Origin of the sequence: Pseudomonas sp. NBRC 111138 (genome assembly GCF_001320835.1) — a bacterium.
In the GTDB taxonomy this organism is placed as follows: Bacteria; Pseudomonadota; Gammaproteobacteria; order Pseudomonadales; family Pseudomonadaceae; genus Aquipseudomonas; species Aquipseudomonas paracarnis.
The window spans coordinates 1-55,719 of record NZ_BCBO01000140.1; the positions used below are offsets into that span (position 1 = coordinate 1).

Consider the following 55,719-nt stretch of genomic DNA (forward strand, 5'->3'; position numbering starts at 1 on the left):
CTGGCGCAGCGTTCGAGGCGTCGGTTGACTGGAAAAACTGTTAGCCGGTAATCCCGCGCAGCGCAAAAAGAACAAGCCGCCAGGCGCTGCCCAGAAGCTCAACGATGAGGAGTCAACTTATGAGCGCACATGAAGCAACCACATCAACACCGGGAGAACGCGCGCAAGCGCTACTGCAAGTGCTCAAACAGAAGGATCTGATCCCCGACGGTTACATCGACCACATGACACAGCTGATGGCACACCAATGGAGCCCGGAGAACGGGGCTCAAGTGGTCGCCAAAGCCTGGGTGGACCCGCAGTTTCGCGAACTGCTGCTCAAAGACGGCACCGCGGCGTGCGCCCAATTTGGCTATACCGGCCCGCAGGGTGAATACATTGTTGCGCTGCCAGACACGCCCAGCGTGAAAAACGTGATTGTGTGCAGCCTTTGCTCCTGCACCAACTGGCCTGTCCTGGGTTTGCCGCCGGAGTGGTACAAGGGCTTCGAGTTCCGCGCCCGACTGGTGCGCGAAGGGCGCACCGTCCTGCGGGAGCTGGGCACCGAGCTGCCGGCCGACGTCATCGTCAAGGTGTGGGACACGAGCGCCGAAACCCGCTATCTGGTGCTGCCAGTACGGCCCAAGGGCAGCGAATACATGGATGAAGAAGCCCTGCGAAAACTGATCACCAAGGATGTCCTTATCGGCGTGGCGCTGCCTTACGTGGCGTAAACGGTGCCCTTTGTTTTTTGCATTTTTCAGAGGTATTCACAATGGATGGCTTTCACGATCTCGGTGGGTTTCAAGGCTTTGGCAAAATCCCTCACACCATCAACAGCCTGAGCTACCAACCCGTGTTCAAGCAGGACTGGGAACACCTGGCCTACAGCCTGATGTTTGTCGGTGCCGATCACTTGAAAAAGTTCAGCGTGGACGAAGTTCGCCATGCCGTGGAGCGCCTCGACGTGCGCCAACATGTCGGCACCCAATACTACGAACGCTATGTCATCGCGACCGCCACCCTGTTGGTCGAAACCGGTGTGATCACCCAGGCGGAACTCGACCAGGCCCTGGGTTCGCACTTCAAGCTGGCGAACCCCGCGCGTGCCAGCGGGCGCCCGGCGATCAGCGGCCGCCCGCCCTTTGAAGTGGGCGACCGGGTGGTGGTGCGCAACGAGTATGTGGCCGGGCATACCCGCATGCCGGCCTACGTGCGCGGCAAAGAAGGCGTGGTTGTGCACCGCACCGCGCAAAAGTGGCCCTTCCCTGACGCTATCGGCCACGGCGATCTGAGCGCGGCGCATCAGCCGACCTACCACGTCGAGTTTCGCGTGAAAGATCTCTGGGGCGATGCAGCAGATGAGGGGTTCGTGGTGGTCGACCTGTTCGAAAGCTACCTGGACCACGCCGATGGCACGGTGAACGCATGATGGACGGTGCCTTGGCAGGCCGACTGCCGGTGACGGTGCTTTCCGGCTTCCTCGGCGCCGGCAAAACCACCCTCCTCAACCATATCCTGCGCAATCGCGACGGCCTGCGCGTTGCGGTCATCGTCAATGATATGAGCGAGGTCAACATCGATGCCGAGCAGGTGCGGCGCGACGTAGCGCTGCACCGGGGCCGCGATGAGTTGATCGAGATGAGCAATGGCTGCATCTGCTGCACGCTGCGCGCCGATTTGCTCGAGCAGATCAGCGCCCTGGCACGCCAGCAACGTTTCGACTACTTGTTGATCGAGTCCACGGGGATTTCCGAGCCGATGCCGGTTGCCGAGACGTTCGCCTTCCTCGACGCGCAGGGCTTCAGCCTAAGCGAACTGGCGCGGCTCGATACGTTGGTGACGGTGGTCGATGGCAGTCGCTTTGAGGCATTGCTCGAATCGCCGGACATCGTGGACCGCGACGACGCACCCACGCGCCACCTGACCGACCTGCTGATCGAGCAAGTGGAATACGCCAACGTCATTCTCGTCAACAAACTGGACCTGATCGACGAGCCCGGCTACCAGGCCGTGCATGCGATCCTCGCCGGCCTTAACCCGAGCGCGCGGATCATACCGATGACTCAGGGTAACGTGGAGTTATCCGCCGTCCTCGGTACTCACCTGTTTGATTTGCCCAGCCTTGTGGCCTCGCCCGGCTGGATGAAAAAAATGCAGGCCGACGACGCACCGGCCTCTGAATCGGACACCTATGGCGTGACCTCCTGGGTGTACCGCGAGCGTGCCCCTTTTCACCCACAGCGATTACTCGATTTTCTCCAGCAGCCCTGGCGAAACGGGCGACTGTTGCGCAGCAAAGGTTACTTCTGGCTCGCCAGCAGGCACTCGGAAACCGGCCTGCTGGTGCAAAGCGGCAGGCAATTCCAATGGGACTACGTCGGGCACTGGTGGAACTTCATCGAGCAGGCGCAATGGCCGCTGGATGAATATCGGTTGCAGAACATCATGGCCAAGTGGGACAGCATTGTCGGCGATTGCCGGCAAGAGCTGGTCTTTATCGGCCAGGGCCTGGACACCCAGGCACTGCAGCGCGCACTCGACAATTGCCTGCTGAGCGCTCAGGAAATCGCCGCTGGCCCCTCGGCCTGGCAAGCCCTGCCGGGGGCGACAACCTTTGACTCCCTGGCCTTATCGGCGCCGACGCCGTCCTTGTAGGCTGACCCCATTTGACCGAGGTAGAGGTGGCCGCGCAGCCCGCGTGGGCAAAGCACATATTCCAACAATAATAACCAGGTACGTTATGCGCGATTACGACTCAGCAGTCTCATCCTTCGATTATCTACAGCTGGCTGCCCGGGACTTGCACGGCGAACCCGGCGCCTTGAATGCCTGCATTGAATGCTGCGACCGGCATGCCCATGGCAATGGCGTGGCGTTGTATTGTGAAACGCGCGATGGCCACGCCACGCAGCACACCTTCAGCGAACTGCAGGCGCACGCGGCGCGCTTCGGCAACTTCCTGCGAGCCCATGGCGTGCAGCCGGGGGATCGGGTTGCCGGCCTGATGCCACGCACGGTTGAACTGGTGATTGCCATCTTGGGAACCTGGCGCATCGGGGCGGTCTACCAACCACTCTTTACCGCGTTCGGCCCCAAGGCCATTGAACAGCGACTGGACTGTTCCAACGCGCGCTGGATCGTGACCGACGCCCACAATCGTCCCAAGCTGGACGAGCTCTTCGACTGCCCCCACGTCATCGTGACCGACGCCACCTCACGGCGTCCCAGCGACTACGCGTTTTGGGATGTGCTGGAACATCAACAACCCGACTGCACACCTGAGCTGCTGGACGCCCGTGCGCCGTTCCTGCTGATGTGCACCTCGGGCACCACAGGGCCGGCCAAGCCGCTGGAGGTGCCTTTGAGCGCCATCCTTGCCTTCAAAAGTTATATGCGCGATTCAATCGACCTGCGCGAAGACGACCGTTTCTGGAATCTCGCCGACCCCGGCTGGGCCTATGGCTTGTATTACGCAGTGACCGGGCCACTGGCGTGCGGCCGGGCCACGCTGTTCCATGACGGCCCTTTCACCACGCAAAGCACCAGCCGGATTATCGCCAAGTACGGGATCAGCAACCTGGCCGGCTCGCCTACGGCCTTTCGCCTGCTGATTGACGCCGGGGCCGAGTTCGCCGACGCCGTACGTGGCCAACTGCGTGTCGTCAGCAGCGCCGGCGAACCGCTCAACCCACAAGTCATCCGTTGGTTCGCCGAACAGCTCGGCGTGGTCATTCACGATCATTACGGCCAAACCGAAATCGGCATGGTGCTGTGCAATCACCATGGGTTACGCCATCGGGTCCGCGAGGGTTCTGCCGGTTATGCGGTGCCGGGGTACCGGATTGTCGTGCTGGACGATGCGCAAAGGGAGTTGCCGACAGGCCAGCCGGGCGTACTGGCGGTGGATCGCGAGCGCTCGCCCCTGTGCTGGTTCAATGGCTACCTTCACATGCCCACCAAGGCGTTTGTGGGCCGTTATTACTTGAGCGGCGATATCGTGGAGCTCAATGAGGACGCCAGTATCAGCTTTGTCGGCCGTAACGACGATGTGATCACCACGTCCGGCTACCGCGTGGGGCCTTTCGATGTGGAGAGCGCGCTCGTCGAACATCCGGCAGTCGTCGAAACCGCGGTGATCGGCAAGCCCGACCCGCAACGCACCGAACTGATCAAGGCGTTTGTCGTGCTCAATCGTGAGTACCTGCCCAGTGTCGAGTTGGCAGAAGTCTTGCGCCTGCATGTCCGACAGCGCCTGGCTGCGCATGCGTACCCACGGGAAATCGAGTTCGTCGAGCAACTGCCCAAGACCCCCAGTGGTAAGTTGCAGCGGTTCATACTGCGCAACCAGGAAATTGCCAAGCAGCAGGCACTCGACACATGAGGACGGCTCTCGCGCTCAGCCGCTCGGAGTTTCAGCGCAGAGCCCTGGAGCTGTTCAAGGAGCGTAGTTTCAGCCAGGTCAGCATGCGCGAATTGGCAGCGCATGTTGGCATCAGCCCGGGAGCAATTTATCACCATGTAGAGAGCAAGGAAGCCATGTTGTATGAGTGGCTGATAGAGCTGTATCAGGCGCTCTTGTCGCACGTCGACCGGATCAACACCCGTAGATTGACGCCGGCACAACGTCTGACAACACTGATCGAAGGCCATCTTCAATTGCATGAACAGATGACCGGGCACTTCAAGTTAGCGGTCATGGACGCCAATTGCCTGGGCGCTCCGATGCAGGCGAGCGTTGAGCGATTGAGGCGAGCCTATGAGTCGCAACTCATGAAGGTGATCGGCCAGCAGGGCCATCAGCCCGGCGGGCCGTTGCGTGAGGGAGCGCTCACGGCGATTTTGCCCGTACTGAACAGCCTGCCCACATGGCTGAGCCCGACGATTGATAACTGTCAGCGTCGGCTTATTACAAAGACCATCGCCGATGCGGTCATAAAGGCCATTAATTCCCTACCTTGAGTGCCGCTGCCCAGCTCTGAAATGGCAACAGCAATGCAAAGCCAGGTATTTTGGGGATCTATATAGCCTCTAAACGGCCCTTGCAGGCCCAATAGCCTCCTACACGCCTATCGCCTTGGCCAAGGCGCTTAGTCGCTCCTTCTCATGCTGCAGTGTCAGTGTTGCATGCGCGCGTGTGATGAGTTGGTCCGCCTGCCTAAGGCACGCCGTTTTGAACAGAACAGGGTTTATTTCGGCAAGGCTGATAAGGGCTTTCAACAGGCGAGCATCCACTTCGAACACACCTGCACCGTCTCTGCTGATCGGGGCGAAGAAATCCTCAAACAGATCATCGACGTTCAGCCCTCGAACAAATACCTGCTCACACTGCTGATCTGTCTGCCGGCCAGACCCGCCGGGCTTACCCCAGCATGTCAACGTTCTCACTCCCCGGCCAATCACATCAATAGCGGTACCTGGATCGTTGACGGCAGGTGACAACGCGCGCGAAGCGATTTCAGAGAGGACGCAGAGCCCGAAACGGGGATCGTGTTCGAATGTGCGACGGTTACCGATGGTCAGCGTAGACAGGATCTTTTCCCTGGTGGCCTGTGTGCCATCGTCTTGCCTGGTGCCCAGGCTGACCACGTGCAACAGTGGCATGCCTTCGTGTACGAAGGTTCCCGGCACCACCTCCAGGTAAATATGCGTGCAGTCATGCTGCGCGATAGCGCCCAAGGCCAACACGTCGATATGCTGCACATAGCCCGTCTGCTCACTTTCGATGGTCATTGCGCCGGGGGCCAGAGCGTGATCGGCCGGGTAGGCTGCAGCGCCGAGGCAGGGCCATTGGGCGCGTTGGCTGATGGCCGCCATGGCCGCTTTTTCGACGCGGTCGATGGTTTCTCCTACCCTGCCGAGCTTGGACAAATGGTCGATCCACCGCAGCAGGGTGTAGACCACCAGTACAACCACGGCGATGGTCACCGCGAACAGCAGCACGCGACCCTGTGCGCCGTAGGCGCCGGTGCTCAGGGCAATGATGCCTACCAGGCTGAAAAGAAATGAGCCAATAAACGTAGCGAGGGCGTTTTGCGTCGTAGTGTCCTCCATCACCAAAGTGGTGGCTCGCGGGGTCACACCACTACTTGCGGCACCGTACGCGGTGACCATCGTGCTCAACGAAAAGGTCGTGACGGCCAGCATGCTGGACGCAATGATGCCCAGAATCTTGTCCACCGCATCTGCACCGATGCGCGTGGGCAGGGACTCGGGAACGAAGTCTTTGAACACAACGGCAAGCAGTGCCGTAGCGACCCCTAGAAGCGAGAACAAGGAGGCTCTGAACCACAATCGCTTGGTGAGACGATGGGTTGCCCAGCGCAAACGGTCGATCATGTGGTGCCCTCGGTGACTGCGTCGATTTGAACGGAGTGTACATGGCTGTCGATACTGGCTAAGTTGAATTAATCCTGGCCATCTCAAAAATGGAACACTGCCCATGTTCGACCTCAACGAGCTCTTTCTTTACGCCAAGGTGGTCGAGCACGGCGGCTTTGCGGCGGCGGGCCGTGCGCTGAACCTGCCCAAATCGACCTTGAGCCGCAGAGTCAGCCAGCTTGAAGCCAGGCTGGGGGCGCGGCTGATACAGCGTTCGACGCGCCAGTTCCAGGTCACCGATATCGGCCAGGCCTATTACCGCCATTGCGTGGCGATGATTGCCGAAGCCGAGTCGGCCGAAGATGTGATTGCCTTCAACAAATCAGAGCCGCGGGGCGTGATCCGCTTGAGTTGCACCACTGCGCTGCTCAACTACTGGGTGGCGCCGATGCTCGCCCAATTCATGGCGCAATGCGCCAGCGTCGAACTGAACGTGAAAAGCTTCAACCGCAAGGTCGACATCATCAGCGAAGGCTATGACATGGCCTTGAACCTGTGTTTCCCGCCGCTGGAAAGCAGTGAGCTGGTCATGAAGGTACTGGCTAAAAGTCCTCAGGTACTGGTGGCGAGCGCGACTTTTCTGCAGGACGCTCCCCTGCCCTCGCTACCGGCTGACCTTGCCGGGCTGGCGACGATCCATTGGGGCAACCCGTTGCTTGCGTACCTGTGGGACCTGACCGCGCCGGACGGCGCGACGGCCCAGGTCGCGCACACGCCACGCCTGGTCAGTGATGATATGTCGACCCTGAAAAACGCAGCACTGGCGGGCGTGGGCATCGCCAACCTGCCTCAGGTGGTCGTGAAAGACGAACTGGCCGATGGCCGTTTGATTGCCGTATTGCCTGAATGGCAACCCGCTGAAGGCGTGATCACCGCCGTGTTCCCCTCCAGGCGTGGGCTGATGCCGTCGGTGCGGTCCTTGATCGACTTTCTGGGCGACGCGTTTGAGGCGCCGTGATGCTCCCACGGATTGCTGGGAAAGTTCCTTGCACCCTCAGCAACAGTCTTTTGTCATCAATCACATTGATAGCTCCCTAACAAAACCCCCATGCTAGAGGGCTGACTCCGCGCTTATATCATTCCGAATGATAGTTACCTTTGCTTCATTCGATTCGTGACCTAGCACCTCCCCGCGCATGATCCGCCCATCTCAAATACATTGGCGGATGCACCTCATGGAACAGTCACTCAAACATTTGCGCTTCCCTCTGGCGATATTGGCCGTGGTGGTGATGAGCGCGTGCGGCAAGTCCCCGGAACAAGCGGCCGCCATGCCTCCTGCCAAGGTCAGCGTGGCCAAGGTGCTGGAACAACCGGTCAACGAGTGGGACGAGTTCACCGGGCGCCTTGAAGCGCCGGAAACCGTGCAGATTCGTCCTCGGGTGTCCGGCCAGATTGACCAAGTCGCTTTTACTGAAGGCGCTTTGGTCAAGAAAGGCGACCTGTTGTTCCAGATCGACCCGCGCCCGTTCCAGGCCGAAGTACGCCGCCTGGAGGCCCAACTGGCTCAGACCAAAGCCGCCGCCACCCGCAGCGAAAACGAAGCGCAACGCGGCGAACGCCTGCGCCAGAGCAATGCGATCTCCGCCGAGCTGGCCGACTCACGCACCACCGCCGCCCAGGAAGCCCGCGCCGCCATGGCCGGGATCCAGGCGCAGTTGGACCTGGCCAAGCTGAACCTGAGCTTCACCCGCGTGACCTCGCCCATCAGTGGCCGCGTCAGCCGTGCCGAAATCACCGCCGGCAACCTGGTAACCGCCGATACCACTGCGCTCACCAGTGTGGTCTCCACCGACAAGGTCTATGCCTACTTCGATGCCGATGAGCGCGTGTTCCTCAAGTACACCGAACTGGCCCGTGAAGGCCGGCGCGGCGCAACCACCCCTGTGTACCTGGGCCTGTCCAACGAAACCGGTAACCCGCACCTGGGCCAGATGAACTTCGTCGACAACCAGGTCAACCCGGCTACCGGCACCATCCGTGGCCGTGCGGTGTTCGACAACAGCAAGGGCGAATACACCCCTGGCCTGTATGCGCGCTTGAAACTGGTCGGCAGCGGCACCTATTCGGCGGTGTTGATCAACGACGAAGCCGTCGGCACTGACCTGGGCAAGAAATTCGTGCTGGTGATGGACGGCGACAAGCCGGCTTATCGCGCGGTGGAACTGGGGCCGAAAATCGAAGGCTTGCGCATCGTGCGCAGCGGCTTGACCAAGGACGACACCGTGATCGTCAAGGGCCTGCAGCGTGTACGCCCAGGCTCGCCGGTCGCACCGGAAACCATCCCGATGGCCAGCAAGGAAACCCTCGCCGCCTTGGCCCAACAACGACAAGCGCTTGAAGCCAGCAACCTGGAGCAAGTGGCGCCGGAAAAACCCGCGCCCAAGCTCGCAAGCGTCGCGACTCCACGCGGTTAAGGGATACAACTCAAGATGAATTTTTCCAAGTTCTTCATTTCACGGCCGATCTTCGCAGCGGTACTGTCGCTGTTGATCCTGATCGCCGGCGCAATCTCGCTGTTCCAACTGCCGATCAGCGAATACCCGGAGGTGGTGCCGCCGACCGTGGTAGTGCGCGCCAACTTCCCGGGTGCCAACCCCAAAGTCATCGGTGAAACCGTGGCCGCGCCGTTGGAGCAAGCCATCACTGGTGTCGAGAACATGCTGTACATGTCCTCGCAGTCCACCGCCGACGGCAAGCTGACCCTAACCATCACCTTCGCCCTGGGCACCGACCTGGACAACGCGCAGGTGCAGGTACAAAACCGTGTGACGCGCACCCAGCCCAAGCTGCCGGAGGAAGTGACGCGCATCGGTATTACCGTGGACAAGGCCTCCCCCGACCTGACCATGGTGGTGCACTTGACCTCCCCGGATCAGCGTTATGACATGTTGTACCTGTCCAACTACGCGATCCTCAATATCAAGGACGAACTGGCCCGCCTGGGCGGCGTCGGTGACGTGCAGTTGTTCGGCATGGGCGACTACTCCCTGCGCGTGTGGCTGGACCCGAACAAAACCGCTTCGCGCAACCTGACGGCGACTGATGTGGTCACGGCGATCCGCGAGCAGAACCGCCAGGTGGCAGCCGGTGCCCTGGGCGCCCAGCCTGCGCCGAGTGACACAAGCTTCCAGTTGTCGGTCAATACCCAGGGCCGCCTGGTCACTGAGGAAGAGTTCGAGAACATCGTGATTCGCGCCGGCGCCAACGGTGAAATCACCCGCCTCAAGGACATCGCCAGGGTCGAACTGGGCTCCAGCCAATACGCGCTGCGCTCGTTGATCGATAACCAGCCCGCCGTTGCGATTCCGATTTTCCAGCGTCCAGGCTCCAATGCCATCGACATCTCCAACGATGTACGCAGCAAAATGGCCGAGCTGAAAAAGAGCTTTCCGGCGGGCATGGATTACCGCATCGCCTATGACCCGACTATCTTTGTGCGCGGTTCCATCGAAGCGGTGGTGCATACCCTGTTTGAAGCACTGATCCTCGTGGTGCTGGTGGTGATTCTGTTCCTGCAGACCTGGCGCGCCTCGATCATTCCATTGGTGGCGGTACCGGTATCCTTGATCGGTACCTTTGCGGTGATGCACCTGTTCGGGTTCTCGCTCAACGCCCTGTCATTGTTCGGCCTGGTACTGGCCATCGGCATCGTGGTGGACGACGCCATCGTGGTGGTGGAGAACGTCGAGCGTAATATCGAACTGGGTCTGGAGCCGTTCCCGGCGACCGAAAAAGCCATGAGTGAAGTGACCGGCCCCATCATCGCCACGGCGCTGGTGCTGTGTGCGGTGTTCATTCCGGCCGCCTTTATCAGTGGCTTGACCGGGCAGTTCTATAAGCAGTTCGCCTTGACCATCGCGATCTCAACCGTGATCTCGGCGTTCAACTCCCTGACCCTGTCCCCTGCCCTGGCCGCTGTGCTGCTGCGCGGCCACGACGCGCCGAAGGACCGTTTCTCCAAGTTCCTCGACAAGGTCTTCGGAGGCTGGCTGTTCCGTCCCTTCAACCGCTTTTTCGAAAAGGCCAGCCATGGCTATGTAGGCACCGTGCGCCGTGTGATTCGCGGCAGCGGCATTGCCTTGTTCGTCTACGCGGGTTTGATGGTGCTGACGTTCTTCGGCTTTGCCCACACACCGACGGGTTTCGTACCGGCGCAGGACAAGCAATACCTGGTGGCCTTCGCCCAACTGCCCGACGCGGCGAGCCTGGACCGCACCGAAAACGTGATGAAGCGCATGTCGGAGATCGCCCTTAAACAACCCGGCGTGGAAGCCGCAATTGCCTTCCCGGGCCTGTCGATCAACGGGTTCACCAACAGTCCGAACAGCGGCATCGTGTTCGTGACCTTGAAGCCCTTTGATGAGCGCAAAGACCCAAGCATGTCTGCCGGTGCGATTGCCGGTGCACTGAATGGCCAATACGCCAATATCGAAGAAGCCTACATGGCGATCTTCCCGCCGCCGCCGGTACAAGGCCTGGGCACCATCGGCGGGTTCCGCCTGCAGATCGAAGACCGTGGCAACCTCGGCTACGACGAGCTGTATAAAGAAGTGCAGAACGTGATCGCCAAGAGCCACGGCGTGCCTGAACTGTTCGGCCTGTTCACCAGCTACACAGTGAACGTGCCGCAAGTCGACGCCGCCATTGACCGCGAAAAGGCCAAGACCCACGGCGTGGCGATCAGCGACATCTTCGACACGCTGCAGGTCTACCTGGGTTCGTTGTATGCCAACGACTTCAACCGCTTCGGGCGTACCTACCAGGTCAACGTGCAGGCCGAGCAACAGTTCCGCCAGGACTCTGACCAGATCGGCCAACTGAAAGTGCGTAACAACAAAGGCGAGATGATCCCGCTGGCGACCTTTATCAAGGTCAGCGACACCTCGGGCCCGGACCGCGTCATGCACTACAACGGCTTCATCACCGCAGAAATCAACGGCAACGCCGCGCCGGGCTACAGCTCCGGCCAGGCCCAGGCCGCGATTGAAAAACTGCTCAAAGATGAACTGCCCAACGGCATGACCTACGAGTGGACCGACCTGACCTATCAGCAAATCCTCTCGGGCAATACTGCGCTGTTCGTGTTCCCGCTCTGCGTACTGCTGGCGTTCCTGGTGCTCGCCGCCCAATACGAAAGCTGGAGCCTGCCGCTGGCGGTGATCCTGATCGTACCGATGACGCTGCTGTCGGCCATTACCGGGGTGATCATCTCGGGCGGCGACAACAACATCTTCACCCAGATCGGCCTGATCGTACTGGTGGGCCTGGCGTGCAAGAACGCGATTCTGATCGTCGAGTTCGCCAAGGATAAACAGCAGGAAGGCCTCGATCCGCTCGCCGCGGTACTGGAAGCCTGCCGCCTGCGTCTGCGGCCGATCCTGATGACCTCGTTCGCGTTCATCATGGGTGTGGTGCCGTTGGTGCTCTCCAGCGGTGCCGGCGCCGAGATGCGCCATGCCATGGGCGTGGCGGTGTTCTCCGGGATGATCGGTGTGACTTTCTTCGGTCTGTTGCTGACACCAGTGTTCTACGTACTGATCCGTCGCTATGTCGAGCGCAGTGAAGCGCGCAAAGCGGCCAAGGCCTTGAAGCTGGAGACACAGCAATGAGTGTGAAAGTATTCCTGCCGAGCCTGTTGGTGCTGGCGCTCGCCGCCTGTGCCGTAGGCCCGGACTACAAGACCCAGCCACTGGAGGCGGCCAATATCACGGCCGCCGCCGACACCAAGAGCTACGACCACGCCAAATACGAAGGCATCTGGTGGCAGCAGTTCGACGACCCGACCCTCAACCAGCTGGTGACCCAGTCCCTGAGCGGCAACCGCGACCTGCGCGTGGCCTTCGCCCGTCTGCGGGCGGCACGGGCCATCCGTGATGATGCGGCCAACGACATCATGCCGGTGGTCACCTCCCGCGCCAGCAGCGATGTGGGCAAGGGCCAGATTCCCGGCCAGACCACCAAACGCGTCAACAGCGAGCGCTACGACCTGGGCCTGGACATGGCCTGGGAAGTGGATTTGTTCGGACGTATCCGCCGCAACCTGGAAGCCAGTGACGCCGACCAACAGGTGGCCGAAGCCGACCTGTACCAGCTGCAAGTCACCATGATTGCCGAGCTGGTGGATGCCTACGGCCAACTGCGCGGTGCGCAACTGCGCGAACGTATTGCCCTGGACAACCTGAAGAACCAGCAGGAGTCGCGTGCCATCACCGTCAGCCTGCGTGATGCTGGCGTCGGTGATCAGCTCGACGTGGAACGTGCCGATGCGCGCCTGGCGGCGGTGGAAGCCAGCGTGCCGCAACTGCAGGCTGAACAAGTGCGCGAGCGCAACCGCATCGCCACCCTCCTCGGCCAGCGCCCCGACAAGCTGAGCGTGGACCTGAGCCCGAAAGACTTGCCAGCGATTGCCAAGGCGTTGCCGATTGGCGACCCAGGGCAACTGCTGCAACGGCGCCCGGACATCCTCAGCGCCGAACGCAAACTGGCCGCCGCCACCGCACGTATCGGCGTGGCCAAGGCCGACCTGTTCCCACGGGTGAGCCTCAGCGGTTTCCTCGGATTCACCGCCGGGCGCGGTTCGCAGATCGGCTCGGCCGCCGCGAATGCCTGGTCTCTAGGGCCGAGCATCACTTGGGCCGCGTTTGACCTGGGCAGCGTACGCGCGCGTTTGCGTGGCGCGAATGCCGAAGCCGATGGCGCACTGGCGACCTATGAACAGCAAGTGTTGCTGGCATTGGAAGAGTCTGAAAACGCCTTCAGCGACTACGGCAAGCGCCAGCAACGTTTGGTCTCGCTGATCCGCCAAAGCGAATCCAGCCGCGCCGCCGCCGACCTTGCGGCGATCCGCTACCGCGAAGGCACCGTGGACTTCCTGGTCCTGCTCGACGCCCAGCGCGAACGCCTGGCCGCCGAAGACGCCCAGGCCCAGGCCGAAGTCGACCTGTATCGCGGCATCGTCGCAATCTACAAGGCCCTTGGGGGTGGTTGGCAGCCGGATACAGTGGTGGCTAGCAGCAAGTGATGTAAAGAGCTCCTTTGGTTGGTCGCATCCAGCCAATTTTTAGCCCTGCGATCCATTCGGTCGCGGGGCTTTTTTTTAGCCTGGCATTAGCGGATCAATCAATTTGGCCTACGTGTAATACTTATCTGAAAGAAGCTTCCCAAATATTCAAACAGGTTAAATATCTGTCGCAAGGGGTCGATAGCAGGGTGAACCTTTCATCCTATAAGGAGACGAGCATGGATATGAGAGTGGTAATGCCCAATGCGCTTTCTAAGCAGGCAGATGCTTTTGTCATCAAAAACCCAGAGAAAACGACGAACACGTTTACTTTTACTGAAGAGTCCAAAGCCGTTGATGAACTGCGAGTGTGGCAGCAAACGCATCTTGCTGACCTGAAGCAGTTTTTAAAGAGCTATGACATGACATCTATTAGCACTGACGAGCTAAAAGTGGTCGGAAGGCGGTTGTACGAGAGCTATATCATTGATGCAAACGCTTTCGGCGTATTCACATTTGGAGATGGTGCATTTGATGCCAACGGAAAACAAACAAACACACAGGTAAAATTCAACGCAATCGCCCTATTCAACGAAAAGCTGGATGATTACCTTGACTTTGTTAAAAGCAACCCAAGCGTGGGGCGATCGCAAGGCATTCCTGAATACATAAAAGGGATGGTGGATGCTAATCGCGCTATTAATGCGTTGGCGTACTTCTCGAACTCTTCGAAAAATGATCTGTCAGTCGAAGAGCATGCTTGATCCCGACGCAGAAACCCAAATCGAAGTGTGCCAGAACCTCTGGCACACCTTATTTATCTATGGGTCAGCGGCCGTATCTAACGGTACCCGAATAGGACTTTGATTCCCCATCCGGGTTGTGAAGCCTCACTCGATAGGTACCTAAGGTTCCTACCCAGGAAGTATTGGCTGAAAGCGCGTTACCGGCGACGGCTTTCCAGGAACTGCCGACCTCTTGATCAATATAAATCTGAGGACTTCTCCCTGCACCGCCAGCGGAAACCATGGCATTTATATTTGCGCCGGAGCAACCGTTCGCACCACTTATCGTGAAGGGACCATGGGCGACACTATCACCTCCAGGCCCGATTATCCCGGTGAAGCTCTCTGAAATATTCAAGCAAAGCGCAGACACCTGAACAGACACCACCATCAACGCACTAAAGGGTAACGCAATTAAACGCTTCATAAGTTCACCATCACATTATGGATTGAAAACTTAACGCATGAAGGTCATCACGCCACGTGCTCATTCAGCTATAGCAACGCCCTCACAGTTAAGTACTGTGACCCCTCTACCCAAAAGCGTCTGTAGCGGCCGCGTAGGATCACCATTAAAACTGTGCACGATTTTTTGTTCCGGATATGCCAGCCACTTCCTAAAAACAATAAGGCAGGGTCTGTCATACTCAAGCGAAGGGCGCTGTCAGTTATTTCCTAATCCCGCCTGTAACGCCACTTTCACGCAAGTCAGGTGCCGTCCTGGCCGCCCATTCTAAAAAGAACCTTTTTTAAAATACCAAGTGCTCTTGCACATAGGCCTTGAACGCCTGGTCACGTGCCGGCTGATGCGTGGGCGGGCGCTCGGGAAGCACTGTACCGGGAGGCTGCTGCATTAATCGGTAAACTCCGATCAGCTTCCTGGAGCCCTGCTCCATCGCGTAGATCAACCCTGGCGCGGGGGCGCGCGCAGAGCGTTTGCTGACGATTCTTATGGGTACCTGATCGGTGATCGGTAATTCCCCAAAAGCCGCCTGCGCGGCTTCAATTATCGCGCGGTTCTGCTTGAACAAGTTGGGGTCTGTCTTGAGCTGAGACAGCAGGGCAACACTGGTCATCGTGGACTCCGCGTTGAGATTGCCGGCGCGGGAGCCATACATGTTGACGCCCGTCTTGCCCACAAGGACTGGTGCATCTTCACCTGGCAGGACCAACACTGCAGGGTCGGTATGCCCGTTGGCCAGGTTGAGCAAACCTGCCGCATTTTCTTCATCTGTTCTCAACCGCGTGAGGTAGGCGAGATCAAGCGTACCTCGGCTCACAGGGCCTGGCAGGTGGTCCAATTCATGAATCAACGCGTTGCTCATAGCGCCTTCGTGGGAGCCGAAATGCTGGTAATAGCGCTTGGCACCATCGATGTTGACCTCCATGAATTTCCCCGTCTTATCGACCTTGAAATCTTCCGGGATGACCTGCGCCACCCATCGTTGGTCCCGGGAGCGCATGAACTTTATGTTTCTGGTGGTCAGCGCTTGAGCGTTGGTCTTGAGCCGTGTAAGGCGAGAGGTCATCAGTTTTCGTGCGTGATCAGGTCTAATGCCCTGGAAGCTCTTGAGCACAAAGTCCACGTCTTCAGTCAGCGCAGGGTCTGCTAGCGCTTTAAGTGCATCGTCCACCTTGGACACCATCAGCGGCTGCGAACGCTCGATGAGTTCCTTGACCTCCGCGCGTGTGGCTCTCGGCCCTGGCTTGACCTTGCCTTCGTTCGGTTGCGTCTCCACCGGGCGCTCTTCCTGCGGCTTTTCTGTGCTTTTTAGCGAGTCGCGGCGCATTTGCCGAACGCGCCCGACCCGTTGTTCTTCGAGTTGCGCTTTCCAAGCGGCGCGCACCACGCTCTGGGACTTCTCTCCAAGCCGATACAGGCGGCTTCCTACCCACTTGGCGGCTTTGAGCAGAGGTTCAGAGAGGCCGGCGAATGGATTGAGCAAACCGTTGGTGACTGTCCCCACCGCCCGGGTAGCCGCCGCCAGCCTGGAAAAGCCGGTTTGCGCCTTATCGAACGCTGCAGCCCCCTCCGCTGCACCTCCTGCGACGACAGTAATGGCTACCGCAACGTCGGTGGCGCACCCTGTCAACGCTCTCAGATCTTTTTTGACGTGCCCGGAGACAATGTCGTCGTAGCAAGCCTTGAAGGGAATCAATGTATTTACAAGTGTTTTACTGACCCGTTTGACCCGATCCTGGAAACGCTCCGAGGCCGTTTGCCCCATTGCGGTAGTGAGGAGTTGTTCGGGATCCAGCACCAGATTGCGTTGGGCTACGTAGTCAGCAATCGCATTGGCCCGCTCCGAAAAAAAACCAAGCGGTGCCAGCGTTTGTGAAGATGTCGCCGCCGGCAGTGTTTCGCGCAATGCCCTGATCTGCACCTCGGATGCCCCCGCCCGTGGACCGTCCACGTGGGACTTCATACGGGTCACCCACAACCGCGGGACGATTGCCTCGCCTTTGTCCAACATCGCCTTGAAGTCGTGCCGTTCGACATAGGTCCCGCTCATGGGAAAAAACTCATAACACTTGGCATCTTTGCCCTGCCCGACGCCGATCAGGAAGCCATAGCGCCCCCTCACCGCCTGGAGTTGCTCATCGGCATCTGTTATGGAAGTACCTGCGCCATTAATGGACTCGGCCTCGACTCGATAAAAGGTCAGTTCCTGAGTGGCCAGTGCCTGCCGGTCCGCGTAGGGCATTTTGCTGAGAATGTCTTTCAGGCCCGTGGAGACGGCCTTTTGAAAACGCTCGGTATCACCCTTGACAGCCTCGGCAAGGGACTGCCCGGAATGTTTCAACCTCGTGAAGTGCACCCGCAGGGAAGCCAGCCTGGGGTCATATTCATCTTTGAACAACGTGGCGCCAGTCATATCCACAAGCCTGGTCGAGGCAAATTCACCGTACTTGAGATTGCCGCTCATGTGCAGGTCAACCAGGCTTTCCTTAAAGCCGAGACTGCGCTGCAACCAGGGTAACCCGGGCACCATATTAGACAGCAACTGGGGAAACCGGTACGCCACGGTATGCATCGGTTCGTTCAGATCGTGCCCGGGAAGCACGCGTTCGAGGTCAGCCTGTGCTCGCGCTCGCCGGTCTTTTATCGGGGTGCTCAATGTTACAAGGGCCTGATGAGAGCTCTCGATATAGTCGTTGTATTTTGTCGCCGCGACTTGCAGGTCTTGGGTGGTGTACTGATCGTCCGCTCGCCGAGCAATTACCCCGTGCATCGTTGCCCAATCAAGCAGCGGTTCTGTTTCGATGGCATGAAACAACACCACTTGCTCCGGCGTCTGGGCCTGGAGGATGGCGCGCTCCAGCACCTGGTCATAGGTGAGGGTGCGGCTGGAGCCCTCTGCTGACTCCTCCAGCAACGCGACAGTTTTCCTGAGTACCACCCAGGCAGGAGAGCCGATGCGCAACGTATCCGGCGTGTCTGGCAGCACAAACTCTGGAGCGACACTGGCCAGCATGATATGCACAGTGGCATCCACCGCCTCGGGCCGCACGCGCCCATTGCGCACCAGATGCGCCTTCAAGTCGCCCTTGACTTCTGCCAGGGTACGCCCGGCGTTAGCCGGTGAGTACAGGTCATAACCTGCGATATGGTTTCTACGCTGCCCCAGCTCGGGGTCAATGCTCAACATCAGGGCAGTCAGCAGCAATTGGTTGCGCTGGTCGTTTGAAAACCCGGCAGGATCACGCCCAATCGCAGCCAGCAATGTGTTCTGCCGATAGCGATTGAGCGGTGCATGGCTACTCAGATGCCGAGTGATCTGATCATCCATGTTTTGCGTGGTCACGTTCATGCTGGTGAGGATGCCGTCGCCGACATAGGTTCTTAACGCCTCGACCAAGCGTTGGCGTTCGTCAAGGCTCAGGCTTGGGTGACCTGGCTCCGGTGCCTGCGCAGATGCCCAGGTGTAGTTGCCCAAGGCAGGACTCGATGGTAGCCCAAGACGCTGCCAATTGATCAGGTTACGCACCTGCGCGGCCGTTCGCGGCAGGTTTTCACCACTCAGCCCTGGAAAACTTTGTTGCAGAAACGCCAGCGCGGTGGTGTCTTTGTCGACGGCGCCAGGACGGGGTGCCAGGTTAAACCGCAGGTTCGCCAGGTCGACGAAGGCATAGTCAGCCTTATCGAGCACACTGCGCTCCAACACGGTCAACCAGGCTTGCCGGTCAATCGCGTCCGCCTCGCCTTGAGTGAATCTGTGTTGCGCGGGATCCGACCCGGCAACCCACGATGACGAGACCTCAGGGGGGGTAACAAAAGGTGGGGGACCGAAACGCGCTGAAGAGAGAAGAGGTATTGCTGCAGGAACTTTTGATAACACGTCCATGACCCAGCGTTCAATAAGGGTTTCCAGACTGAGAGAAGGTCTGCGCTGGCTCCATAGGAAAAAGACGAGGCGCAAGCCAGACCTTTCGCTACGCTAATTGCCGCCGATTCAACTCGCGTCGCGCAGAATCAGGCTGCGCAAGTGCCCCGGATTGGACCCGGACCACTTGCGGAACGCCTTGTAGAACGAACTGGTATCGGCAAACCCCAACCGCGACGCAATCTCGGCAAAACTGATCTGCGGTTCAGCCAGCCACACAATCGCCAGCTCCTTGCGTACACCGTCTTTGAGCCCCTGATAAGTCTGCCCCTCCTCTGCCAGGCGGCGGCGCAGGGTGGAAGCGGAAATGCACAAGCTGGCCGCAAGGCCCTCGGTTTCAGGCCAGGTATGGGGCGGCATCTGGCGCAGGTCGTGCTTGATGCGGGTGGCGAGGCTTTCGGGATCGCGGTATTTGACCAGGATGTTGGCCGGCGCACGGGCAAGGAAGCGCTTGAGTTCTTCCGGACTGCGCTTGATCGGCAGGTCGAGACAATCGGCTGAAAAAATCATGCGTGTGCGTGGTCGGTCAAAGCGCAGGTTGTCAGAAAACATCACCCGGTAATCGTCACAGAAGTCCGGCCGCGCGCAACGCAGTTCAATGGCGAGGATCGGGATGCGCCGCCCCGCCAGCCAGCAGGCGACGCCGTGGACGATCATCCAATAGGTGAAATAGGTAAAAGCGCGTTTTGGCTCATCAGGTTCGAGCAGGACAATCTCCGCCAGACTCTGCTGGCGAACCAGTTGGGCCGGAAGATGCTCAAGCATCAACGAGAGAAACCCCAAGCCGGTTTCCAGGCCGGCCGCCAGGCTGGGTTGCGCCATGGAGGCGCGACACAGGAACGCCAGGCTACCGGACTTGAGTGTGCGTGGGTCCATGCCAAAAAACTCATCGTCCCTGCGCCGCGCCAGCAAGCGCCACAGACGTGCATAGGCCGTGGCCGCCACGCGAGCGTCGGGCTGCTCAAGCAACGCCGGGTCAATCCCGACTTTGCTCAATGCCTCAACGGTGGCCGCTCCCGGCGCGCAACTGTGCAACAGCGCTTCGCGCACAAGGTGGATGGAGATAGTGTCTTTTTCCGACATGGGGCGTTGAACTGTCCGGCTGCAGTCTGGGTGGTCTGCATCATAAAGGCGGTTGCGCTTCGCCACCACCGTTCAGCCCACGTTCAGCAAAGGTCAATATTTCTTGTTTAGCAATGAGTATCATTATGTTACAACTTAGCTCCCTAACTAGTTGTGCCCGGGTGCCCGATGCTCGTTCCTTTTTTAATCATGCTGCGCGAAGGCATTGAAGCGGCATTAATCGTTGGCATTATCGCCAGTTACCTGCAACAGACCGGGCGTGGCCAGTGGATGCCTGCAGTGTGGATCGGCGTGTTCCTGGCGGCAGCGCTGGCGCTGCTGGTGGGCGGCGGCCTGGAGTTGGTCAGTGCGGAATTCCCGCAAAAGCAGCAGGAATTGTTTGAAGGTGTCGTCGGTCTGGTGGCCGTGGGCATCCTCAGTTCCATGGTGTTCTGGATGCGCAAAGTGGCGCGCTCGATTAAACACTCGCTGCATGAATCCCTCGATCATGCGCTGGCCGGCTCCAGGCATCAGGTGTTCGCCTTGATCGCCATGGTGTTCTTCGCCGTGGCCCGCGAAGGGCTGGAGACGGTGTTCTTCCTGTTGGCCGTGTTCCAGCAAAGCGAAGGTCCGGGCGCTCCGGTGGGCGCCCTGCTTGGCCTGGCGCTGGCCATTGTTGTGGGTTTGCTGATTTATTCCGGCAGCATGCGCCTGAACCTCAGTGCGTTTTTCCGCTGGACCGGCCTGTTCATCCTGGTGGTCGCGGCCGGCATTCTCGCCAATTCGGTGCAAGCCCTGCATGAAGCCGGCGTGTGGAATCACTGGCAGACCGTGCTATTCGACTTCAGCGCTGCGTTGCCCATGGACAGCCCGCTCGGTTCGGTACTGGCCGGTATGTTCGGTTACCAGGAGGCGCCGACCGTGAGCACCCTGGGCGCCTATCTGATTTACCTGGTGGTGGCCCTGGTGATGTTCTTCCTGCCCGCGGCCCCTACCCAGCCCGTTGCCAATACCTCTTCAGTTTCCAGCCAGTAAGGACCGTCTCTTGTCCAACCCAACCCCTCAATCGGCCCCGCCGTCCCGCGCCCTGCGCTGGGGCGTGGCCGGCTCGGTGGTGGTGATGATCGCCGCCGGAGGCCTGTTCTACTACGCCTCGCAATTGGCCGCCGGCAAGCGCCAGACCAACCACAATGAAATCGCGGTGACCATCCACGGCCACGCCTGCGAACCCAACGCCCTGACGGTACCAGCAGGACATGCCAGCTTTCGCATCATCAACCGCTCCGACCGCGCGGTGGAGTGGGAAATCCTCGACGGCGTGCTGGTGGTCGAAGAGCGGGAAAACATCGCCCCAGGCCTGAGCCAAGTGATCAACGCCAACCTGCTGCCCGGCGACTACGCCATTACCTGTGGCCTGCTGAGCAACCCTCGCGGCACCTTGCATGTCACGCCCACGGCAGAGTCTGACGCCCAGGCCAAGGCCAAGCCGTCGATGGTGGCCTTTATCGGCCCGTTGTCGGAGTTTCGCGTGTACCTGAGCAGCCAAGGCGGTGCGCTGGTCAAGGCCGTAACGGTCCTGCAACAGGCCATCGCCGCCGGCGACCTGGCCCAGGCCCAGGCGCTGTATGTACCGGCGCGCGAGGCGTATCAGCGCCTGGCGCCGGCGTCTCAGCGTCTGGCCGAATTGGATAACGCGATCAATGCCCGCGCCGATTATTTTGAACAGCGCGAGCAGGACCCCGCCTTCAGCGGCTTCCACCGCCTCGAATACAGCCTGTTCCAGCAACACAGCCTTGATGGCCTCGCGCCGGTCGCCCAACGCCTGGTTACCGACGTCACCACGCTCAAGCAGCAATTACTGGCCCAGTCCCTGCCCCCGGAGCAACTGGTGAGCATCGTGGTCCGCAACCTCAACAGCCTGGCGGACGTGCGAGCGGCGAGCGGTGAAGAGGAACGCTACAGCCACATCGACTTGAACGGCTTTGCCGCCAATCAGCAGGTCGCGCGCAAGGTGGTCGACCTGATGCGCCCGTTGCTGGTCAAGTCCGCCGCCGACCTGTTGCCCGCTATCGACAGCGCGCTCAACGCCTTCGACAGCGAACTCGACGGGCTCAAGGTGAATGACCGCTACCCCAGCTACGACAAGGTTACAGCCGATCAGCGCAAGCAGATCGGCGACAAGGCCAAGGCACTGGCCGTTGCACTCGATGGAATCGACCCCGCCCTTGGCCTTTCCGGCCTGCAGTGAAGACGACCGCATACATGAGTGATACAGAACAGTTTGACCTCCAACGTCGCCGCGTCCTGTTGGGCATGGCGGCCACCGGCGCTGCGATTGCCGGCAGCAGCCTGACCTGCCCGGCGATGGCGGCAGCGGCTGAGCAAGTCACCACCGCACCGCGCAGTGACAAGACCCAGGACCACCAGGCGTTTTTCGGCAAGCACCAAAGCGGCATCGTCACCCCGCGCCCGGCCTGCGGCATGGTCGTGGCGTTCGATGTACTGGCCAGCGACCGCCAAGATCTGGAACGTCTGTTCCGCACCCTCAACGAGCGCATCGCATTCCTGATGACCGGCGGCACCGTGCCCCAGGTCGACCCGAAATTGCCGCCCACCGATTCCGGCATCCTTGGCCCTGTGGTCACACCGGATAACCTGACCATTACAGTATCGGTCGGTGAGTCGTTGTTCGACGAACGCTTCGGCCTTGCCGCCGCCAAGCCCAAGCGCCTGAGTCGCATGGTCGGCTTTCCCAACGATGCACTGGAACCGGCGCAGTGTCACGGCGACCTGAGCCTGCAGTTCAGCTCCAACACCCCAGACACCAATATCCACGCGCTGCGCGACATCGTCAAAACCCTGCCCGACCTGCTGCTGGTGCGCTGGAAGCAAGAAGGCAGCGTGCCGCCCCAGGCACCGGCCAAGCCCGGCGAACCGGCACAGAGTGCGCGCAACTTCCTGGGTTTTCGCGATGGCTCGGCCAACCCCAACTCCAACGATGACAAGGCCATGGACCAGATCGTCTGGGTACAGCCCACCAGCGACGAGCCGGCCTGGGCCGCCCATGGCAGTTACCAGGCCGTGCGCATCATCCGTAACTTTGTCGAGCGCTGGGATCGCACTCCGCTGCAAGAACAGGAAAGCATCATCGGCCGTATCAAACCCACGGGCGCGCCCATGGACGGCCAGCACGAAACCCAGGTCCCGGACTACCGCAAGGACCCGCAAGGCAAGTTGACCAAGCTTGATGCCCACATCCGCCTGGCCAACCCGCGCACCCCGCAGACCCAGGCCAACCTGATCCTGCGGCGGCCGTTCAACTACTCCAACGGCGTCAACAAAAACGGTCAACTGGACATGGGCTTGTTGTTCATCTGCTACCAGGCTGACCTGGAGAAAGGCTTTATCAGCGTGCAAACCCGGCTCAACGGCGAACCGCTGGAGGAGTACCTCAAGCCAGTGGGTGGCGGGTATTTCTTTACCTTGCCGGGCGTCACCGGGCCCAAGGATTTCATCGGACGCACGCTGCTCGCCGCAACGCACCCTCACCCCCCTGCCAAGACCTAAAACACCCCACAGCGGAATGCCTCCCATGAAGAAGTCGTCTATCGCGTTGTTGTTACTCAGCCTTTCGCCACTGGCAAGCTTCGCCGCTACTGCGCCGTTGGACCTGGTGGGCCCGGTGTCGGATTACAAAATCTACGTCACCGAAGAAATCGCTGAGCTGGTCACCCAGACCCAGGCGTTTACTGACGCCATCAATAAAGGCGACCTGGCCACCGCCAAGAAGCTCTACGCGCCGACTCGCGTGCACTATGAGTCCATCGAGCCGATCGCCGAGCTGTTCAGCGACCTCGACGCGTCCATCGACTCACGCGTCGACGATCACGAGAAAGGCGTCAAGGCCGAAGACTTCACCGGTTTCCACCGCATCGAGTACAGCCTGTTCTCCGAGAACACCACCCAGGGCCTCGCCGCCCTGGCCGATAAACTCAACAAGGACGTGTTGGACCTGAAAACCCGGGTTGACGGCCTGACCTTCCCGCCGGAAAAAGTCGTCGGCGGCGCCGCAGCGCTGCTTGAGGAAGTCGCCGCCACCAAGATTTCCGGTGAGGAAGACCGTTACAGCCATACCGACCTGTACGACTTCCAAGGCAACATCGACGGTGCAAAGAAAATCGTCGACCTGTTCCGTGGCCAGATCGACCACCAAGACAAGGCATTTTTGGCCAAGGTCGATAAAAACTTCGCCGCCGTGGACAAGATCCTGGCCAAATACAAGACCTCGGATGGCGGCTTCGAGACCTACGACAAAGTCAAGGAAAACGACCGTAAGGCTTTAGTGGGCCCGGTCAATACACTGGCAGAAGATTTGTCCACTTTGCGTGGGAAGTTGGGACTCAACTGATCGAAAGCGCCCCCCGTACGTCACGGCGAGGGCGCTGCCTGAAGTGTTTCAGGTCGTCATGCGGGCAGTGCTTCAAACCCATCCAGCGGCGTGCCGGTCGGCAACCCGGTCTTTGGATGGGTCGCGTACCAACGTCCATCGGTCTGTACCGCGTACACCGGTATCGAATGATTGTGTCCGTTATGAGCAACAGGCTGAACCGCCTGCTCCTGGACATTGTGCGGCGCCTGCAACTGGTTTGATACACCCAGGCAAGTGCGCAGTTTTTCTTCCACCACGCCAAGCTTTAAAAGCACTGAGGGGTTCGATGCCCTGCCTAACGCTTTAGGCAGCGCGACGAGCCCTTTCCCTCCAGCGGCCATCAAATCTGCCGCGCCATCCAGTGGGTTCAAGAAGCCACTGACCACCTCAACCCCCTTTTCCAGTACGCGAAACGCCTTGACGCCGAAGGGAGCCACAGCTTTTGTGGACTTGACGAGCGGTTTCAAGGTTCCAAATGCCCCACCTGCGAATGCCCCGGCGGTGTCGATGATCAGCCCGCGCATCCCTTCAACGATGTTGCCTTTGGTCAGGTCAATGACGGCCCCGACAAACGGGATCATGCTCAACAAAATACTGTCGTTGCGGCGCAACATTTCGCGCTTTTGTTCCAGCGGCAACATGCCGTGCGCGACCTTCAGCACGCTGGCACGATGATGGATAAAATTGCCCTGCATGATCCGATCGACAATTGACCGGGTGCGGGGCGACGAAAAACTGTTAGGCACCTGGTTGGATGCCTCGCCCTGTACAGAGACCGGCGTAGCGTGCAGGGTCTCGCCCAGCTTATCAATAATGACACCTGGCGAGGTCACACCGGGCCTGGGCAAGGCATTGGAGCTGTAAGCGGCAAAATCAAATGGTTCCACCGCGCCCAGCCGCACGGGGAGCTCTGACACCGCCCAAGGCCCATATGTCTTCGGCACCGTTTGAAAGGTCCCTCCGAGGGCCAAATCACGCGGCAGGTCTTCGCGCTTGACGATCAACAGCTTGTCCGGGAACACCTCGAAGTAGCTGATTACCCCGTTGTAATTACAGCGTATCAGCGTGCCCTTTCGCCCTCTGCGCTCCTCCACCTGCTCCGGTGTTACATCTATCTCAGGCACGCTATCGGTTGCCTCGCGCAAGGCAAACAGGTCCACCTCCCCCCACTCCAAGGCTTGGCGATCAGCCAACGGCAGTTGGGCGATCATGCGTCTTGTGGCGATGCTCAAACCCTGCTTGAGTTTGTCCAGGTAGGCATCGACTTCACCGGGCAACTGGGCCTGCACATCCGGTAAATGGGCGATCCTGGCGTTCAACGCTTGCACGTTGGCATCAACGGCTGCCTGGTCGGATGCGCTCAGCCGCGGTATGACAAATGGAGAGGTGCGCCGGGCTGGTTGTGGCGGCTGCTCCCCGGGCGCCAGCAGCATCCACCGGTCCCTTGTAAGGTCGCCGGTCATGTACGTCTCGATCAGCGTACGCGTTCTCGGCTCGGACAGCTTCATGTTGCGGCGTTCATCCGGGTCTGCGATGTATACCCGCATGGCTTTCAACTGTTCCGCGCTCAGGCCTGGAAATACTGTCTGCAAGTTCCTGATCGCCGAGTCTTCTCGTATAGGCAGCGGCAGGTTGAACTGCTCCAACGCATAAACGAGTTGCTCGCACTCCTCATTGAAAGCCGTGATGGCCTGCAGATGGTGCTGCTGTGTGTAGCGGCCATCCACTGGCTTTTCATAAAGCCCGCGCATCAAGCCCCAATCGAGTAACACGTCGATCCCATAATTATCCAATACCGCCGCTTCGCCCGGCGTACTGGTGCTCAGCCGGCTGAGTCCCATAATTTCGGTGTAGCTCATGCGCCGCGAGCAACCAGGCCCACCTTGCCGCTCGGCAAACGTGACCCCCAGGCGAAAGTCGGCCCATTCCACCGAGCCTATCCGCATCGTGGAAGGGATATCCCGGACCAGAAACTCGGGCGCGCTACTGGCCAACAACAGATGCGCGGCCAGCGGTACCGTCTTTGGATCGAGCAAGGTGTTCTGAGCCAGTTGGGTCTCGATTTCAGCGCGTACCGATGCCATCGTCCGTCCACTGTTGGCGGGCTGATAGATGTCATAACCGGCAACGTTTCCAGGGCGCCGAGGCATCTCGGGGTCGATCTGCAGCAGAACCGCCGTGAGTTCCCACTGCTTGGCTTCGAGGGTTGATAAGTCATAAGTACCGGACGTGCCCTGAAAATACAGACTGCGAGCAGCGGCCTTGCCCCATTCCAGAGCTAACGGTTGGTCAAGTATCCGCTCCAGTATCTTGTCGGCGTTGGCACGCACCTCCTGCGGGGTGTGCTCATCGAGTACGCCTTGAAAATCCAAGGCGCGCAATAGACTCGGTTCGCTGCGACCGATGGCATCGTCGCTCAAGAGTTGCGCTATCAAGCGTTTGTCATTTTCAGACAACATGCCCGGTACCCATGGTCGTGCAAGCAATTGCGCGTAATTACCCAGCGCGGGGGCAGGCGCCACCGCAGCTTGCAACCAGCGAATGACATTGCGCACTTCCTTCGCGGTCTTGGGTACGAGGAAGCCGTGAGAAATCAGTACATCACGCACGGCGGCCTTGTCGGCACCGTCTGTGGCAAGCACCGACGTGGCGCCGATCGGCGTCTGCGCATCGGCCAGCGACACCTCTTCGTCGTCGGGTCGATTGCGAACCAGATCAGCCAGGCAACCTGCCAGGTATTGACGCTCGTCCAGCCGGTCGATGGTTTTTCTTGCCGCAAGGCTGCTGCCCTGCAGCCGGCCTTTTGTCTCGGTTGACCAACCGGACCATTCCTCCGCCAACAGATGTCCACGCACCAACGCCAACTCATCGGCATTCGTTGGCGGGGTGATGTCATGCCACTGCAAGACAGCATTGCGAGAAAACCGGTCGGACTGTTCCGGCACATAAGCCACCCCATTACCCGCACTATCCAGCGCCGTGGCAGCGGCGCGCAATCGGGCCCCGACCTGCCACCAGCCAGAATCGTCGTTCAGAGTGAACGTCTTTCGCGTTCCCACGCGACCGCTTAAGACCAGCCCTGTGATCGAATCCGGTTTCACCACCACGGTATCCAGGGCCATGCCTTTGCTCATAATCCACGCCTTGACTTCATCAGTATTGAACGCACTGCGCAAAGCGGCAAAGCCTGCGTAGAAAGTGCTGTCGGTGGGGATCTGGACGAGGGAATCCCACGCGTGGCGCGTGGCTGATGTCGCCAGCTCGTTACGCAGGCGGTGATCACCCTCGCTCGACGCCAAGGGCACAGGTTGCAGCGTCCATCGTCGGGGACTATCTACAGCAGGATTTGAGGCTGCTTCGCGCTTGCTGCGAACAACGGGGTCGGGGAAGGCGTTTGCCGCCGGGCTCACAGAATGTAGCGGCGGCGTAAACGCAAGGGTGTCGCGACTAGGGCTGATACTCGACATGTCTGTTTCCTCTGAACCAATCAAGGGCAGAGTTCTCGTCCCTAAGAACCGTCGAGAAACAACGTAGCAACCAACACAAGCTATGCGAGTAGGTAAACTCCTAAGGCGGTGAAAACAGTCCTACAGAATACGGTACAGCAACCGCTCGATGCGCACTCGACTGACCCGGCGCAGGAACTTGCCCACCGCGGGTGGATAATCCACCAGCGTTTGCAACTGTTGGTAGCCCTCGATACGGGTTACGTGCTGGAAGATCTGGGCCAACTCGGTACGCCGCGGCGCTAGCCACTGCCCTTGTGGATCGTCGATCAGCAAGCCGTTTTCCAAATCGAGGCGAAACGCCCGAGGGTTGAGGTTGTTGCCGGTGAGCAAGGTGTAGCGCTCATCCACCCACATGCCCTTTAGATGGTAGGTGTTATCGCCGTCGCGCCATAAGTGCAGGTTCAACTGGCCGCTGTTGATCATCGGCTGATGCCGCTTGGCAAAGCGTCGCAGGCTGATCTCGTACAGGTACGGCAACGCCGCAATCACCTTGAAAGGATCGGTGGGCGGAATGTAGAAATCGTTGGCGGTCTTGTCGCCCACCACGATGTCGATCTTCACACCGCGTGCCAGAGCGCGGTTGATCTCACGGGTCACCGGCAATGGGAGGTTGAAATACGGCGTGCAAATAGTCAGCTGCTGCTGGGCGCTGGCGATCAATTCGAGGATCACCCGGCTCAACGGGTTGTTCTTGCCGACGCCCAGCAATGGGCTGACCGACAGATGACCGTTGGGAAACTGGCCGGCCGTGGTGTCGTAGGCCGCATGCTTGAGACGGCTGCGCAGGTCGCCGATGTCGTTGCGCAGGCTGCGAGTGGTGGGCGGGTTCGGCAGGTCCAGGCGATGCACGGCCTTGGACGCCACCAGGCCGTGTTCCACCAGATGCTGCATCGAATCGGCCAAAGGTTGGCTATGGATCAGATGGTAACGGTCGAAGCGGTATTTATCGAACTTGTGCAGGTACACATTGTTCAGGCTGGCGCCGCTGTACAGCACGCTGTCATCGATCACGAAACCCTTGAGGTGCAACACGCCGAACAGCTCGCGGGTTTGCACCGGCACGCCGTACACCGGTACTTCGGTGGCGTGGCGCTGAGTCATCGCCTGGTACCAGGCGCTGTTGCCCGGTTGCTTGCCCGCGCCGATCAACCCGCGCTGGGCGCGCAGCCAATCAACCATCACCACGATGTCCAGTTCGGGCCGTGCGGCCTTGGCGGCATGCAGCGCGTCGTAGATTTCCTGCCCCGCCTCATCCTGCTGCAAGTACAAGGCAACGATGTATATACGCCGCGTGGCCTGGGCGATTTTCTCCAACAAGCAGCGACGGTAGGCGTCGGCGCTGGGCAGCACTTCAATGGCCTCGTTGGACAACGGGAAACCGCGCAGCTTGGGCAACAGGGAGCGTTTGAAGAACGACGGCATAGGGCTCGCAATGGGTCGAATCCGAAGAGGCCCAAAGCTTACACCATGAGGCTGCTCAGGTCTCGCAGTGGGCAATTCAAAAAACCTGTTGACCATGAAGAACGATCGTTCTACTGTGCGAAACATGAACGATATCACTCAGAATGAAACCCGCGACATCATCCTCGACGTCACCGAAAAATTGATCTATCGCCACGGCATTGCTGCCACCGGCATGGACTTACTGGTGAAAACCGCCGGGGTGTCGAGAAAGAGTATCTACCGCTACTTCGCCAACAAGGATGAGTTGGTGATTGCTGCCCTTCAACGCCGCGACGAGCGCTGGATGCAGTGGCTGCGCAGCGAAGTGGAACACAGCGACGACAGCGGCCAGCGCCTGCTGGAGCTGTTCAGCGCGCTCAAGCGCTGGTTCGGCTCGGCGGACTTTCGCGGCTGCGCCTTTATTAACACTAGCGGTGAAACCGGCGACGCCCAGGACCCGGTGCGCCTGTTGGCCAAGGCCCATAAACGCAAACTGTTCGAGTACGCACTCGAACTGTGCCAAGCACATGGCACTCCCGACCCGGAGCAGCAGGCCGCGCAACTGCTGATCCTGATCGATGGTGCCATTACCGTCGCCCTGGTCATGGGTGATTCAACAGCTGCCGATAATGCGCAATGCATGGCGCGGACCTTACTGCAACTTTGAACTCACAGCCCAGGCAACTTTCGACCCAACCTTAATTACTTTGAGGAGCCGCCCATGTCAGCCCAAGAAGACGTCCGTCCACCCCTGCCGCCGTTTACCCGCGATTCGGCCATCGAAAAAGTCCGCCTGGCGGAAGACGGCTGGAACTCCCGCGACCCACAACGCGTGTCTCTGGCCTACACCCTGGATACGAACTGGCGCAACCGCGCCGAATTTGCCCATAACCGCGAAGAAGCCAAGCAGTTCCTGAGCCGCAAATGGGCCAAGGAGCTGGATTATCGACTGATCAAGGAATTGTGGGCCTTCACCGATAACCGCATCGCGGTGCGCTATGCCTATGAATGGCACGATGATTCGGGTAACTGGTTTCGCTCGTACGGCAATGAGAACTGGGAGTTCGACGAGAACGGCTTGATGGCCAACCGCTTTGCCTGCATCAACGATATGCCGATCAAAGAGAACGAGCGCCAGTTCCATTGGCCGCTGGGGCGGCGCCCGGATGACCATCCAGGCCTGTCAGAGCTGGGGCTATAACCCCGACTCTGCAGACCGAATGAGATCCAATGTGGGAGCTGGCTTGCCTAAGAAAGCGGTGGTGCAGTAACAGATTCAGCGCCTGAAACACCGCCTTCGCAGGCAAGCCAGCTCCCACACTTGGATCGCAGGGCATCAATTGGATCAGCGTCTGCTACAGCCCCCACATTTCTAGTCCTGATTCAGCCCAACCCGATACAACACGCCGTCATCCTCATCGGTCAGCACATACAGAAAGCCATCCGACCCCTGCCGCACATCGCGAATTCGCGCTTTCAATTCGCCCAACAAGCGTTCTTCGTGGATCACCTTGTCCCCCTCGAACTGCAACCGAATCAGCTCTTGGCTGGCCAGCGCGCCGATAAACAGGTTGTGCTGCCATGCCTTGAATCGGTCGGCGTCGTAGAACGCCATGCCACTGATGCCCGGCGATTTCTCCCAGACATGATGGGGCGCCACTGTGCCCTCTGCCGTTTTGCCCTTGGCTTCCGGAATCGGCAGCAGGGAATAGTTGATGCCATGGGTTGCCAACGGCCAACCGTAGTTCTTGCCGCGCTCGATGATATTGACTTCGTCGCCGCCACGGGGCCCGTGTTCATGTTCCCAGATCGTGCCGCTCCAGGGGTTCAGGGCCAGCCCCTGAGGGTTACGCTGCCCGTAGGACCAGATTTCCGGACGCACGCCGGGTTGACCGACAAAAGGGTTGTCGTCCGGCACGCGCCCATCCGGGTAGATGCGCACCACTTTACCTTGCAGCTTGTCCAAGTCTTGGGCCGTGGGGCGGTCGTTGTTCTCCCCGAGAGTCACGAACAGGTAGCCATCACGGTCGAAGGCCAGGCGCGAGCCGAAGTGGTTGCCAGTAGACAGCTTGGGCTCCTGGCGCAGTATCACCTTGAAGTCTTCCAAGCCGCTCAAGTCGGCCGCCAAACGCCCGCGCCCTACGGCTGTACCGGCCTTGCCGCCCTCGCCACCGCCTTCGGCGTACGACAGGTAAACCAGGCGGTCTTGCTTGAAGTCTGGCGACAGCACCACATCCAGCAACCCACCCTGCCCTTTGGCCCATACCTGCGGCACGCCCTTCAAGGGCGCAGACAGCTTGCCGTCCGGGCTCACAAAACGCAGGTTTCCAGGCAGTTCGGTCACCAGGAAACCTTGCTGGTCGGGCAAAAACGCCAGTGCCCACGGATGGTCAAGGCCCTTGGCAACCGGCGTGGCGGTGATGCTGCCTTGCTCGCTGGGGAACTGTTGGCTATCGGCGGCATACGCCGCGCTCAACGGCAGTAACGCGCTGGCGCACAGGGCGGCTAGCAGGGTTTTACTTACAAACATAAGGCGAAATCCTTAGCGGCGATTGCCGTTGGCATCATAGGTGGGCGCTTTGGGTACGGTGGCTGGTCGGCTGGGGGCCGCCTCCTGCTTGGGGTAACGGTTGCCGATGCCGCCGTTTTCCAGCGTCGGCCGCGGGTTTGCCGGGACAGGCTGGATACTGCGAACCGCCGGTGCATTGGGCTGGGTGCCCTGCATGCTATTGGGGTTGGCCCGGTGAATAGGGCCGTAGTCGCTACGCCCTGGCAGATTTTGCGCCTGGGCCAATGGCGCAAGGGCCAGGCCCAGCGCCAATGCTGAAAGATGACGTACACAACGGTTCATGGCCAAACCTCTCTATGCCAAGTACTACGTGCTTTCGATAACACGCTACGCCGTGGGTTCGCGTTGTGACACTAAATAGTTTCTCATCAGGTGTAACACGATCTGTCCGAGCATCTATCCGCCGAAACTTTTGCCGTGCTCTGCGAGTCACCAGCACACAGGCTCTTCGTTGAGGAATAACACCTATGCCACGGGCAATCTGGAAAGGCGCCATCAGTTTCGGCTTGGTTCACATCCCGGTATCGCTGGTCTCGGCGACCTCTTCACAAGGCGTCGACTTCGACTGGCTGGACAAGCGCAGCATGGACCCGGTGGGCTATAAGCGCATCAACAAAACCACCGGCAAGGAAGTCACCAAGGACAATATCGTCAAGGGCGTGGCCTTTGAAAAAGGACGCTATGTGGTGCTCAGCGAAGACGAAATTCGCTCGGCCCACCCCAAGTCCACCCAGACCATCGAAATCATCGCCTTCGTCGCCAGCGACCAGATCCCCCTGCAAAACATCGACACGCCTTACTTTCTCGCCCCGGATAAACGCGGCGGCAAGGTCTATGCACTGCTGCGCGAAGCGCTGAAAAAAACCGGCAAGGTCGCCCTGGCCAATGTGGTGCTGCACACCAAGCAGCATCTGGCTGCGTTGATGCCGCTGGAATCGGCCCTGGTGCTGGTCATGCTGCGCTGGCCCGCCGAAGTGCGCAGCCTGGATGAGTTGGAGTTGGGCAGCGATGTGACAAAGCCGACCCTGGCCAAAGGTGAATTGGACATGGCCAAGCGCCTGGTGGAAGACATGAGCGCCGATTGGCAGCCCGATGAATACCGTGACAGCTTCCAGGACAAGATCAGGGCGCTGGTGGCGAAGAAGGCCAAGGCCGGCAAGATCGAAGATGTGGAAACGGCCGAAGGCGGCGAAGAGCGAAAATCCGCGGATGTCATCGACCTGACGGAACTGCTCAAACGCAGCCTGGCGGGTAAACCTGCGGCGAAAAAGAGCGCCGCGAAAAAGTCCAATAACAAGGCCTCTTGAGCCTGCCATTGACGGGAGAACGACATGGCAAAGCCCCTGAGCGAGTACAACCGCAAGCGCGATTTCAAGATCACCGCCGAACCCGCAGGCAGCTCACCCGCCAGCAAACGTAACGCTTCGGCCCTGAGCTTTGTGATTCAAAAGCATGATGCGCGCAACCTGCATTACGACTTTCGCCTGGAACTGGATGGCGTGCTGTTGAGCTGGGCGGTGCCCAAGGGCCCAAGCCTGGACCCGAGCCAGAAACGCCTGGCGGTGCATGTTGAAGACCACCCACTGAGCTATGGCAGTTTCGAGGGCAGTATCCCCACCGGCCAATACGGTGCGGGGGATGTAATCGTGTGGGACCGAGGCATCTGGCAACCCCACGATGACCCGCGCAAAGCCTACGCGGCGGGTAAACTCAAATTCACCCTGGTGGGTGAAAAACTCTCCGGTGACTGGGCGCTGGTGCGTACCCGCCTAAAGGGCAGCGGTGACAAGGAGCAGTGGCTGTTGATCAAGGAAAACGATCAGCAGGCGCGCCCGGCCTCTGAGTTCGATATTGTCGAGGCCGAGCCCGCCAGCGTGCTCAGCGATGCGGTCGTGGGCAAGCCAAAAGCCAAGGCCAAGACCGCGCCAAAAGCCAAAGCGCCCAAGCGCAACGCTGCCCTGCCTGACGAGTTTGCCCCCCAACTGGCAACCTTGGTCGACCGCGCCCCCGAAGGTGATTGGCGTTACGAAATCAAGTTCGACGGCTACCGCATCATGGCGCGCATTCGCGACGGTGAAGTGCGCCTGTTCACCCGCAACGGCCACGACTGGACCGAGCGCCTGCCGCGTCAGTGCAAAGCCTTGCAAGCGCTCAAGCTCAAAGACAGTTGGCTGGATGGCGAAGTGGTCAGCCTCAATGGCGACGGGCTGCCGGATTTCCAGGCGCTGCAAAACGCATTCGATATCGGCCGCAGCCTGGACATCGTCTATTACCTGTTCGATGCACCCTTTTTGAATGGCCGCGACCAGCGCGAAGACCCGGTCGAAGAGCGTCGGGCTGCGCTTAAATCCGCACTGTCCGCCAGCCGAAGCAAACTGCTGCGCTTCTCCGAAGCCTTTGCCGCCAGCCAGCGCGATATTTTCGAGAGCGCCTGTGACCTGTCGCTCGAAGGCGTGATCGGCAAGCGCGCCGGCAGCCCCTACGTGTCGCGGCGCAGTGCCGACTGGATCAAGCTCAAATGCCGCCTGCGCCAGGAGTTCGTGATTGTCGGCTACACCCGCCCCCAAGGTTCGCGCAGCGGCTTTGGGGCGCTGCTGTTGGCGGTCAACGATGACACCGGCCTGGTATATGCCGGGCGCGTGGGCACGGGCTTTGATCAGGCGGCGCTGAAAACCATCTATGCCAAGCTTACGCCGCTCGAGCGCAAGGACTCGCCACTGCAAAAGCCATTGACCAGTGCCCAGGCCCGCGGCGTGCATTGGGTTGAGCCGAGTCTGGTAGGCGAAGTGCAATTTGCCGAATGGACCCGTGAAGGCGTGGTGCGCCAGGCTGCGTTTGTGAGCCTGCGCACCGACAAGCCAGCCTCGCAGATCATTCATGAACAGCCGCGCGCGGCCAAGTCGGTCAAGGCACCGCAGGCATCGAAAGCCGGTAAAGCGCAGGCAACGGTGAAGAACGTGAAAATCACTCACCCCGAGCGCATTATCGACAAGCACAGCGGCACGCAAAAACAGCAATTGGCACAGTTCTACACCGATATCAGCGAATGGATCCTGCCCTTTCTGCGCGCACGTGCCGTGTCCCTGCTGCGCGCGCCGGAAGGAATCGAAGGTGAGCAGTTCTTCCAGAAACACTCAGAGCGCATGGCAATCCCCCACATCAAGCAATTGGACCCGGCGCTGGATCCAGGCCATGCGCGCCTGATGGAAATAGACAGCGTGGAAGCCCTGGTCGGCGCGGTGCAAATGGGTACGGTCGAGTTTCACACCTGGGGCGCTACCGCAGACAAGATTGAAACGCCCGACCTGTTCGTGCTCGATCTCGATCCGGACCCGGCCTTGCCCTGGAAAGCCATCCTGGAAGCGGCCCAACTGACTCTGTCGGTACTTGATGAGCTGGGCTTGCAGGCTTTCGTCAAAACCAGCGGCGGCAAGGGCCTGCACTTGATCGTGCCATTGGCCCGGCGCGATAACTGGGACACCGTCAAGGCATTCGCCAAAGCCATTGCCCAATTCATGACCCGCCAACTGCCCGAACGCTTTACCGCCACCAGTGGCCCCAAGAACCGCGTGGGCAAGATCTTTATCGATTACCTGCGTAACGCCCGCGGCGCCAGTACCGTGGCGGCGTATTCAGTGCGGGCACGCCCGGGCTTGCCAGTATCGGTGCCGGTGAGTCGAGAGGAGTTGAAAGGATTGCGCGGCGCCCAACAGTGGACAGTGGCGAACCTGCACCAACGGTTGCAGGCCTTGAAGGACGACCCGTGGGCGGGGTATGCCAATCGGCAGAAGATCAGCAAAAAAATGTGGGACAAGTTGGGCGCGCAACCCCCTGGGTGATCCGCGCCCTGAGCCAGGTCAGATAAGAATGAAAATCAGCGCCAGACCGGCAAAGATCGCCCACTTTTCCAGGTAATAGCGCGTGCGGTTGCGCTTTTTGAGCTCCTTGCCACGCAGGCGAATCTTGTACAGCCGGGTGAAGGCACGGTTGAGGCCGCCGGTCTTGTCACCCTCATCGTTGGGCGAACCTGCGGCCGCCATCACATTGCGGCTGAACCAGCGATTGAACGCAGCCGCCCAGCGGTACTTCATCGGCCGTTCGATATCACAGAACAGTATGATGCGGTTCTGTTGGGTGGTGTTTTCCGCGTAGTGAATGTAGGTCTCGTCGAACATCACCGGCTCGCCGTCGCGCCAGTAATAGCTTTCGCCGTCCACGTTGATGTAGCAGCCTGGATCGTTAGGCGTATCCAGCCCCAGGTGATAGCGGTACGAGCCCGCATACGGGTCGCGGTGACGCACCAGCTTGGAGCCCGGTGGCAGTTCAGCGAACATCGCGGCCTTGATCGAGCCGATGCTCTGCACCAGCTCGGTGGTGCGTGGGCACAGCTTCATCGCCGAGGGGTGACTGTCGCCGTACCACTTGAGGTAGAAACGCTTCCAGCCGGTCTTGAAAAACGAGTTGAACCCTACGTCGTTGTATTGCTCCGAGCGTTTGATCTCACCCGCCCGCATCAGATTCTGGCCTTCTTCGCGGATCTCTTCCCAGTGCTCCTGCAATGGGCTCAGGTCTGGAAAGTCGCTGGGCGAAAGGTAGGGACGGCTGGGCTGCTTGGAGAACAGGTACAGGAAACAGTTGATCGGCGCCAGGAACGTCGAGTGATCACTAAGCTGGCGACCCAGCTTGTGTCGCACCCGACCACGCAGGTGTACATACGCAATGGAAGCAACGTAGAGAGCAACAATGATGAGTTTCAAGGGATTCGTCACACGTCAGGGAGAGAACAGGCTGCTCCTGCGGGCCCACAACGGCCGAGGATGGATAAGCAGCACCTGAAATCACAATTCACATACAGGTGACACGGCCGGCGGGATAACCGCCTGCGTGCCACCATTGGCAGTTATTTAGCCACACTTTGTAACCAAAGGTTAACTAAGAATTGTGAAAAGCTGTCTATTGAGTGTGCTGGAGGTAGGAGCAGGCAGGCCCTTGAGCCTGCCTGTTTGAGGGCGTTTGAAGGGTTAAAGCGGCGAATCTTTACCCTCGCGGCGATCCCCTAATGCCGTATAGGGCACGGCCTGAGTGCGGCTGCGAACGAAGTAGCGGATCAGCGCAATCATCAGGCCCAGCAGCAGACCTCCGACAAGGCTCAACGCGATAACCAGCGGCTTTTTCGGCTTGATCGGCGACAGAGGCTCCTGGGCTCGACGGTCAATGGTCACCAGCTTGAGGTTGCTCATATCGATATTCAAACCACGCAACCTGGCGACTTCAGCGCGAAGCGGCTCGACGTCCTGCAAGAAGATGTCTTCATTGCCACGCTTGCGCAGTACCTCAACCTCGCGGTTGCTTTCCAACAGTTGCAAGTCTTTGCCGATCTCGGCAATACGCGGGTTGGTGAAATCGTCGCTGGTACGCTGCTGCAATGCAGCGCGTTCGGCTTCCAGCGCCTCGGTCCCCATGAAATACAGCGGGATCTTCTGGTTGTTCACCTCGGTCCGCATGACCTGGCTCGAACCCGTGCGGGTGGAGTCGGCCATAGAGGACGGCGTTGTTGGTGTACGAATGCCCATGGACTTGGCAATGCTGATAGCTTCGGCCAACTCGGCGAGGCGGTTGGTGCGTTCCATCTTCATCTGCAGGCGCAGGGCGCTAAGTTCATCCTGCAGTTGGGCACGCTTGAGCCGGTCAGCTTCCAGCAGCTTGGCGATTTTCGATTCTTTATCGGTATCGTAATTGGCGCGGGCAGCGTCGATCTTGCCCTTGAGCTCGCTCAAGCGGTTATTGACGATAACCTTCAGGTCGGCACCCACCTGCTGACGCTCGGCGGCGATGGCGTAGTCCACAAAACCGTTGAGGATCGCAACACCATCGACGTCGGTCGGGTATTGCAACTCCAGACGGATATAACTGCTCAACGAATCGGATTTCTTGGGGTCGGGCAGAATCAGATTGACGGAATTGCGGTTGAACGCCTCAAAGCTCTGCTCAAGGGTTTGCCCCGGTTTCTTGAACGCCTTGAACAACTCCTCATGATCCTTGAAGAACCCCAGGCGCGCATCATAGGAATCCAACTGCGCGCCCACCTTGAGCAGCGCATCGGCAGGCGGCAACTTATACACTTCCGAACGGTTCAAGGCGTCCAACTCGTTGATAGCCGCAGGCCGTAACACACTGCTGACCTCATAGGTCTTGGGTGCCAGGAAGGCATAACCTGCGCCTAATACCCCGGCCAGAAGCGTACACCCGACCACCAGCTTTTTTTGTCGCCAGATGGCGTGAAACAATTCAAATAAATCAATTTCATCAGACGCTGCGGAAGGCGGAAGCGGGGAAGTACGATTCAAAATAAGAACACCTTAAAATAATACTAAAAGGCCATCATTCTCAGAAGTCTGAATGACTTCAAAAATCAGGGACAACGCCCTGGATACGGCAGACCAGTGGCGATGTGACCACTCAGTCCCCTGAAATATCCCACAAACTTAGGGATTATTTCGGTTTCATTTCGGTGAGTAAGCCAAATCACACAGCCATGTCAGACTGATCTGGCTGCAAGCGTAGTCAATCCAACATGAAAAAGCTGTCAAATACCTGTCTTATAAAGAAAAAAATTTCGCCTTCATGGGGGACAGTGGCAGTCTCAATACAATTGAACATTTTTTTGAACAGCAATAAGGAGTTTGCATGTCACCGCTTTCAGCCTCGGACTTTCACGCACTGCAAGGCAAATGGGAACAAACAGCCCTTGAAGACAGTGGCGTGCTCAACCCCGTGGATGCTCACAGCGCACCGGGAGCAATGACGACAATTGCGGGGGATCGCTTCGAAGTGACCACGGTCAGTGGCGAAATATTATTGGCGGGGCGGTTCGTACTGGACGCCAGTACCACGCCCAAAAGCATCACCTGGACGGACGCCATCGGCGAAGATGCAGGCAAGCAACTCCCCGCCAGTTACCGGCTCGACGGCGATGATTTCGTGTTTATCGCAGCGGATGAGGGCATGCCCAGGCCCACTGTATTCAGCACTGGTCCGGGGCAAACCATGCGCACCTTCGTGCGGCGCTCTTGATCAAATGTGGGAGCTGGCTTGCCTGCGATAGCGGTGGGTCAGTCAACTAATCTGTCACTGATACACCGCTATCGCAGGCAAGCCAGCTCCCACAGGTTTGAACGCGGGGCGTCAGGCAGATAGGCGGTGGCTGGCAGGCCGTTACGGGAGCAAGCTCCCTCGCCACAGGTGGACACATAAGACGTGATTATCCGATTTGATCACGGCATTTTCACAAGGCCTTCACTTTTCGACCTATAGGGTGAAGCCTACCTACTCCAGTGAATCCCTTGGCCCGCCTTCTCCTCGCGGGCCTTTTTTTGCGTGTGCAAACCTTGATCAGCCATCACGCCTGATCGCTGTCATGGTAAAGCACAGGGGCAGTTGCGCGGCCTGATGCTCATATTGATCGTAGAGTTCTTCCCGGTTTGAATGCGGGTATTCCTGCAAATGAGCGATCTGCATCTGCGCTGCGATAGCCCCGCTGACCACACTGCCCAGGGTATGTACATACCAATAGGAGGTCGGCCCGGGCCGCTCATCCTTCCCTTCATAGACAATTGCCTCCTGCAGCACAAAGGGTTCACGCTGGAAGTAAGAACTGGCAGGCAGCATAGGGTTGGCCCCATAGGGGTCAAACATCTCAAGAAAGGGATGGGTTTCGTACATGACCAACGTACCGCCGGGCTTCAGCACACTGGCAACCTGGCGCATGAACAACGCCACATCCGGCATCCAGCCCAGCACGCCGATGGTCACCAGGGCAATATCGAACCGTGCCCGCAAACCCTCGGGCAAATGGTGGATATCGGTCTCAATGAACTCAGGGCTGTGTGGCGAGGCCTCGGCCAACTCCCGCGCCTGTTCAAGAAACGCCCGGGATTGATCAACCCCCACCACCGAACGGGCGCCCAAGCCATACAACGAAAGGCTTTCGCGCCCGTTGTTGCAGCACAATTGCACCACGTCCTTGCCCACCACGCCTACCTCTTGCAGCAAGGTGGTGATGGTCGGGTCAAGGCAGGAAAAATCAGGCTCGGCTACCGAGTCCAGCAGTGCCGCCCAGGTCGCGGTGTCTTTATGCAACCCGGCGGATTCGTCCCAGGCATTTCTATTGCTGGCGATCGCCTCTTGCGCTGAGGGCATGTCCATTGCTTCTCCAGAAATTCATTCCAGTGGGCTTCGGAAAGTAAATTAAATGCGCGCAGGAGGAAACCCTGGCCCACCGCGAAACTTATCACCCAGCCCACCAGTCATTAATTCAACGCGTGTTCAGCCCCTGAACGCCGCTCTTGAAGGTCGCATCGTGGCCCGTCATTCAGACCTGCGCATCGCTTTATCCCTGGACAGCCTGAACTTCTTTCTCGCCGATGTGCGCGACGGTCTCGGACCGTACCTGGCGATCTACCTGCTGGCCGTGCATCAATGGGAGCCGGCCAGCATTGGCGTGGTCATGACCCTCGCAGGCATCGCTGCCTTGCTGACCCAAGGCCCCGCGGGTGCGTTGATCGACCGCACTCGCAGCAAACGTGCGGTGGTCGCCCTGGCCGCGCTGTTGGTGACGGGCAGTTGCCTGATGCTGCCCTTTGTCAGTTCATTTGGCTGGGTGGCGTTGACCCAGGCCGCCAGCGCCGTAGCAGCCTCTGTCTTTGCCCCAGCAATTTCCGCCATTTCGCTGGGGATCACCGGGCCGCGTGCCTTCACCCGGCGTACCGGGCGCAACGAGACTTTCAACCATGCCGGCAATGCCGTGGCCGCATTGCTGGCCGGCGGGCTGGCCTACCTGTTCGGGCCGGTGGTGGTGTTCTACCTGATGGCGTTCATGGCCGTCGCCAGTGTCATTGCGGTCAGTTGCGTGCCGGCAAAGGCGATTGACCATGAGGTCGCCCGTGGTTTTGATCCGGCCCATCACACCGACCACGAACAGCCCTCGGGGCTTAACGCGCTGCTCACCAACCAACCGCTGCTACTGTTCGCCATCTGCTGCGCACTGTTTCACCTGGCCAATGCCGCGATGCTGCCGTTGGTCAGTCAGAAACTGGCGCAGATCAATCTGCAGATGGCTACCCCGCTGACTTCAGCCTGCATTGTCGCCGCACAGTTGGTGATGGTGCCGATGGCCTGGCTGGTCGGGCTCAAGGCCGATATCTGGGGGCGCAAGCCACTGCTGCTTGCCGGTTTCCTGATACTGCCGTTGCGTGGCGTGCTCTATACCCTATCCAGCGACCCATATTGGTTGGTAGCCGTGCAGATGCTCGACGGTATCGGCGCTGGTATTTTCGGCGCCCTGTTCCCGGTAATCGTCAAGGACCTTACCCAAGGCACTGGCCGCTTCAACGTCAGCCTGGGCGCCCTCTCCACCGTATTCGGCCTGGGCGCGGCACTCAGTAACAGCCTGGCCGGTTTCGTGGTGCAGCAGGCTGGCTACAACGCGGCCTTCCTGACGTTGGCAGCGGTTGCAGCCGCTGCCTTGATGCTGTTGTGGCTGGCTATGCCTGAGACATTGGCAAAACCATCCTTCGCTCGCCATACAACTGTCGCCTGACATATGCGACAATGCGCGCCAAATTCCAACACACATCCCCAATTTTGTGTTCAGCGACCGGGTTTCGCGCCTTGATGTCGCTGTTGACGCATGCCTGAAGGCACCTGCCGTCACGCTCGCAACCCATTGATAGGTAAAGTAATTGATCTCCACAGCTAACATCACCATGCAGTTCGGCGCCAAGCCGCTCTTCGAGAACGTCTCGGTCAAGTTCGGCGCCGGCAACCGCTATGGTCTGATCGGTGCCAACGGTTGCGGCAAGTCGACCTTCATGAAAATCCTCGGTGGCGACCTCGACCCGTCCGGCGGCCAGGTCATGCTGGAGCCGAATGTGCGCTTGGGTAAACTGCGCCAGGACCAGTTCGCCTACGAAGAATTCACCGTGCTCGACACCGTGATCATGGGCCACGAGGAGCTGTGGAAGGTCAAGGCCGAACGCGACCGCATCTACTCGCTGCCGGAAATGAGCGAAGAAGACGGCATGGCCGTGGCCGAGCTGGAAACCGAGTTCGCCGAGATGGACGGCTACACCGCCGAATCCCGCGCCGGCGAGCTGCTGCTGGGCCTGGGTATTCCCCTGGAACAGCATTTCGGCCCGATGAGCGAAGTGTCCCCCGGCTGGAAGCTGCGCGTACTGCTGGCCCAGGCGCTGTTCTCCGACCCGGAAGTGCTGTTGCTCGACGAACCGACCAACCACTTGGACATCAACACCATCCGCTGGCTGGAAAACATCCTGACCCAGCGCTCCAGCCTGATGATCATCATCTCTCACGACCGTCACTTCCTGAACAGCGTGTGCACCCACATGGCTGACCTGGACTACGGCGAGCTGCGCCTGTTCCCGGGCAACTACGACGAGTACATGACCGTGGCGACCCAGTCCCGCGAGCAACTGCTGTCGGACAACGCCAAGAAGAAAGCGCAGATCTCCGAACTGCAATCCTTCGTCAGCCGCTTCTCGGCCAACGCCTCGAAAGCCAAGCAGGCGACCTCCCGTGCCAAGGCGATCGACAAGATCCAGCTGGCCGAAGTCAAGCCATCGAGCCGTGTGAGCCCGTTCATCCGTTTCGAGCAGAACAAAAAGTTGCACCGCCAGGCGGTCATGGTCGAAAAGATGGCCAAAGGTTTTGACGGCAAGCCGCTGTTCAAGGATTTCAGCTTCCAGGTTGAAGCCGGCGAGCGCGTGGCGATCATCGGCCCCAACGGTATCGGCAAGACCACCCTGCTGCGCACCCTGGTCAACGAACTGACCCCGGACGCCGGTAGCATCAAGTGGACCGACGCCGCCGAACTGGGCTACTACGCCCAGGACCACGCCCACGACTTCGAAGACGACGTGAGCCTGTTCGACTGGATGGGCCAGTGGACCCAAGGCGAGCAAATGATTCGTGGCACCCTGGGCCGCATGTTGTTCTCCAACGACGAAATCCAGAAGTCGGTCAAAGTGATCTCCGGTGGTGAACAAGGTCGCATGCTGTTCGGCAAGCTGATCCTGCAAAAGCCCAACGTGCTGATCATGGACGAACCGACCAACCACTTGGACATGGAATCCATCGAGGCGCTGAACCTGGCGCTGGAGAACTACCCGGGCACGCTGATCTTCGTCAGCCACGACCGCGAGTTCGTATCGTCCCTGGCCACCCGCATCATCGAGTTGAGCCCAAGCGGCGTGATCGACTTCAGCGGCACCTATGACGACTACCTGCGTAGCCAGGGTGTGGTGTTCTAAGAACAGCACTTAGCTGCAAGCAAAAGCCCTGTCCCTGTGACAGGGCTTTTTTGCATACGCTCTACTACTGTAGGAGCGAGCTTGCTCGCGAAAAACCTGAGGACGCCGCGCAGAATCAGGCAACCCGCGTTATCGTTGACGTTCTTCGCGAGCAAGCTCGCTCCTACAGTAATGCGGGATATGCCATGATGCTTTACCGCCCGCCAGCGATTGAGTACTCATGCCTGCCGCCCCCTCCTCCCTGTCGATCACCCTGCAGATCGTTTCCATCGTTTTCTACACCTTCATTGCCTTTATCTGCATCGGCCTGCCGATAGCGGTGATTCCAGGCTATGTGCACGAGCAACTGGGTTTCAGCGCCGTGGTGGCCGGGGTGACCATCGGTTCGCAGTACCTGGCCACGCTGCTCAGCCGTCCGATGGCCGGGCGGATGTCGGATAACGTCGGTACCAAACGCGCGATCGTGCTGGGCCTGGCCGGCATTCTGATCAGCGGTGTACTGACCTTTATCGCCACGCTGCTGGAAAGTCTGCCGAGCTTGAGCCTGGGTATTCTGATCGCCGGTCGCCTGTTACTCGGCGTGGCCCAGGGCCTGATTGGCGTGGGGACCATCAGTTGGTGCATGGGCGCGGTGGGCGCCGAGCACATCGCACGCTCGATTTCCTGGAATGGCATCGCCTCCTACGGCGCGATTGCGATTGGTGCGCCACTTGGCGTGGTGATGGTGGCTGATTACGGCTACACCAGCCTCGGTCTTGCCCTGACGGTGTTGGCGGCGTTGGGCCTGGTGCTGATCCGCAATAAACCGTCGGTGCCGGTGGTACGTGGCGAGCGGCTGCCGTTCTGGGCGGTGTTCGGGCGTATCGCACCATTCGGCGCCAGCCTGTGCCTGGCTTCGATTGGCTACGGCACGTTGACGACCTTTATCACCCTGTATTACCTGAATCGTGGCTGGGCCGGTGCGGCGTATTGCCTGACGGTATTTGGTGTGTGCTTTATTCTCTCGCGCCTGGTGTTTATCTCAGCCATCAGCCGGTTTGGCGGGTTCACCGCCGCCATCGCCTGCATGCTCATCGAAACCCTGGGCCTGACGCTGCTGTGGCTGGCACCGTCTACCAGCGTGGCCTTGATCGGCGCAGGGTTGACCGGTTTTGGTTTGTCGCTGGTTTACCCGGCGCTCGGCGTGGAAGCTATCAAGCAAGTGCCGGACAGCAGCCGCGGCGCGGGGCTGAGTGCGTATGCGGTATTTTTCGACCTGGCCCTGGCGATTGCCGGGCCGTTGATGGGCGCCGTGGCGTTGAATCTTGGCTACGGCTGGATATTCTTCTGCGCCGCGTTGCTGTCGGTCAGCGCGCTCGCGCTGACCGTACTGCTCAGACGCCGCGCCTACTGATCAGCCGTCTGCAGGCCGGCACGCGTTGCCTCACCGAGGGTGCGACTGAAAAAGCGCCCGGCCTCGGAGACCATATCGCGGTGAATCCCTTCGCGGTCGACACCATCGGCATCGGTGCAGATGCCTGGCATTGTCGCTAGCTGATCACTGTCGCACGGGGCCATGAATACAAAGTGCCCTGCCCCGGCCAACAGCTTGAAGTCCGGCGGCTCTGGCAGTTTGCGCGCCAGGGCGGCGGCGTTTTTGTCCACCGCCACCAACTGGTCGCCATCGCCACTGTAGAGCAGCACTGGCACATGCACGTCCGCCAGGGTATGGCGACCAAACATCAAGCTCAGCGGCGCCATCAGCATCAACGCATGGATGCGCGGGTCAGCCTGGGGTTGCAAGTCGTCGCGATCAACCACCAACTCGCCCTTGGTGGTGCACGCGTCGCGGTCTTCGGGGCGTTCCTGGCAGTAGCGGCGCAGACGTTCGAAATCCGGCTTGGCGCCCGCCAGGATCAATGCCGTTTCGCCACCGGCGGAATAACCAATGACGCCGATCTGATCGACATCGACAAAGGGCGACAGCATCGGATCGGCCAGGGTGGCGGTGATCGCCTGGGATATCTGGATCGGCCGGCCATACAGATTACTCACGGTGCCCAGGCGGCTGTGGTCCTTATAGTTGTCGCCGGGATGCAGGACCGCCACCACTACGAACCCCTTACGCACCAGTGACGTAGCCAGGTCGTGCAGGGCCAGGGGCGTGCCGGTGTTGCCGTGGGACAGCATCAGCATCGGAAAACGGCCGATAGCAACCTTGGCATCTTCACTGGCCGCGACCTGATAGGCGCCCAGCGGCGTGGTGCGTTCGGTATCGGTGGAAGGGTAAAACGCGATGGCCTTCATCGGCTGCGAATCCAGCGGGTCGAGCACACTCATGCGATGAAACCCCACACTCCAATGGGGGTGCGGTGCCGGCGCGGCGTGCACTGAAACCAGGCCGCCCAACAGCGAAAGTACCAAAACAGCACAAAGACGCATCATGGGGACGTCCACCTTTGCTGCACAAGAACCGGCCTGTCGAATAAAAAGTCCAGGGTATCGAAGGGATGTGTGCATAACCTGGGCCACAACGAAAAAACTCCGTACTCCGCTCGCGTTCAGGCGATCAGAATACAGAGTTTAGGCGCTCGGTTTCAGAATGAAACCGAGGACAGGACAAATTTACATAAGCCTTACGCAGCGGCGAACAGTTGCTCGTTGATGCGCACGTTGGCGTCGCTCATGGCTTTGCTGCGCACTTCATCACCGTAGGCCAGGCCTTCAGCGCGAACAATCTCAATGTCGGTGATGCCCAGGAAGCCGAATAGCAGCTTCAAGTAGCCTTCGTGGGCAGCGCCCGAGGCTTGGTCGGCATGCAGACCGCCGGCGGTGGAGACAATAATGACTTTCTTGTTGCCGCACAGGCCTTCAGGGCCGGCTTCGGAGTAACGGAAGGTCTGGCCGGCCACTGCGATGCGGTCAATCCAGGCTTTCAATTGGGTGGGAATGGTGAAGTTGTACATCGGCGCACCGACTACCACGGCATCGGCGGCGAGAAACTCAGCCAGCGACGACGCACTCAGTTCAGCCTCGTGCTTTTGCGCCGCATCGCGCAGTTCGGCAGCAGTGCCCAATGCACCCAAGGTAGCGCCGGAGAAATGGTTGATGCCTTCGCTGGCGAGGTCGCGGTAGGTCACTTCCACACCCGGCTGCGCGGCTTGCCATGCCTTGACCACACCGGCGCTGAGCTGACGGGAGGCCGAGTTGTCGCCGAGGATGCTGGAATCAATGTGCAACAGTTTCATGATGGATCTCCGAGGTGGGATCGACAGTGGCGATCAGATGGTGGTGATGCTACGCATGAAACCAATGGTCGATAAGCCAGCTGAAATGCGATAGTTTGTCCCACTGACAGGACAATAGGCCCACCATGCAAGACCTCAACGACCTCTACTATTTCGCCAAAGTCGTCGAAGCCGGCGGTTTTGCTGCGGCTGGCCGGCTACTCGGCATTCCCAAATCCAGGCTTTCACGGCGCATTGCCGAACTGGAAGACCGCCTGGGTGCACGCTTGCTGCAACGCACCACCCGGCAACTGACGCTCACCGCCGTCGGCGAACGCTACCTGCGCCACTGCCAGGCCATGCTGCTTGAAGCGGAAATGGCCGACGAGGCCGTGGCCAGTATGTCCAGCGAACCACGGGGGCGCTTGCGGGTCAGTTGCCCGGTGGGCCTGGCCCAGCAGATCCTGCCGGAGCTGGTAGCCGGTTTTCTGGCCGCGCACCCGTTGGTGCAGTTGGACATGACCCTGGTGAATCGCCGCGTCGACCTGGTGGCCGAAGGCATTGATGTAGCGCTGCGCGTACGCGAACTGGGCGACGAAGACCCGTTGCTGGTCACCAAACGCCTGCGCCAGGCGCATACCGTGCTGGTGGCCAGCCCCGTTTTCATGCGTGAGCGGCGGGTCGAAACCCTGGAAGACCTCAAGCAGTTGCCAATCCTTGGCGCACTCGAGGCGGACCGAATGGTGCACCAACGCATCATCGACCCCCAGGGCAACATGCATGAGCTAGTGATGGAGGCGCGCCTGGGCATCGAAGACTTTATCGTGCGCAAGGCCAGCGCAATGATGGGCGTGGGCTTTACGGTGCTGCCAATGATGTACTGCGAAGAAGAACTGGCCAGCGGCCGGCTGGTGCAACTGCTGCCGCAATGGTCATTGCCAGGCGGCTGGCTGCAGGCGGTATACCCGCACCGGCGCGGCGTGCTGCCGGCCATCCGGGCCTGGATCGACTATCTGGAAGAAGGCTTCAAAGGCTGTGGAGATCGGCTGTTATGAGCATGACGGAAGAACAAGTCGCACGTTTTTGCCTGAGCCTGCCAGGCGCACGGGAAGACTATAAATGGGGTGGCGTGCGGGTGTTTTCGATTGCTGGCAACAAGATGTTCGCCTTGCAGAACCTGCGCGGTGAGTCGCTGGCCTTCAAGGTCGACAAAGAACTGTTCCTGGGTCACGTCGACCGCCCGGGCATTCACCCGGCGCCTTACCTGGCGAGGGCGCAGTGGGTCATCATGAACACGCCCTACCCTTTGGGCGCAGAGGAACTGCGTGGCCTGTTGCAGCGCTCCCACCAGTTGGTGGTGAGCAAGCTGCCCAAGCGCACACAGATTGGCTTGCGGCTAGAGGATTGACAGCAAGGTGCCGCCGAGGAACAGCTGGTCCAGCCAGAACACCTGGTGCAACAGCACAATCACCCAGAACAACACCTGGTAAGACACCTTGCGCGTCTTGTGCCGGAACACCTGTTGGGCGATCAACGCCCCCGGCCAACCGCCCGCCAACTCCACCGCATGCAGGATGTTTTCCGGGGTGCGCCAGCCTTCGGTCTGCGCCTTGCGCTTATCGCTCCAGTACAAGAAGAACGCCACCACGCTGACCACGCCATAGGCCATCAACGGAATTACCGTTTCGCCGCGATACCACAGCAACGCCGAGCCGAGCAGCGGCGCGGCACACAGTAGTACAAAGATCAGCGCCTTCAGGCGTGGGTGCTGGATCGTCATGGTTTGATCGCAGTCCAGTCGATCCAGCCGAACTGCCAGGTCGCCAGGATCACCAGGCCGAACGCAATCCGGTACCAGGCAAACGCCGCGTAGCTGTGGCTGGCGATGAACTTGAGCAGGGCCTTGACCGCGATCATGGCGAAGATGAACGAGGTGACAAAGCCAATGGCGAACACCGGCAGGTCCGCGGGCTGGAACAGGTCACGGTATTTATAGCCCGAGTACACCGCCGCACCGACCATGGTCGGCATCGCCAGGAAGAACGAGAACTCGGTAGCTGTCTTGCGCGACAGGCCGAACAACAGGCCGCCGATGATCGTTGCACCGGAGCGCGAAGTGCCCGGGATCATCGCCAGGCACTGGGCCAGGCCGACCTTGAGGGCGTCTTTCCAGGTGATGTCGTCGACGGTTTCAGCCCGCACTGCATGTTGACGGCGCTCGGCCCACAACATGATCACGCCACCCACTACCAGGGCAGTCGCTACAGTGATCGGGTTAAACAGGTAGTGCTTGATCAGGTCGGCAAAAATCACCCCCAATACCACCGCCGGCAACACGGCGATGATCAGGTTGACGGTAAAGCGCCGAGCTTGGGGCTGGGTCGGCAGGCCGATAACCACGTCAAAGATCTTGCGTCGAAACTCCCAGACTACCGCCAGGATCGCGCCCAACTGGATGATGATATTGAAGGCTTCGAAACGCTCGCCGCCAAAATTGATCAGGTCGGCGACGATGATCTGGTGGCCAGTGCTGGAGATCGGCAAGAACTCCGTAAGCCCCTCGACGATGCCGAGAATCAATGCCTGTATGGCGGTCCAAAAATCCATGTTGTCTCCAAAGGTCATGCGCGCGGCATGCCTCTTAGTCTTTTTTAAGTTCACTGACGACGAGCGCACACAAGCGCCCGCAGTTGATTCTCAACGCCGGTCTGCAAAAATTCCGTGAAAAATCAGGCAGTACTCAGGTTTTTCGATTCCGGGCCGAAAGCCTATCAGACACGCCGGAAATCTCGAAGCAGCACCACAATTATAAAGAGCAGGGAGTGACAGGACGATGAACAGTTTGCGCAGCATGTCGATCAGCCGCCGCCTTTGGCTGATCCTGATAGTCGCCGTGTTGATGCTGCTGGCCTTGGGGCTGTTGATGCTCAACCAGATCCACGGCGACCTCTACCAGGCCAAGCGCCAGCAGACCCAGCACGTGGTACAGACCGCCAGTGGCGTACTCAGCTATTACCAGAACCTGGAGAAAACCGGCGTACTGACCCGCGACGCCGCGCAACAACAGGCCTTGAGCGCGGTGCGCGGCCTGCGTTACGACCACGATGATTACTTCTGGATCAACGACCTCACCCCCGTGATGATCATGCACGCGGCCAACCCCAAGCTCGACGGTCAGAACCTCTCGGCAATTCGCGACCCGGACGGTTTCGCCGTGTTCAACGAATTCGTGAGCCTGGCCAAGGCCAAGGGCGCCGGCATCGTCAACTACCGCTGGCCGAAACCCGGCGCCGAAGCGCCGGTAGAGAAAACCTCGTACATCCAACTGTTCGAACCCTGGGGCTGGATTATCGGCTCCGGCGTCTACGTCGACGATGTACAGGCTGAATTCAGGGGCCAGGTGTGGAAAGCCTCGGCCATTGGCCTGGGCATTGCGTTGATGATGGCCGTGCTGGTGGTGTTGATCGCTCGCAGCATCGTGCAGCCGTTGCAGGCGGCGGTGAATGCCATGGGTAATATCGCCAGCGGCGAAAGCGACCTGACCCACAGCCTCGACACCCACGGTCGTGACGAACTGACCGCACTGGCCCAGCACTTCAATAGCTTCACCGCCAAGCTGCGCCAGGTTGTCGGCCAGTTGCAGGTGTGCGCGAACGCCCTGGGCCAGTCGTCCACCGAGCTGGGCCACAACGCCAGCCAGGCCCATGACCGCAGCCAGCAGCAATCGCAGCAGATGGAACTGGTGGCCACCGCCATCAATGAAGTCACCTACGGCGTGCAGGACGTAGCGAAGAATGCCGAACATGCCGCCAGCGAAATGCGCGATGCCCAGGCCCAGGCACAACAGGGCCAGGTCAACATCGACGGCAGCTTGCAGCAGATCGACCAGCTCTCCACCACCATCAACCAGGCTGTAGAGGTGATCCGCACACTCTCCAGCGAAAGCACGCAGATCGGCGGGGTACTGGAGGTGATCCGCTCCATCGCCGACCAGACCAACCTGCTCGCCCTCAACGCCGCCATCGAAGCCGCCCGCGCCGGGGAGCAAGGCCGTGGGTTTGCGGTGGTCGCCGATGAGGTGCGGCTGCTGGCCCAGCGCACGCAGAAATCCACCGCCGAGATCCAGGTAATGATCGAGCGCCTGCAAGGTCACTCGGAAGCGGCGGTCAAGGTCATCAGCGACAGCCACAGCGCCTCGCAACTGACCATCGAGCAAGCCGGCCAGGCCGGTGCAAGCCTCACCGCCATCGGCCAGGCACTGCACAACCTCAACGGCCTGAACGCCTCGATTGCCAGCGCCACCCTGCAGCAGGCCCATGTGGTGGAAGACATCAACCAGAACGTCACCCAAGCGGCCGGGCTGTCCCACAGCACGGCGCTGGCGGCGGAGCAATCGAGCGTGGCGAGTGCGCAGTTGCGTGGCTTGAGTGAGCAGCTTGATGGGTTGCTGCGCCAATTCCGAATCTAGCGCTGATTAGCCTTTTGTAGGAGCGAGCTTGCTCGCGAAAAACCCATAGGCACCGCGGTTATTCAGACAATACGCGGTAACCTTGACGATCTTCGCGAGCAAGCTCGCTCCTACAGAGGGCAATGACGCATTGCTGTGTTTGAGGATCGGTGAGCTCTGGGTACAATCACCGCCCTCTCCCACTCTCCCAAGGATCCACCATGTCCGGGCTTGAACTGTTCGCCGCCGCCCTGGGGGTGATCGCTGTCTGGCTGACGGTCAAACAAAACCCCTGGTGCTGGCCCATCGGCCTGGTGATGGTGTTGCTCTACACCTGGGTGTTTTTCGAGGTCAAGCTCTACTCGGACATGCTGCTGCAAGTGGTCTACGCGGCGCTGCAAGTTTACGGTTGGTGGCAGTGGACCCGCGCTGGCGAGGTCAAGCAAGGCCGCCAGGTCACCAGCCTGAAAGCGCCGGCAATCATGGCCAGCCTGGCTGTGGGCGCCGTCGGCAGTCTGCTGCTGGGCGCCGCCATGGCCCACTGGACTGACGCCGCCCAGCCCTGGCTCGACGCCGCCCTCACAGGCTTCAGCCTGGTCGCGCAGATGTGGATGGCGCAAAAACGCGTACAGTGCTGGCCGTTGTGGATTGTGGTGGATGTGATCTTCGTCGGCCTGTTCCTCTACAAAGGCCTCTATCTCACGGCTGCACTCTATGCATTGTTTACCGTGATTGCCGTGCAAGGCTGGCGCGAGTGGCGCGCCGACGCGGCGTTACGCGCATGAAAGTGGTGGTATTGGCGGGCCCCGAATCCAGCGGCAAGAGCTGGCTGGCGGCGCAGTTGCACACGCGCTTCGGCGGGTTGATGGTGGGGGAATATGTGCGGTACTTCATCGATCAGCATCAGCGCGACACCACTCTGGCGGATATCCCGGCCATTGCCCAGGGCCAGTTGGCCTGGGAGGACGCCGCCCGCGCCAAACGCCCCCCCTTGCTGATCCTTGACACCCACCTGCTGACCAACAAGCTCTGGAGCCAGACCCTGTTCGGCGGCTATCCCGGCTGGCTTGATGACGAACTTCTGGCGCGGCATTACGACCTGCACCTGCTGCTCTCACCCGAGGATGTGGAATGGAGTGCCGACGGCCAGCGCTGCCAGCCGGAACTGGCGGATCGCCGGGCGTTTTTTCAGGCCAGCCTGGAGTGGATGCAGGAGCATCGACAACCACTGGTGGTGATTGGCGGGGATTGGGAGCAGCGCCGCCAGGCGGCATTTACCGCCGTCAAGCAGTTGCTCGCCTTCCCCCTGTAGGAGCGAGCTTGCTCGCGAAAAACCGGAGTGCGCCGCTGTGAATCAGGCACCCCGCGTTATCGTTAACGATCTTCGCGAGCAAGCTCGCTCCTACACCAACGGTGTGAAGCCTTAGTAACCCAACGACAAGCCCGTATTGCGTCGCGGATCGTTCGCCCCATAGAAACGGTTGTTACCCACCGGCTTGCCATCCAGAGCAGGCGCACCGACCAGGATCGCCGCCAAATGGTTGGCATCTTGCGGACCAGCAAACTTATGGCCCCAGCTCTCGAGAATCTTCTGGGTATCCGGGCTCACGGCAAACGTCTCAAGGTTGGTGGTCTCAGGCATCCACTGCTGGTGGAAGCGCGGCGCGTCCACGGCTTCCTGGATATTCATCTTGTAGTCGATGACATTCAGGATGGTCAGCAAGGTGGCAGTGATGATGCGACTGCCCCCCGGTGTACCGACGACCATCACCGCCTTGCCGTCCTTGGTGACGATGGTCGGGCTCATCGACGACAGCGGCGCCTTGCCCGGTGCGATGGCGTTGGCTTCGCCCTGCACCAGCCCGTACATGTTCGGCACGCCGACCTTGACGGTGAAGTCGTCCATTTCATCGTTGAGAATCACCCCGGTCTTGCTCGCCATCACCCCGGCGCCAAACCAGTCGTTGAGGGTATAGGTCACCGAGACCGCGTTGCCCCATTTGTCGACGATGGAATAGTGGGTGGTGTTATTGCCTTCATGGGGCGATACACCCGGTTTGATTGCCTGGGAATCACCGGCCTTTTGCGGTTCGATCGCCGCACGCAGCTTGGCCGCGTAGTTCTTGTCCAGCAGATGCTCGATGGGGTTCTTCACGAAGTCCGGGTCACCGAGATAGCTGTTGCGGTCCACGTAGGCGTGGCGCATCGCTTCGATCTGGTAGTGCAGTCCCTGTGCCGAGTGATAGCCCAGGTCGGCCATTGGGTAGCCTTCGAGGATGTTCATGATCTGGCAGATCACCACACCGCCGGAGCTGGGTGGCGGCGCCGAGACCACATGGTAGCCACGGTAGTCGCACTCGATGGGGGCCAGTTCGCGGGTTTTGTAGGCGTCGAGGTCGGCCTGGGTGATGATGCCTTTGCCGGCCTGGCTGGAATCCACTACCGCCTTGGCGACCCAGCCTTTATAGAAACCGTCGGTGCCCTTGGCCGAGATTGCCTTGAGGGTCTTGGCCAGGTCCTTCTGCACCAGCTTTTGGCCTACCTGCATCGGCTCGCCGTTATGCAGGAAGATGCCACGCATATCCTGGTCTTTTTCGAACTCACCGGTGGCGGTGTGCAACAGGTCGATATCGCCCTGCTCCAGCGCAAAGCCGTTTTCCGCCAGCTTGATCGCCGGGGCAATCACTTGGGCGCGCTTGAGGGTGCCGTATTTGCTCAGGGCCAGCTCCATGCCGGACACCGTGCCTGGTACGCCGACCGCCAAATGGCCTTTGGCGCTGAGGCCCTCGACCACATTGCCGGCCTTGTCGAGGTACATATCGGCCGTCGCCGCCAACGGGGCTTTTTCGCGGAAGTCGAGGAAGGTCTTGCGCCCGTCCGCCAGTTGCACCGTCATGAAACCGCCACCGCCCAGGTTGCCCGCCGCCGGGTACACCACCGCCAGTGCGTAACCCACTGCCACCGCCGCATCGACCGCGTTGCCGCCGGCCTTGAGCACATCGACCCCCACATGGGTTGCCAGGTGCTGGGCCGTGACCACCATGCCATTTTCACCCGCAACCGGGGCTTGGGAAGCTGCATGCACCCCGTTGATCGTTAATACCAGCGCGGTAGCAATCAAGGTGTGACTCAAGGGTTGGTATTTCATCCATGGCTACTCTGATTATTGAGATGCACCAAAATAGCCCCTCGCTGATTCAATCCCCAGCGCAATGGCGTTTTTATTACAGAACTTGTCGGTCATGGAACGCACACCGCTGTGCAAGGCGGCAATCAGCTCTGGCCTATAAAATTAATGGCGCTAGAATCGGCGCCATTCTTTCGCCGCCGCCCTGATACGAGCCTGTCCATGAGCTTTGATTTCGACACGATCCACCCACGCTTCGATACCGGCAGTACCAAGTGGAGCCGTTACCCGCAAGACGTTCTGCCGATGTGGATCGCCGACATGGACATCGCCGCGCCGCCCGCCATTTTGCGCGCCCTGCACGCGCGCCTGGACCAGCAGATTCTCGGCTACAGCGTGGCCGGCCCGGACGTGCGCGTCGCCATCGTCGCTGACCTGTGGGCCAAGTACGCCTGGCGCGTGCAGCCCGAAGAACTGTTGTTCCTGCCCGGCGTCGAGCCTGGTTTCAATATGGCCCTGCACGCATTCGTCCAGCCCGGCCAGGCGGTGGTGCTGCAAACCCCCAACTACCGGCCGATTCGCCTGGCGCCGGGCAACTGGAATCTGCCACGCATCGAAATGCCGTTCGAGTTGCTCAACGGCGAATACGTCACGCCTATGTCTGCGATGCGCCAGGCATTGAGCGGTGCCGGTGCGTTGCTGCTGAGTAATCCGCACAACCCCATCGGCAAGGTATTTCCCCGGGAGGAACTGACGGCGGTAGCCAATGCCTGCCTGGAAGCTGGCGCGCTGATCATCAGCGACGAGATCCACGCAGAGCTGTGCTTCGACGGCCGTCGCCATATCCCCACCGCCAGCCTCAGCCCCGAGATTGCCCAGCGCACCATCACCCTGATGTCGGCGAGCAAGGCTTATAACGTGGCCGGCTTGAAGACCTGCTTTGCGGTGGTCCAGAACGCGGCAGTGCGCGAGCGTTTCAATAACGCGCGCTGCGGCATGGTCGACAGCGTCAGCCCCATGGGCCTGGAAGCCACCCGAGCCGCCTACAGCCAATGCGGCGACTGGCTCGCTGCGCTGTTGCAGTACCTGCAGGCCAACCGTGACTACCTGCTCGATGCAGTAAAGACCCGCTTGCCTGGTGTGGTGATGCATGCACCACAGGGCACCTTCCTGGCGTGGCTCGATTGCAGCGCTCTTGGCCTGGATGACCCGCAGCAGTTTTTCCTGGAGCAGGCCAAGGTCGGCCTGAGTTCAGGGATCGAATTTGGCGATGACAGCCAGCAGTTCGTGCGCCTGAACTTCGGTTGCCCACGGGCGATGCTGGAGGAAGGTATACAGCGCATGGAACGTGCCTTGCGCCAGCGCTAACCTGCCCGACGAGGCATTCGTGGGAGGGGCAGGCAATCCCCTCCCACATTATTCATTCACAACTTGGCGATGGACACTTCAGTCGATTTCACGAAGGCAATCACTTCACTGCCCACCTTCAATTCCAGATCACGCACCGAACGTGTGGTAATCACCGACGTCACAATGCCAGACGCGGTTTGCACATCGATTTCCGACACCACTTCCCCCAGTAGAATCTCCTTGATCACGCCTTTGAACTGGTTGCGCACGTTGATCGCTTTGATGGTCATGTCGGCTTTCCTTTTGGCTGTTGGGTCAATCCGCACGAATGCGCAGGCCCTCAAATTGCGCCTCGATAGAAAAGATTAAAAGGAATAAATAACTATTTATCTATTCCATAAAGACATATTGAGTAAATATTCTTCGCCTCCCATCTGCCCGGCGCCCAACGTTCGGCAGCGACTTATAACCGCACATCTTGTGCGTTGACCAACCTTGTTACACACCATATAGTGTGCCCACAAACAAAACAGACCACTACATAGTGTGCAGAATCGGTATTTACCGACCACACTCAGCGCAGTATTTCAATGCCTGGTAGCCTGCAAATCGCACATTTTTTGGACGGGTTGAACACCGTCAGAACGGATCAGAAGGGAGTATTTCAATGCTGAGTTGGGATGAAGTCGATAACGAAGACACCGGTGCAGCGGTGAT

The 55,719-nt window shown here is 59.7% G+C and carries 45 protein-coding genes; 28 read left to right on the plus strand and 17 right to left on the minus strand.

What is annotated here, in order from left to right; genetic code table 11:
* Positions 1-119: 119 nt before the first annotated feature.
* The 5 genes from nthA to APH41_RS23980 all read left to right on the plus strand — a co-directional run bounded on the left by nthA (position 120) and on the right by APH41_RS23980 (position 4,941).
* The gene (nthA, locus tag APH41_RS23960) at positions 120-713 is read left to right on the plus strand and encodes a nitrile hydratase subunit alpha (protein ID WP_054921897.1); all 594 of its coding nucleotides are present in this window, start codon (positions 120-122) and stop codon (positions 711-713) included.
* Between the two features lie 41 nt (positions 714-754).
* Positions 755-1,411 carry a nitrile hydratase subunit beta gene (nthB, locus tag APH41_RS23965; protein ID WP_054921899.1) on the plus strand — a complete coding sequence of 219 codons (657 nt, stop codon included), beginning with the start codon at positions 755-757 and terminating at the stop codon, positions 1,409-1,411.
* Positions 1,408-2,637: a GTP-binding protein gene (locus APH41_RS23970; protein ID WP_054921902.1), complete on the plus strand. Its 1,230-nt coding sequence runs from the start codon at positions 1,408-1,410 to the stop codon at positions 2,635-2,637. The genes nthB and APH41_RS23970 overlap by 4 nt, the downstream gene beginning before the upstream one ends.
* 85 nt (positions 2,638-2,722) lie before the next feature.
* Positions 2,723-4,363: an AMP-binding protein gene (locus tag APH41_RS23975; protein ID WP_054895916.1), complete on the plus strand. Its 1,641-nt coding sequence runs from the start codon at positions 2,723-2,725 to the stop codon at positions 4,361-4,363.
* Entirely contained in the window at positions 4,360-4,941 is a 582-nt protein-coding gene (locus APH41_RS23980; RefSeq protein WP_034127369.1) for a TetR/AcrR family transcriptional regulator, read from the plus strand. The genes APH41_RS23975 and APH41_RS23980 overlap by 4 nt, the downstream gene beginning before the upstream one ends.
* Positions 4,942-5,040: 99 nt before the next feature.
* Here APH41_RS23980 and APH41_RS23985 read toward each other — a convergent pair whose 3' ends face one another.
* Positions 5,041-6,318, minus strand: a complete 1,278-nt coding sequence (locus tag APH41_RS23985) for a DUF2254 domain-containing protein (protein ID WP_054921905.1) — start codon at positions 6,316-6,318, stop codon at positions 5,041-5,043.
* Positions 6,319-6,421: 103 nt separating this feature from the next.
* Between APH41_RS23985 and APH41_RS23990 the strand changes: the two genes are divergently transcribed.
* From APH41_RS23990 to APH41_RS24010, 5 genes are all read left to right on the plus strand, one after another.
* A complete protein-coding gene (locus APH41_RS23990) occupies positions 6,422-7,318 on the plus strand; it encodes a LysR substrate-binding domain-containing protein (protein WP_054921908.1) in 897 nt (298 codons plus the stop codon).
* Between the two features lie 217 nt (positions 7,319-7,535).
* On the plus strand, positions 7,536-8,777 hold the full coding sequence (gene mexE / locus APH41_RS23995; RefSeq protein ID WP_034135660.1) for a multidrug efflux RND transporter periplasmic adaptor subunit MexE: 1,242 nt from the start codon (positions 7,536-7,538) through the stop codon (positions 8,775-8,777).
* A gap of 15 nt (positions 8,778-8,792) precedes the next feature.
* Complete coding sequence (locus APH41_RS24000) at positions 8,793-11,972, plus strand: efflux RND transporter permease subunit (RefSeq protein ID WP_034127367.1); 3,180 nt, start codon at positions 8,793-8,795, stop codon at positions 11,970-11,972.
* Positions 11,969-13,384, plus strand: a complete 1,416-nt coding sequence (locus APH41_RS24005; protein ID WP_054921910.1) for an efflux transporter outer membrane subunit — start codon at positions 11,969-11,971, stop codon at positions 13,382-13,384. The genes APH41_RS24000 and APH41_RS24005 overlap by 4 nt, the downstream gene beginning before the upstream one ends.
* A gap of 218 nt (positions 13,385-13,602) precedes the next feature.
* Positions 13,603-14,127, plus strand: a complete 525-nt coding sequence (locus tag APH41_RS24010; RefSeq protein WP_054921912.1) for a hypothetical protein — start codon at positions 13,603-13,605, stop codon at positions 14,125-14,127.
* A gap of 64 nt (positions 14,128-14,191) precedes the next feature.
* On the opposite strand, the gene APH41_RS28925 is transcribed toward APH41_RS24010, so the two are convergent.
* The 3 genes from APH41_RS28925 to APH41_RS24020 all read right to left on the minus strand — a co-directional run bounded on the left by APH41_RS28925 (position 14,192) and on the right by APH41_RS24020 (position 19,616).
* Entirely contained in the window at positions 14,192-14,575 is a 384-nt protein-coding gene (locus APH41_RS28925; protein WP_140915276.1) for a hypothetical protein, read from the minus strand.
* A gap of 322 nt (positions 14,576-14,897) precedes the next feature.
* Positions 14,898-18,299 carry a hypothetical protein gene (locus tag APH41_RS24015; RefSeq protein WP_054921915.1) on the minus strand — a complete coding sequence of 1,134 codons (3,402 nt, stop codon included), beginning with the start codon at positions 18,297-18,299 and terminating at the stop codon, positions 14,898-14,900.
* Between the two features lie 303 nt (positions 18,300-18,602).
* Positions 18,603-19,616, minus strand: coding sequence for an AraC family transcriptional regulator (locus APH41_RS24020; RefSeq protein WP_054921917.1), 1,014 nt, complete (start codon positions 19,614-19,616; stop codon positions 18,603-18,605).
* A gap of 168 nt (positions 19,617-19,784) precedes the next feature.
* On the opposite strand from APH41_RS24020, the gene efeU reads away from it, so the two are divergent.
* The 4 genes from efeU to efeO (APH41_RS24040) are packed head-to-tail and all read left to right on the plus strand — an operon-like array spanning position 19,785 to position 24,003.
* Complete coding sequence (gene efeU / locus APH41_RS24025; protein ID WP_034127362.1) at positions 19,785-20,630, plus strand: iron uptake transporter permease EfeU; 846 nt, start codon at positions 19,785-19,787, stop codon at positions 20,628-20,630.
* Positions 20,631-20,640: 10 nt separating this feature from the next.
* On the plus strand, positions 20,641-21,843 hold the full coding sequence (efeO, locus tag APH41_RS24030; protein WP_054895924.1) for an iron uptake system protein EfeO: 1,203 nt from the start codon (positions 20,641-20,643) through the stop codon (positions 21,841-21,843).
* Between the two features lie 14 nt (positions 21,844-21,857).
* Positions 21,858-23,162: an iron uptake transporter deferrochelatase/peroxidase subunit gene (efeB, locus tag APH41_RS24035; protein WP_054921953.1), complete on the plus strand. Its 1,305-nt coding sequence runs from the start codon at positions 21,858-21,860 to the stop codon at positions 23,160-23,162.
* Positions 23,163-23,187: 25 nt separating this feature from the next.
* Positions 23,188-24,003 carry an iron uptake system protein EfeO gene (efeO, locus tag APH41_RS24040; protein WP_034127360.1) on the plus strand — a complete coding sequence of 272 codons (816 nt, stop codon included), beginning with the start codon at positions 23,188-23,190 and terminating at the stop codon, positions 24,001-24,003.
* A 56-nt stretch (positions 24,004-24,059) separates the two neighbouring features.
* Here the strand turns inward: efeO (APH41_RS24040) and APH41_RS24045 are convergent, their stop codons facing one another.
* Positions 24,060-27,491: a hypothetical protein gene (locus tag APH41_RS24045; protein WP_156359086.1), complete on the minus strand. Its 3,432-nt coding sequence runs from the start codon at positions 27,489-27,491 to the stop codon at positions 24,060-24,062.
* Positions 27,492-27,611: 120 nt separating this feature from the next.
* Positions 27,612-28,955, minus strand: coding sequence for a CDP-diacylglycerol--serine O-phosphatidyltransferase (gene pssA, locus APH41_RS24050; protein WP_054895926.1), 1,344 nt, complete (start codon positions 28,953-28,955; stop codon positions 27,612-27,614).
* Between the two features lie 124 nt (positions 28,956-29,079).
* Between pssA and APH41_RS24055 the strand changes: the two genes are divergently transcribed.
* Both APH41_RS24055 and APH41_RS24060 read left to right on the plus strand, forming a co-directional pair.
* On the plus strand, positions 29,080-29,643 hold the full coding sequence (locus APH41_RS24055) for a TetR/AcrR family transcriptional regulator (RefSeq protein WP_054921956.1): 564 nt from the start codon (positions 29,080-29,082) through the stop codon (positions 29,641-29,643).
* A 54-nt stretch (positions 29,644-29,697) separates the two neighbouring features.
* Positions 29,698-30,177, plus strand: a complete 480-nt coding sequence (locus APH41_RS24060) for a nuclear transport factor 2 family protein (RefSeq protein WP_054895928.1) — start codon at positions 29,698-29,700, stop codon at positions 30,175-30,177.
* Between the two features lie 171 nt (positions 30,178-30,348).
* Here the strand turns inward: APH41_RS24060 and APH41_RS24065 are convergent, their stop codons facing one another.
* Both APH41_RS24065 and APH41_RS24070 read right to left on the minus strand, forming a co-directional pair.
* The gene (locus tag APH41_RS24065) at positions 30,349-31,506 is read right to left on the minus strand and encodes a PQQ-dependent sugar dehydrogenase (protein WP_054921922.1); all 1,158 of its coding nucleotides are present in this window, start codon (positions 31,504-31,506) and stop codon (positions 30,349-30,351) included.
* A gap of 12 nt (positions 31,507-31,518) precedes the next feature.
* Complete coding sequence (locus APH41_RS24070) at positions 31,519-31,827, minus strand: hypothetical protein (protein WP_054921925.1); 309 nt, start codon at positions 31,825-31,827, stop codon at positions 31,519-31,521.
* A gap of 185 nt (positions 31,828-32,012) precedes the next feature.
* Here APH41_RS24070 and APH41_RS24075 point away from each other — a divergent pair, with 185 nt between their 5' ends.
* Positions 32,013-32,852 carry a Ku protein gene (locus APH41_RS24075; RefSeq protein WP_034127353.1) on the plus strand — a complete coding sequence of 280 codons (840 nt, stop codon included), beginning with the start codon at positions 32,013-32,015 and terminating at the stop codon, positions 32,850-32,852.
* 24 nt (positions 32,853-32,876) lie between these two features.
* Positions 32,877-35,384 (plus strand): DNA ligase D, encoded by a 2,508-nt coding sequence (gene ligD / locus APH41_RS24080; RefSeq protein WP_054921927.1) that lies wholly within the window; start codon positions 32,877-32,879, stop codon positions 35,382-35,384.
* Positions 35,385-35,402: 18 nt separating this feature from the next.
* Here the strand turns inward: ligD and lpxO are convergent, their stop codons facing one another.
* Both lpxO and APH41_RS24090 read right to left on the minus strand, forming a co-directional pair.
* Positions 35,403-36,302 (minus strand): lipid A hydroxylase LpxO, encoded by a 900-nt coding sequence (gene lpxO, locus APH41_RS24085; RefSeq protein ID WP_014718362.1) that lies wholly within the window; start codon positions 36,300-36,302, stop codon positions 35,403-35,405.
* Between the two features lie 264 nt (positions 36,303-36,566).
* The gene (locus APH41_RS24090; RefSeq protein WP_054895931.1) at positions 36,567-37,892 is read right to left on the minus strand and encodes a Wzz/FepE/Etk N-terminal domain-containing protein; all 1,326 of its coding nucleotides are present in this window, start codon (positions 37,890-37,892) and stop codon (positions 36,567-36,569) included.
* A gap of 340 nt (positions 37,893-38,232) precedes the next feature.
* Between APH41_RS24090 and APH41_RS24095 the strand changes: the two genes are divergently transcribed.
* A complete protein-coding gene (locus APH41_RS24095) occupies positions 38,233-38,619 on the plus strand; it encodes a TIGR03067 domain-containing protein (protein ID WP_054921930.1) in 387 nt (128 codons plus the stop codon).
* A 318-nt stretch (positions 38,620-38,937) separates the two neighbouring features.
* On the opposite strand, the gene APH41_RS24100 is transcribed toward APH41_RS24095, so the two are convergent.
* On the minus strand, positions 38,938-39,750 hold the full coding sequence (locus APH41_RS24100; protein ID WP_054921933.1) for a bifunctional 2-polyprenyl-6-hydroxyphenol methylase/3-demethylubiquinol 3-O-methyltransferase UbiG: 813 nt from the start codon (positions 39,748-39,750) through the stop codon (positions 38,938-38,940).
* Positions 39,751-39,904: 154 nt separating this feature from the next.
* Here APH41_RS24100 and APH41_RS24105 point away from each other — a divergent pair, with 154 nt between their 5' ends.
* From APH41_RS24105 to APH41_RS24115, 3 genes are all read left to right on the plus strand, one after another.
* The gene (locus tag APH41_RS24105; RefSeq protein WP_054921935.1) at positions 39,905-41,143 is read left to right on the plus strand and encodes an MFS transporter; all 1,239 of its coding nucleotides are present in this window, start codon (positions 39,905-39,907) and stop codon (positions 41,141-41,143) included.
* Positions 41,144-41,285: 142 nt separating this feature from the next.
* Positions 41,286-42,872 carry an ABC-F family ATPase gene (locus APH41_RS24110; protein WP_003191057.1) on the plus strand — a complete coding sequence of 529 codons (1,587 nt, stop codon included), beginning with the start codon at positions 41,286-41,288 and terminating at the stop codon, positions 42,870-42,872.
* 220 nt (positions 42,873-43,092) lie between these two features.
* Entirely contained in the window at positions 43,093-44,265 is a 1,173-nt protein-coding gene (locus tag APH41_RS24115) for an MFS transporter (RefSeq protein WP_054895935.1), read from the plus strand.
* Here APH41_RS24115 and APH41_RS24120 read toward each other — a convergent pair.
* Together APH41_RS24120 and APH41_RS24125 are read right to left on the minus strand one after the other, a co-directional pair.
* Positions 44,259-45,296: a dienelactone hydrolase gene (locus APH41_RS24120; RefSeq protein ID WP_034127346.1), complete on the minus strand. Its 1,038-nt coding sequence runs from the start codon at positions 45,294-45,296 to the stop codon at positions 44,259-44,261. The two genes, APH41_RS24115 and APH41_RS24120, sit on opposite strands and share 7 nt — an antisense overlap.
* Positions 45,297-45,487: 191 nt before the next feature.
* Positions 45,488-46,099, minus strand: a complete 612-nt coding sequence (locus tag APH41_RS24125; RefSeq protein ID WP_034127345.1) for an FMN-dependent NADH-azoreductase — start codon at positions 46,097-46,099, stop codon at positions 45,488-45,490.
* Positions 46,100-46,224: 125 nt separating this feature from the next.
* On the opposite strand from APH41_RS24125, the gene APH41_RS24130 reads away from it, so the two are divergent.
* Both APH41_RS24130 and APH41_RS24135 read left to right on the plus strand, forming a co-directional pair.
* Entirely contained in the window at positions 46,225-47,133 is a 909-nt protein-coding gene (locus APH41_RS24130) for a LysR substrate-binding domain-containing protein (RefSeq protein WP_014718355.1), read from the plus strand.
* Positions 47,130-47,486, plus strand: a complete 357-nt coding sequence (locus APH41_RS24135; RefSeq protein WP_034127343.1) for an MmcQ/YjbR family DNA-binding protein — start codon at positions 47,130-47,132, stop codon at positions 47,484-47,486. Before APH41_RS24130 ends, APH41_RS24135 begins: the two co-directional genes overlap by 4 nt.
* Here APH41_RS24135 and APH41_RS24140 read toward each other — a convergent pair.
* Both APH41_RS24140 and APH41_RS24145 read right to left on the minus strand, forming a co-directional pair.
* Complete coding sequence (locus tag APH41_RS24140) at positions 47,475-47,858, minus strand: DUF1294 domain-containing protein (protein ID WP_034127342.1); 384 nt, start codon at positions 47,856-47,858, stop codon at positions 47,475-47,477. The genes APH41_RS24135 and APH41_RS24140 overlap by 12 nt on opposite strands.
* Positions 47,855-48,685: an undecaprenyl-diphosphate phosphatase gene (locus APH41_RS24145; protein WP_054921938.1), complete on the minus strand. Its 831-nt coding sequence runs from the start codon at positions 48,683-48,685 to the stop codon at positions 47,855-47,857. The genes APH41_RS24140 and APH41_RS24145 overlap by 4 nt, the downstream gene beginning before the upstream one ends.
* Positions 48,686-48,911: 226 nt before the next feature.
* Here APH41_RS24145 and APH41_RS24150 point away from each other — a divergent pair, with 226 nt between their 5' ends.
* From APH41_RS24150 to APH41_RS24160, 3 genes are all read left to right on the plus strand, one after another.
* Positions 48,912-50,546, plus strand: a complete 1,635-nt coding sequence (locus APH41_RS24150) for a methyl-accepting chemotaxis protein (protein ID WP_054921941.1) — start codon at positions 48,912-48,914, stop codon at positions 50,544-50,546.
* A 200-nt stretch (positions 50,547-50,746) separates the two neighbouring features.
* Entirely contained in the window at positions 50,747-51,310 is a 564-nt protein-coding gene (gene pnuC / locus APH41_RS24155) for a nicotinamide riboside transporter PnuC (RefSeq protein ID WP_054921943.1), read from the plus strand.
* Entirely contained in the window at positions 51,307-51,837 is a 531-nt protein-coding gene (locus APH41_RS24160; protein ID WP_054921946.1) for an AAA family ATPase, read from the plus strand. Before pnuC ends, APH41_RS24160 begins: the two co-directional genes overlap by 4 nt.
* Before the next feature lie 111 nt (positions 51,838-51,948).
* On the opposite strand, the gene ggt is transcribed toward APH41_RS24160, so the two are convergent.
* On the minus strand, positions 51,949-53,673 hold the full coding sequence (gene ggt, locus APH41_RS24165; RefSeq protein WP_054921949.1) for a gamma-glutamyltransferase: 1,725 nt from the start codon (positions 53,671-53,673) through the stop codon (positions 51,949-51,951).
* Positions 53,674-53,874: 201 nt separating this feature from the next.
* Here ggt and APH41_RS24170 point away from each other — a divergent pair, with 201 nt between their 5' ends.
* Positions 53,875-55,020 (plus strand): MalY/PatB family protein, encoded by a 1,146-nt coding sequence (locus APH41_RS24170; protein WP_054921951.1) that lies wholly within the window; start codon positions 53,875-53,877, stop codon positions 55,018-55,020.
* Between the two features lie 56 nt (positions 55,021-55,076).
* Here the strand turns inward: APH41_RS24170 and APH41_RS24175 are convergent, their stop codons facing one another.
* Entirely contained in the window at positions 55,077-55,292 is a 216-nt protein-coding gene (locus tag APH41_RS24175; protein ID WP_003173733.1) for a molybdopterin-binding protein, read from the minus strand.
* Positions 55,293-55,719 lie beyond the last annotated feature (427 nt).

What these genes read in the sequence shown, in the direction of transcription:
- APH41_RS24065 (WP_054921922.1), bottom strand. Translation starts at nt 31,506, where the DNA reads ATGTTTGTAAGTAAAACCCTGCTAGCCGCCCTGTGCGCCAGCGCGTTA.
- nthB (WP_054921899.1), top strand. Translation starts at nt 755, where the DNA reads ATGGATGGCTTTCACGATCTCGGTGGGTTTCAAGGCTTTGGCAAAATC.
- mexE (WP_034135660.1), top strand. Translation starts at nt 7,536, where the DNA reads ATGGAACAGTCACTCAAACATTTGCGCTTCCCTCTGGCGATATTGGCC.
- APH41_RS24070 (WP_054921925.1), bottom strand. Translation starts at nt 31,827, where the DNA reads ATGAACCGTTGTGTACGTCATCTTTCAGCATTGGCGCTGGGCCTGGCC.
- APH41_RS24095 (WP_054921930.1), top strand. Translation starts at nt 38,233, where the DNA reads ATGTCACCGCTTTCAGCCTCGGACTTTCACGCACTGCAAGGCAAATGG.
- APH41_RS24120 (WP_034127346.1), bottom strand. Translation starts at nt 45,296, where the DNA reads ATGATGCGTCTTTGTGCTGTTTTGGTACTTTCGCTGTTGGGCGGCCTG.
- APH41_RS24125 (WP_034127345.1), bottom strand. Translation starts at nt 46,099, where the DNA reads ATGAAACTGTTGCACATTGATTCCAGCATCCTCGGCGACAACTCGGCC.
- pssA (WP_054895926.1), bottom strand. Translation starts at nt 28,955, where the DNA reads ATGCCGTCGTTCTTCAAACGCTCCCTGTTGCCCAAGCTGCGCGGTTTC.
- APH41_RS24000 (WP_034127367.1), top strand. Translation starts at nt 8,793, where the DNA reads ATGAATTTTTCCAAGTTCTTCATTTCACGGCCGATCTTCGCAGCGGTA.
- APH41_RS24020 (WP_054921917.1), bottom strand. Translation starts at nt 19,616, where the DNA reads ATGTCGGAAAAAGACACTATCTCCATCCACCTTGTGCGCGAAGCGCTG.
- APH41_RS24170 (WP_054921951.1), top strand. Translation starts at nt 53,875, where the DNA reads ATGAGCTTTGATTTCGACACGATCCACCCACGCTTCGATACCGGCAGT.
- ggt (WP_054921949.1), bottom strand. Translation starts at nt 53,673, where the DNA reads ATGAAATACCAACCCTTGAGTCACACCTTGATTGCTACCGCGCTGGTA.
- APH41_RS24005 (WP_054921910.1), top strand. Translation starts at nt 11,969, where the DNA reads ATGAGTGTGAAAGTATTCCTGCCGAGCCTGTTGGTGCTGGCGCTCGCC.
- APH41_RS24160 (WP_054921946.1), top strand. Translation starts at nt 51,307, where the DNA reads ATGAAAGTGGTGGTATTGGCGGGCCCCGAATCCAGCGGCAAGAGCTGG.
- APH41_RS24130 (WP_014718355.1), top strand. Translation starts at nt 46,225, where the DNA reads ATGCAAGACCTCAACGACCTCTACTATTTCGCCAAAGTCGTCGAAGCC.
- APH41_RS24145 (WP_054921938.1), bottom strand. Translation starts at nt 48,685, where the DNA reads ATGGATTTTTGGACCGCCATACAGGCATTGATTCTCGGCATCGTCGAG.
- APH41_RS24140 (WP_034127342.1), bottom strand. Translation starts at nt 47,858, where the DNA reads ATGACGATCCAGCACCCACGCCTGAAGGCGCTGATCTTTGTACTACTG.
- APH41_RS24115 (WP_054895935.1), top strand. Translation starts at nt 43,093, where the DNA reads ATGCCTGCCGCCCCCTCCTCCCTGTCGATCACCCTGCAGATCGTTTCC.
- APH41_RS28925 (WP_140915276.1), bottom strand. Translation starts at nt 14,575, where the DNA reads ATGAAGCGTTTAATTGCGTTACCCTTTAGTGCGTTGATGGTGGTGTCT.
- pnuC (WP_054921943.1), top strand. Translation starts at nt 50,747, where the DNA reads ATGTCCGGGCTTGAACTGTTCGCCGCCGCCCTGGGGGTGATCGCTGTC.
- ligD (WP_054921927.1), top strand. Translation starts at nt 32,877, where the DNA reads ATGGCAAAGCCCCTGAGCGAGTACAACCGCAAGCGCGATTTCAAGATC.
- APH41_RS23975 (WP_054895916.1), top strand. Translation starts at nt 2,723, where the DNA reads ATGCGCGATTACGACTCAGCAGTCTCATCCTTCGATTATCTACAGCTG.
- APH41_RS24135 (WP_034127343.1), top strand. Translation starts at nt 47,130, where the DNA reads ATGAGCATGACGGAAGAACAAGTCGCACGTTTTTGCCTGAGCCTGCCA.
- efeO (WP_034127360.1), top strand. Translation starts at nt 23,188, where the DNA reads ATGAAGAAGTCGTCTATCGCGTTGTTGTTACTCAGCCTTTCGCCACTG.
- APH41_RS23985 (WP_054921905.1), bottom strand. Translation starts at nt 6,318, where the DNA reads ATGATCGACCGTTTGCGCTGGGCAACCCATCGTCTCACCAAGCGATTG.
- APH41_RS24060 (WP_054895928.1), top strand. Translation starts at nt 29,698, where the DNA reads ATGTCAGCCCAAGAAGACGTCCGTCCACCCCTGCCGCCGTTTACCCGC.
- APH41_RS24055 (WP_054921956.1), top strand. Translation starts at nt 29,080, where the DNA reads ATGAACGATATCACTCAGAATGAAACCCGCGACATCATCCTCGACGTC.
- APH41_RS24100 (WP_054921933.1), bottom strand. Translation starts at nt 39,750, where the DNA reads ATGGACATGCCCTCAGCGCAAGAGGCGATCGCCAGCAATAGAAATGCC.
- nthA (WP_054921897.1), top strand. Translation starts at nt 120, where the DNA reads ATGAGCGCACATGAAGCAACCACATCAACACCGGGAGAACGCGCGCAA.
- APH41_RS24075 (WP_034127353.1), top strand. Translation starts at nt 32,013, where the DNA reads ATGCCACGGGCAATCTGGAAAGGCGCCATCAGTTTCGGCTTGGTTCAC.
- APH41_RS23980 (WP_034127369.1), top strand. Translation starts at nt 4,360, where the DNA reads ATGAGGACGGCTCTCGCGCTCAGCCGCTCGGAGTTTCAGCGCAGAGCC.
- APH41_RS24010 (WP_054921912.1), top strand. Translation starts at nt 13,603, where the DNA reads ATGGATATGAGAGTGGTAATGCCCAATGCGCTTTCTAAGCAGGCAGAT.
- efeB (WP_054921953.1), top strand. Translation starts at nt 21,858, where the DNA reads ATGAGTGATACAGAACAGTTTGACCTCCAACGTCGCCGCGTCCTGTTG.
- APH41_RS23970 (WP_054921902.1), top strand. Translation starts at nt 1,408, where the DNA reads ATGATGGACGGTGCCTTGGCAGGCCGACTGCCGGTGACGGTGCTTTCC.
- efeU (WP_034127362.1), top strand. Translation starts at nt 19,785, where the DNA reads ATGCTCGTTCCTTTTTTAATCATGCTGCGCGAAGGCATTGAAGCGGCA.
- APH41_RS24150 (WP_054921941.1), top strand. Translation starts at nt 48,912, where the DNA reads ATGAACAGTTTGCGCAGCATGTCGATCAGCCGCCGCCTTTGGCTGATC.
- APH41_RS23990 (WP_054921908.1), top strand. Translation starts at nt 6,422, where the DNA reads ATGTTCGACCTCAACGAGCTCTTTCTTTACGCCAAGGTGGTCGAGCAC.
- APH41_RS24045 (WP_156359086.1), bottom strand. Translation starts at nt 27,491, where the DNA reads ATGTCGAGTATCAGCCCTAGTCGCGACACCCTTGCGTTTACGCCGCCG.
- APH41_RS24175 (WP_003173733.1), bottom strand. Translation starts at nt 55,292, where the DNA reads ATGACCATCAAAGCGATCAACGTGCGCAACCAGTTCAAAGGCGTGATC.